56 protein-coding genes, 3 tRNA genes and 18 pseudogenes (1 of these 77 running past the window's edge) are annotated in these 54,153 nt (G+C 65.7%); 35 read left to right on the top strand and 42 right to left on the bottom strand.

Annotated features, from left to right (window positions below; translation table 11 throughout):
- The 4 genes from yidC to rpmH form a co-directional block, all read right to left on the bottom strand.
- On the bottom strand, positions 1–560 hold the 5' portion of the coding sequence (gene yidC, locus ACHMWU_RS26690) for a membrane protein insertase YidC (RefSeq protein WP_396048552.1). Its footprint begins 400 nt before the window's first position; only the first 560 of its 960 coding nucleotides appear in the window; its start codon is at positions 558–560; its stop codon lies beyond the left edge, outside the window.
- 117 nt (positions 561–677) lie between these two features.
- Positions 678–920, bottom strand: a complete 243-nt coding sequence (gene yidD, locus ACHMWU_RS26685) for a membrane protein insertion efficiency factor YidD (RefSeq protein WP_396048551.1) — start codon at positions 918–920, stop codon at positions 678–680.
- A 164-nt stretch (positions 921–1,084) separates the two neighbouring features.
- A complete protein-coding gene (rnpA, locus tag ACHMWU_RS26680) occupies positions 1,085–1,279 on the bottom strand; it encodes a ribonuclease P protein component (RefSeq protein ID WP_396048550.1) in 195 nt (64 codons plus the stop codon).
- 25 nt (positions 1,280–1,304) lie between these two features.
- A complete protein-coding gene (rpmH, locus tag ACHMWU_RS26675; RefSeq protein ID WP_056289702.1) occupies positions 1,305–1,442 on the bottom strand; it encodes a 50S ribosomal protein L34 in 138 nt (45 codons plus the stop codon).
- 409 nt (positions 1,443–1,851) lie between these two features.
- Here rpmH and dnaA point away from each other — a divergent pair, with 409 nt between their 5' ends.
- The 5 genes and pseudogenes from dnaA (at position 1,852) to ACHMWU_RS26650 (ending at position 7,341) form a co-directional block, all read left to right on the top strand.
- Positions 1,852–3,267, top strand: a complete 1,416-nt coding sequence (gene dnaA / locus ACHMWU_RS26670) for a chromosomal replication initiator protein DnaA (protein ID WP_396048549.1) — start codon at positions 1,852–1,854, stop codon at positions 3,265–3,267.
- Between the two features lie 381 nt (positions 3,268–3,648).
- Positions 3,649–4,789: pseudogene (dnaN, locus tag ACHMWU_RS26665) on the top strand (DNA polymerase III subunit beta).
- A 23-nt stretch (positions 4,790–4,812) separates the two neighbouring features.
- Positions 4,813–5,719: pseudogene (gene gnd, locus ACHMWU_RS26660) on the top strand (phosphogluconate dehydrogenase (NAD(+)-dependent, decarboxylating)).
- 20 nt (positions 5,720–5,739) lie between these two features.
- Positions 5,740–6,864, top strand: a pseudogene (gene recF, locus ACHMWU_RS26655) (DNA replication/repair protein RecF).
- A gap of 135 nt (positions 6,865–6,999) precedes the next feature.
- The gene (locus ACHMWU_RS26650) at positions 7,000–7,341 is read left to right on the top strand and encodes a DUF721 domain-containing protein (RefSeq protein WP_396049241.1); all 342 of its coding nucleotides are present in this window, start codon (positions 7,000–7,002) and stop codon (positions 7,339–7,341) included.
- 7 nt (positions 7,342–7,348) lie between these two features.
- Here the strand turns inward: ACHMWU_RS26650 and ACHMWU_RS26645 are convergent, their stop codons facing one another.
- Positions 7,349–7,666, bottom strand: coding sequence for a hypothetical protein (locus ACHMWU_RS26645; protein WP_396048548.1), 318 nt, complete (start codon positions 7,664–7,666; stop codon positions 7,349–7,351).
- Positions 7,667–7,851: 185 nt separating this feature from the next.
- Positions 7,852–8,142, bottom strand: a complete 291-nt coding sequence (locus ACHMWU_RS26640) for a hypothetical protein (RefSeq protein WP_396048547.1) — start codon at positions 8,140–8,142, stop codon at positions 7,852–7,854.
- A 279-nt stretch (positions 8,143–8,421) separates the two neighbouring features.
- On the opposite strand from ACHMWU_RS26640, the pseudogene ACHMWU_RS26635 reads away from it, so the two are divergent.
- The 8 genes and pseudogenes from ACHMWU_RS26635 to ACHMWU_RS26600 all read left to right on the top strand — a co-directional run.
- Positions 8,422–10,137: pseudogene (locus ACHMWU_RS26635) on the top strand (toprim domain-containing protein); the annotation flags it as partial.
- A 73-nt stretch (positions 10,138–10,210) separates the two neighbouring features.
- Complete coding sequence (locus tag ACHMWU_RS26630; RefSeq protein WP_396049240.1) at positions 10,211–10,363, top strand: hypothetical protein; 153 nt, start codon at positions 10,211–10,213, stop codon at positions 10,361–10,363.
- Between the two features lie 15 nt (positions 10,364–10,378).
- Positions 10,379–12,949: pseudogene (gene gyrA, locus ACHMWU_RS26625) on the top strand (DNA gyrase subunit A).
- Positions 12,946–13,836 (top strand): DUF3566 domain-containing protein, encoded by an 891-nt coding sequence (locus ACHMWU_RS26620; RefSeq protein ID WP_396048546.1) that lies wholly within the window; start codon positions 12,946–12,948, stop codon positions 13,834–13,836. Before gyrA ends, ACHMWU_RS26620 begins: the two are co-directional and overlap by 4 nt.
- A tRNA-Ile gene (locus tag ACHMWU_RS26615) sits at positions 13,813–13,887 on the top strand. The genes ACHMWU_RS26620 and ACHMWU_RS26615 overlap by 24 nt, the downstream gene beginning before the upstream one ends.
- Positions 13,888–14,027: 140 nt before the next feature.
- Positions 14,028–14,100 (top strand) — tRNA-Ala (locus tag ACHMWU_RS26610).
- Between the two features lie 300 nt (positions 14,101–14,400).
- Complete coding sequence (locus ACHMWU_RS26605; RefSeq protein WP_396048545.1) at positions 14,401–15,501, top strand: S-(hydroxymethyl)mycothiol dehydrogenase; 1,101 nt, start codon at positions 14,401–14,403, stop codon at positions 15,499–15,501.
- A pseudogene (locus ACHMWU_RS26600) lies at positions 15,498–16,125 on the top strand (MBL fold metallo-hydrolase). Before ACHMWU_RS26605 ends, ACHMWU_RS26600 begins: the two are co-directional and overlap by 4 nt.
- A 134-nt stretch (positions 16,126–16,259) precedes the next feature.
- Here the strand turns inward: ACHMWU_RS26600 and ACHMWU_RS26595 are convergent.
- The 4 genes and pseudogenes from ACHMWU_RS26595 to ACHMWU_RS26580 all read right to left on the bottom strand — a co-directional run.
- Positions 16,260–16,328, bottom strand: a pseudogene (locus ACHMWU_RS26595) (DUF3618 domain-containing protein); the annotation flags it as partial.
- Positions 16,312–16,647: a phage holin family protein gene (locus ACHMWU_RS26590; protein WP_396049239.1), complete on the bottom strand. Its 336-nt coding sequence runs from the start codon at positions 16,645–16,647 to the stop codon at positions 16,312–16,314. The pseudogene ACHMWU_RS26595 and the gene ACHMWU_RS26590, both read right to left, overlap by 17 nt.
- A 33-nt stretch (positions 16,648–16,680) precedes the next feature.
- Positions 16,681–17,109, bottom strand: a complete 429-nt coding sequence (locus ACHMWU_RS26585) for a YtxH domain-containing protein (RefSeq protein ID WP_396048544.1) — start codon at positions 17,107–17,109, stop codon at positions 16,681–16,683.
- 94 nt (positions 17,110–17,203) lie between these two features.
- Entirely contained in the window at positions 17,204–17,860 is a 657-nt protein-coding gene (locus tag ACHMWU_RS26580; protein ID WP_396048543.1) for an FMN-dependent NADH-azoreductase, read from the bottom strand.
- 130 nt (positions 17,861–17,990) lie between these two features.
- Here ACHMWU_RS26580 and ACHMWU_RS26575 point away from each other — a divergent pair, with 130 nt between their 5' ends.
- Entirely contained in the window at positions 17,991–18,476 is a 486-nt protein-coding gene (locus tag ACHMWU_RS26575; RefSeq protein WP_396048542.1) for a MarR family winged helix-turn-helix transcriptional regulator, read from the top strand.
- On the opposite strand, the gene ACHMWU_RS26570 is transcribed toward ACHMWU_RS26575, so the two are convergent.
- The 14 genes and pseudogenes from ACHMWU_RS26570 to ACHMWU_RS26505 form a co-directional block, all read right to left on the bottom strand.
- On the bottom strand, positions 18,463–19,302 hold the full coding sequence (locus ACHMWU_RS26570; RefSeq protein ID WP_396048540.1) for an oxygenase MpaB family protein: 840 nt from the start codon (positions 19,300–19,302) through the stop codon (positions 18,463–18,465). The genes ACHMWU_RS26575 and ACHMWU_RS26570 overlap by 14 nt on opposite strands.
- A 14-nt stretch (positions 19,303–19,316) precedes the next feature.
- A complete protein-coding gene (locus ACHMWU_RS26565) occupies positions 19,317–19,637 on the bottom strand; it encodes a hypothetical protein (protein ID WP_396048539.1) in 321 nt (106 codons plus the stop codon).
- The gene (locus ACHMWU_RS26560) at positions 19,634–19,873 is read right to left on the bottom strand and encodes an ATP-binding cassette domain-containing protein (RefSeq protein WP_396048538.1); all 240 of its coding nucleotides are present in this window, start codon (positions 19,871–19,873) and stop codon (positions 19,634–19,636) included. The genes ACHMWU_RS26565 and ACHMWU_RS26560 overlap by 4 nt, the downstream gene beginning before the upstream one ends.
- On the bottom strand, positions 19,786–20,373 hold the full coding sequence (locus ACHMWU_RS26555; protein ID WP_396048537.1) for an ATP-binding cassette domain-containing protein: 588 nt from the start codon (positions 20,371–20,373) through the stop codon (positions 19,786–19,788). The genes ACHMWU_RS26560 and ACHMWU_RS26555 overlap by 88 nt, the downstream gene beginning before the upstream one ends.
- Positions 20,357–20,881 carry an ABC transporter ATP-binding protein gene (locus ACHMWU_RS26550; RefSeq protein WP_396048536.1) on the bottom strand — a complete coding sequence of 175 codons (525 nt, stop codon included), beginning with the start codon at positions 20,879–20,881 and terminating at the stop codon, positions 20,357–20,359. Before ACHMWU_RS26550 ends, ACHMWU_RS26555 begins: the two co-directional genes overlap by 17 nt.
- Positions 20,812–22,002: an ABC transporter permease gene (locus tag ACHMWU_RS26545; RefSeq protein ID WP_396048535.1), complete on the bottom strand. Its 1,191-nt coding sequence runs from the start codon at positions 22,000–22,002 to the stop codon at positions 20,812–20,814. The genes ACHMWU_RS26550 and ACHMWU_RS26545 overlap by 70 nt, the downstream gene beginning before the upstream one ends.
- Position 22,003: 1 nt before the next feature.
- Positions 22,004–22,159: a hypothetical protein gene (locus tag ACHMWU_RS26540; RefSeq protein WP_396049319.1), complete on the bottom strand. Its 156-nt coding sequence runs from the start codon at positions 22,157–22,159 to the stop codon at positions 22,004–22,006.
- A complete protein-coding gene (locus tag ACHMWU_RS26535) occupies positions 22,123–22,800 on the bottom strand; it encodes an ABC transporter permease (RefSeq protein WP_396048534.1) in 678 nt (225 codons plus the stop codon). The genes ACHMWU_RS26540 and ACHMWU_RS26535 overlap by 37 nt, the downstream gene beginning before the upstream one ends.
- A gap of 40 nt (positions 22,801–22,840) precedes the next feature.
- A pseudogene (locus ACHMWU_RS26530) lies at positions 22,841–22,948 on the bottom strand (ABC transporter permease); the annotation flags it as partial.
- 223 nt (positions 22,949–23,171) lie between these two features.
- Positions 23,172–23,384 carry a hypothetical protein gene (locus ACHMWU_RS26525; RefSeq protein WP_396048533.1) on the bottom strand — a complete coding sequence of 71 codons (213 nt, stop codon included), beginning with the start codon at positions 23,382–23,384 and terminating at the stop codon, positions 23,172–23,174.
- Positions 23,381–23,527, bottom strand: coding sequence for a hypothetical protein (locus ACHMWU_RS26520; RefSeq protein WP_396049318.1), 147 nt, complete (start codon positions 23,525–23,527; stop codon positions 23,381–23,383). Before ACHMWU_RS26520 ends, ACHMWU_RS26525 begins: the two co-directional genes overlap by 4 nt.
- Positions 23,528–23,788: 261 nt before the next feature.
- Positions 23,789–23,878, bottom strand: a pseudogene (locus tag ACHMWU_RS26515) (hypothetical protein); the annotation flags it as partial.
- A gap of 134 nt (positions 23,879–24,012) precedes the next feature.
- Positions 24,013–24,501, bottom strand: a pseudogene (locus tag ACHMWU_RS26510) (ABC transporter substrate-binding protein); the annotation flags it as partial.
- A gap of 56 nt (positions 24,502–24,557) precedes the next feature.
- Positions 24,558–24,803 carry a hypothetical protein gene (locus ACHMWU_RS26505; RefSeq protein WP_396049317.1) on the bottom strand — a complete coding sequence of 82 codons (246 nt, stop codon included), beginning with the start codon at positions 24,801–24,803 and terminating at the stop codon, positions 24,558–24,560.
- Positions 24,804–25,288: 485 nt separating this feature from the next.
- Between ACHMWU_RS26505 and ACHMWU_RS26500 the strand changes: the two genes are divergently transcribed.
- The 6 genes and pseudogenes from ACHMWU_RS26500 to ACHMWU_RS26475 all read left to right on the top strand — a co-directional run bounded on the left by ACHMWU_RS26500 (position 25,289) and on the right by ACHMWU_RS26475 (position 29,962).
- The gene (locus tag ACHMWU_RS26500; protein WP_396048532.1) at positions 25,289–26,578 is read left to right on the top strand and encodes a GAF domain-containing protein; all 1,290 of its coding nucleotides are present in this window, start codon (positions 25,289–25,291) and stop codon (positions 26,576–26,578) included.
- The gene (locus tag ACHMWU_RS26495; protein WP_396048531.1) at positions 26,527–26,883 is read left to right on the top strand and encodes a sensor histidine kinase; all 357 of its coding nucleotides are present in this window, start codon (positions 26,527–26,529) and stop codon (positions 26,881–26,883) included. Before ACHMWU_RS26500 ends, ACHMWU_RS26495 begins: the two co-directional genes overlap by 52 nt.
- Positions 26,880–27,539: a response regulator gene (locus tag ACHMWU_RS26490; protein WP_396048530.1), complete on the top strand. Its 660-nt coding sequence runs from the start codon at positions 26,880–26,882 to the stop codon at positions 27,537–27,539. Before ACHMWU_RS26495 ends, ACHMWU_RS26490 begins: the two co-directional genes overlap by 4 nt.
- Before the next feature lie 55 nt (positions 27,540–27,594).
- A pseudogene (glyA, locus tag ACHMWU_RS26485) lies at positions 27,595–28,873 on the top strand (serine hydroxymethyltransferase).
- Positions 28,870–29,616, top strand: a complete 747-nt coding sequence (locus ACHMWU_RS26480) for an SURF1 family protein (protein ID WP_396048529.1) — start codon at positions 28,870–28,872, stop codon at positions 29,614–29,616. The pseudogene glyA and the gene ACHMWU_RS26480 overlap by 4 nt, the downstream one beginning before the upstream one ends.
- 4 nt (positions 29,617–29,620) lie before the next feature.
- On the top strand, positions 29,621–29,962 hold the full coding sequence (locus ACHMWU_RS26475) for a DUF3817 domain-containing protein (RefSeq protein ID WP_396048528.1): 342 nt from the start codon (positions 29,621–29,623) through the stop codon (positions 29,960–29,962).
- 85 nt (positions 29,963–30,047) lie between these two features.
- Here the strand turns inward: ACHMWU_RS26475 and ACHMWU_RS26470 are convergent, their stop codons facing one another.
- Both ACHMWU_RS26470 and ACHMWU_RS26465 read right to left on the bottom strand, forming a co-directional pair.
- On the bottom strand, positions 30,048–30,845 hold the full coding sequence (locus ACHMWU_RS26470) for an enoyl-CoA hydratase/isomerase family protein (protein ID WP_396048527.1): 798 nt from the start codon (positions 30,843–30,845) through the stop codon (positions 30,048–30,050).
- Positions 30,842–30,982: a hypothetical protein gene (locus tag ACHMWU_RS26465; RefSeq protein WP_396048526.1), complete on the bottom strand. Its 141-nt coding sequence runs from the start codon at positions 30,980–30,982 to the stop codon at positions 30,842–30,844. The genes ACHMWU_RS26470 and ACHMWU_RS26465 overlap by 4 nt, the downstream gene beginning before the upstream one ends.
- Before the next feature lie 109 nt (positions 30,983–31,091).
- On the opposite strand from ACHMWU_RS26465, the gene ACHMWU_RS26460 reads away from it, so the two are divergent.
- Together ACHMWU_RS26460 and ACHMWU_RS26455 are read left to right on the top strand one after the other, a co-directional pair.
- Positions 31,092–31,622: a peptidylprolyl isomerase gene (locus ACHMWU_RS26460; protein ID WP_396048525.1), complete on the top strand. Its 531-nt coding sequence runs from the start codon at positions 31,092–31,094 to the stop codon at positions 31,620–31,622.
- A 328-nt stretch (positions 31,623–31,950) separates the two neighbouring features.
- A complete protein-coding gene (locus tag ACHMWU_RS26455; RefSeq protein WP_396048524.1) occupies positions 31,951–32,391 on the top strand; it encodes a rhomboid family intramembrane serine protease in 441 nt (146 codons plus the stop codon).
- A gap of 132 nt (positions 32,392–32,523) precedes the next feature.
- Here the strand turns inward: ACHMWU_RS26455 and ACHMWU_RS26450 are convergent, their stop codons facing one another.
- Positions 32,524–32,880: a cell division protein CrgA gene (locus ACHMWU_RS26450; RefSeq protein ID WP_396049238.1), complete on the bottom strand. Its 357-nt coding sequence runs from the start codon at positions 32,878–32,880 to the stop codon at positions 32,524–32,526.
- 160 nt (positions 32,881–33,040) lie between these two features.
- On the opposite strand from ACHMWU_RS26450, the gene ACHMWU_RS26445 reads away from it, so the two are divergent.
- Positions 33,041–33,592, top strand: coding sequence for a DUF881 domain-containing protein (locus ACHMWU_RS26445; RefSeq protein WP_396048523.1), 552 nt, complete (start codon positions 33,041–33,043; stop codon positions 33,590–33,592).
- On the opposite strand, the gene ACHMWU_RS26440 is transcribed toward ACHMWU_RS26445, so the two are convergent.
- From ACHMWU_RS26440 to ACHMWU_RS26395, 10 genes and pseudogenes are all read right to left on the bottom strand, one after another.
- Positions 33,589–34,263 carry a PASTA domain-containing protein gene (locus tag ACHMWU_RS26440; RefSeq protein ID WP_396049237.1) on the bottom strand — a complete coding sequence of 225 codons (675 nt, stop codon included), beginning with the start codon at positions 34,261–34,263 and terminating at the stop codon, positions 33,589–33,591. The genes ACHMWU_RS26445 and ACHMWU_RS26440 overlap by 4 nt on opposite strands.
- Positions 34,264–34,546: 283 nt before the next feature.
- Positions 34,547–35,305, bottom strand: a complete 759-nt coding sequence (locus ACHMWU_RS26435; protein WP_396048522.1) for a protein kinase — start codon at positions 35,303–35,305, stop codon at positions 34,547–34,549.
- A 192-nt stretch (positions 35,306–35,497) separates the two neighbouring features.
- On the bottom strand, positions 35,498–36,139 hold the full coding sequence (locus ACHMWU_RS26430; RefSeq protein ID WP_396048521.1) for a penicillin-binding transpeptidase domain-containing protein: 642 nt from the start codon (positions 36,137–36,139) through the stop codon (positions 35,498–35,500).
- Between the two features lie 198 nt (positions 36,140–36,337).
- Positions 36,338–36,460, bottom strand: coding sequence for a hypothetical protein (locus tag ACHMWU_RS26425; protein ID WP_396049236.1), 123 nt, complete (start codon positions 36,458–36,460; stop codon positions 36,338–36,340).
- 170 nt (positions 36,461–36,630) lie between these two features.
- Positions 36,631–38,082 (bottom strand): annotated as a pseudogene (locus ACHMWU_RS26420) (FtsW/RodA/SpoVE family cell cycle protein); the annotation flags it as partial.
- 104 nt (positions 38,083–38,186) lie between these two features.
- Positions 38,187–38,342 carry a hypothetical protein gene (locus ACHMWU_RS26415; protein ID WP_396048520.1) on the bottom strand — a complete coding sequence of 52 codons (156 nt, stop codon included), beginning with the start codon at positions 38,340–38,342 and terminating at the stop codon, positions 38,187–38,189.
- Positions 38,339–39,577 carry a PP2C family protein-serine/threonine phosphatase gene (locus ACHMWU_RS26410; RefSeq protein ID WP_396049235.1) on the bottom strand — a complete coding sequence of 413 codons (1,239 nt, stop codon included), beginning with the start codon at positions 39,575–39,577 and terminating at the stop codon, positions 38,339–38,341. The genes ACHMWU_RS26415 and ACHMWU_RS26410 overlap by 4 nt, the downstream gene beginning before the upstream one ends.
- 49 nt (positions 39,578–39,626) lie before the next feature.
- Positions 39,627–40,097 (bottom strand): FHA domain-containing protein, encoded by a 471-nt coding sequence (locus tag ACHMWU_RS26405; protein ID WP_396048519.1) that lies wholly within the window; start codon positions 40,095–40,097, stop codon positions 39,627–39,629.
- Positions 40,097–40,366, bottom strand: coding sequence for an FHA domain-containing protein (locus tag ACHMWU_RS26400; protein ID WP_396049234.1), 270 nt, complete (start codon positions 40,364–40,366; stop codon positions 40,097–40,099). Before ACHMWU_RS26400 ends, ACHMWU_RS26405 begins: the two co-directional genes overlap by 1 nt.
- Positions 40,367–40,519: 153 nt before the next feature.
- Positions 40,520–40,734, bottom strand: a pseudogene (locus ACHMWU_RS26395) (DUF3662 domain-containing protein); the annotation flags it as partial.
- Between the two features lie 242 nt (positions 40,735–40,976).
- Between ACHMWU_RS26395 and ACHMWU_RS26390 the strand changes: the two are divergent.
- The 9 genes and pseudogenes from ACHMWU_RS26390 to ACHMWU_RS26350 form a co-directional block, all read left to right on the top strand.
- Positions 40,977–41,059: transfer RNA gene (locus ACHMWU_RS26390), tRNA-Leu, on the top strand.
- Between the two features lie 101 nt (positions 41,060–41,160).
- Positions 41,161–41,787 (top strand): hypothetical protein, encoded by a 627-nt coding sequence (locus ACHMWU_RS26385; protein ID WP_396048518.1) that lies wholly within the window; start codon positions 41,161–41,163, stop codon positions 41,785–41,787.
- Positions 41,788–41,943: 156 nt separating this feature from the next.
- Positions 41,944–42,129: a hypothetical protein gene (locus tag ACHMWU_RS26380; protein WP_396048517.1), complete on the top strand. Its 186-nt coding sequence runs from the start codon at positions 41,944–41,946 to the stop codon at positions 42,127–42,129.
- Between the two features lie 85 nt (positions 42,130–42,214).
- Positions 42,215–43,735 carry a polymorphic toxin-type HINT domain-containing protein gene (locus tag ACHMWU_RS26375; protein WP_396048516.1) on the top strand — a complete coding sequence of 507 codons (1,521 nt, stop codon included), beginning with the start codon at positions 42,215–42,217 and terminating at the stop codon, positions 43,733–43,735.
- Between the two features lie 9 nt (positions 43,736–43,744).
- Positions 43,745–43,915: a hypothetical protein gene (locus ACHMWU_RS26370; RefSeq protein ID WP_396048514.1), complete on the top strand. Its 171-nt coding sequence runs from the start codon at positions 43,745–43,747 to the stop codon at positions 43,913–43,915.
- A 35-nt stretch (positions 43,916–43,950) separates the two neighbouring features.
- The gene (locus ACHMWU_RS26365) at positions 43,951–44,280 is read left to right on the top strand and encodes a hypothetical protein (protein ID WP_396048513.1); all 330 of its coding nucleotides are present in this window, start codon (positions 43,951–43,953) and stop codon (positions 44,278–44,280) included.
- 32 nt (positions 44,281–44,312) lie between these two features.
- Positions 44,313–44,732, top strand: coding sequence for an Imm26 family immunity protein (locus ACHMWU_RS26360; RefSeq protein ID WP_396048512.1), 420 nt, complete (start codon positions 44,313–44,315; stop codon positions 44,730–44,732).
- 616 nt (positions 44,733–45,348) lie between these two features.
- On the top strand, positions 45,349–45,762 hold the full coding sequence (locus ACHMWU_RS26355) for an Imm26 family immunity protein (protein ID WP_396048511.1): 414 nt from the start codon (positions 45,349–45,351) through the stop codon (positions 45,760–45,762).
- Between the two features lie 566 nt (positions 45,763–46,328).
- Positions 46,329–46,514: pseudogene (locus ACHMWU_RS26350) on the top strand (T6SS immunity protein Tdi1 domain-containing protein); the annotation flags it as partial.
- Positions 46,515–47,191: 677 nt separating this feature from the next.
- Here ACHMWU_RS26350 and ACHMWU_RS26345 read toward each other — a convergent pair.
- The 4 genes and pseudogenes from ACHMWU_RS26345 to ACHMWU_RS26330 all read right to left on the bottom strand — a co-directional run bounded on the left by ACHMWU_RS26345 (position 47,192) and on the right by ACHMWU_RS26330 (position 49,894).
- Complete coding sequence (locus ACHMWU_RS26345) at positions 47,192–48,823, bottom strand: ATP-binding cassette domain-containing protein (RefSeq protein ID WP_396048510.1); 1,632 nt, start codon at positions 48,821–48,823, stop codon at positions 47,192–47,194.
- Positions 48,824–49,037: 214 nt separating this feature from the next.
- Positions 49,038–49,370: pseudogene (locus ACHMWU_RS26340) on the bottom strand (LysR substrate-binding domain-containing protein); the annotation flags it as partial.
- A gap of 73 nt (positions 49,371–49,443) precedes the next feature.
- A pseudogene (locus ACHMWU_RS26335) lies at positions 49,444–49,524 on the bottom strand (hypothetical protein); the annotation flags it as partial.
- A gap of 16 nt (positions 49,525–49,540) precedes the next feature.
- On the bottom strand, positions 49,541–49,894 hold the full coding sequence (locus tag ACHMWU_RS26330; RefSeq protein ID WP_396049233.1) for a LysR family transcriptional regulator: 354 nt from the start codon (positions 49,892–49,894) through the stop codon (positions 49,541–49,543).
- A gap of 129 nt (positions 49,895–50,023) precedes the next feature.
- Between ACHMWU_RS26330 and ACHMWU_RS26325 the strand changes: the two genes are divergently transcribed.
- The 3 genes and pseudogenes from ACHMWU_RS26325 (at position 50,024) to ACHMWU_RS26315 (ending at position 52,600) form a co-directional block, all read left to right on the top strand.
- A complete protein-coding gene (locus tag ACHMWU_RS26325; RefSeq protein ID WP_396049316.1) occupies positions 50,024–50,350 on the top strand; it encodes a hypothetical protein in 327 nt (108 codons plus the stop codon).
- Positions 50,245–50,832 carry an alpha/beta fold hydrolase gene (locus ACHMWU_RS26320; RefSeq protein ID WP_396049232.1) on the top strand — a complete coding sequence of 196 codons (588 nt, stop codon included), beginning with the start codon at positions 50,245–50,247 and terminating at the stop codon, positions 50,830–50,832. Before ACHMWU_RS26325 ends, ACHMWU_RS26320 begins: the two co-directional genes overlap by 106 nt.
- Before the next feature lie 20 nt (positions 50,833–50,852).
- Positions 50,853–52,600, top strand: a pseudogene (locus ACHMWU_RS26315) (MFS transporter).
- Here the strand turns inward: ACHMWU_RS26315 and ACHMWU_RS26310 are convergent.
- A pseudogene (locus tag ACHMWU_RS26310) lies at positions 52,599–53,264 on the bottom strand (MFS transporter); the annotation flags it as partial. The pseudogenes ACHMWU_RS26315 and ACHMWU_RS26310 sit on opposite strands and share 2 nt — an antisense overlap.
- Between the last annotated feature and the right edge of the window lie 889 nt (positions 53,265–54,153).

The following is a 54,153-nucleotide window of genomic DNA, read 5'->3' as shown; positions in this document are numbered from 1 at the left end:
ACGCCGCCCACCGCGAACACGATCGGCAAGATGTACAGCAGCAGCTTCTGCTGCTGCGCGTACTGACCGGTCATCGCGTCGGCCGGCATGTTCTTGCTCATCAGCTGACGCTGGGTCGTGAACTGCGTGATGCACATGATGATGACGAGCGACATCGTCAGGATGCGCGTCTGCGTCAGATCGGTGTTCATGAAGGTGTCAGCGATACGCGCACCGAGCAGCTCGGCGTTCTGCAGCTGGACAGCATTGGCTTCAGTCATGAAGCCGCGAGCACCGCTAGCGCCGTTGCGCGCCGCCTGGTCGATCACGCGGAACAGGGCGAAGAAGATCGGCATCTGCAGGATCAGCGGCAGACACGAGGCGAACGGGTTGGTGCCGGTCTCCTTCCAGAGCTTCATCTGCTCCTGCGTCAGACGCTCGCGGTCATGCTTGTACTTCTGCTGCAGCGCCTTGATCTGAGGCTGCAGAAGCTGCATGTTCCGGCTCGACTTGATCTGCTTGACGAACAGCGGGATCAGGAGCGTACGAATCGTGACCGTCAGACCGACGATCGACAGCATCCACGTCCACCCCGAGTCACCGGAGAGACCGATCGCCTCGAAGAAGCTTGTGCCAGACCAGCAAGATGCCTGACACGGCGTAGTACAGCGGCGTCATGATGGCGCCGCCGATATCGCCTAGGAAGCCGAACATTCTTCTCCTCTATGTGACTGTGGAACCGGGTCATACCCGCCCGCGCTCCAGGGATGGCATCGCAGAACGCGACGACCAGCAAGCCAGGTGCCCCGCAACGCTCCATGCGTCTCGACGGCCTGCAGTGCGTAGGCCGAACAGGTCGGATGGTAGCGACACACTTGACCGTACAGGGGGCTGATGGCGAATCTGTACGCCTTCAACGCCCAGATCAAGAGTCTTCTCATCGAGAGGCCGCCGTCATGAGTGCGCTGCCGTCACCGAGCGCCAGCGCGACGAAGCGCCTGGTCAAGGTGGGTCGAGAGCGTCTCTGAACCGGCCTCCTTGGAGGGCGGGAGCGCTCGCACGACAACCCGTGAACCAGGCGGCAGGTCGGCCACGCGATCTCTCATCAGGTGGCGCAGCGGCGCTTCACCCGATTACGATCTACAGCCGAACCAACTGCCTTGCTCACGACGAAACCGACGGACGTGTGTCCGCCGGTTCCGGAAACGCTAGATCTGAGAAGGACGTGAGTGACGAGCGTGGGCTGCGCCGCCCTCCGACCACGACGAATCGTGTGGCGGAAGTCCTCCCCGCTGCGCATGCGTTGACTGCGCGCGAGCAAGGGATCAGGCAGACAGCTTGGCGCGACCCTTGCGGCGACGGTCACCGAGGATCGCGCGGCCGGCGCGGGTGCGCATACGGAGGCGGAAGCCGTGCTTCTTGGCACGACGACGGTTGTTCGGCTGGAAAGTGCGCTTGCTCACGATGCTGTCCTTAAATGTGTGCGAATCTCACAACTCGCAGGTCAGAGGGCCGGTCGACGGCCACCGCTCGCCCACGACCAGTGAATTCGTGTCATGGGCACGCGGCGGAAGTCGTTCAGAAACGACTAACCAAAGATACGTGGGCGTCTTGAGCGCGGTCAAACCGACCCTCATACGCCTCAACGATCGCCAGGTCCAGACGACACGCCGCAGAGGCTTCGGACCATGGGGACAATCGCTTGTATGCCGTGGATAACGCTGCTAGCGTCACCGCGGTACCGACTTTTCCACAAGGCTGCCTCAACCCTCGAGTTCGCATTCACATACTGTGGAAAACCATGTGGACGTATCGGGAGACAGTAGATGAGTGAAGGTCAGAACGGCAGCCCGGACGAACAGCTGCGAGGAGATGTGGCAGCGCGCTGTCGACACCCTCTCGCCAGGCGCCAAGGTATGGGTCTACTCGGCCAAGCCACTGACTCTGCACAACAACATCCTGATCGTCGCGGTCCAGGACGACCTGACGCGTGCGCAGCTGGAGTCCCGCGTCCGGCCGGCACTCGAGCACGCCATCAGCACCAGTCTCCAGCAGGAGACCCGCCTGGTCGTGACGATCGAGCCGACGCTCACCGAGTTCACAACAAGTCCACAAGACGACTTGTCGACAAATAGACTTACACCCTTCGTCCAGGAGGACCTCGACGAAGACGACGAGGACGACAGCGACGAGTTCGTCCCCAGCTGGGCAGAGCGGACCACGACGCCCCCGCGCATCGGCAGCGTCGCCGAGGCCAGGCTCAACCCCCGCTACCTGTTCGAGAACTTCGTCATCGGCTCGTCGAACCGGTTCGCCCACGCAGCAGCCGTGGCAGTGGCCGAAGCGCCCGGCAAGGCCTACAACCCTCTTGTCATCCACGGCGAGTCAGGTCTCGGAAAGACACACCTGCTCCACGCGATCGGGCACTACGTGCTCAACCTGTACCCCTCGTCCCGCGTCAGGTACGTCAACAGCGAAGAGTTCACCAACGACGTCATCAACGCGATCCGCGAGAACCGGACTGCCGCGCTCAAGCGCAAGTACCGAGAGATCGACGTCCTGCTCGTCGACGACATCCAGTTCCTCGAGGGCAAGGAATCGACTCAGACCGAGTTCTTCCACACGTTCAACGCCCTGCACAACGAGAACAAGCAGATCGTGATGACGTCGGATCGCCCGCCCAAGAACCTGACGACGCTCGAGGACCGGTTGCGGAACCGGTTCGAGTGGGGACTGACGACCGACGTCCAGCCGCCCGATCTCGAGACCCGCATCGCGATCCTGCGCAAGAAGGCCGCCAACGAGAAGCTCACGGCCCCGGCCGACGTGCTCGAGTTCATCGCCAGCAAGGTGCAGACGAACATCCGCGAGCTCGAGGGTGCCCTCATCCGAGCGACGGCGTTCGCCAACCTCAACGGGACGACGGTCGATCTCCAGCTCGCCCAGATCGTGCTCAAGGACCTGATCGCCGAGGGTGAGGAACCCGATATCACCGTCGGGATGATCATGGCGCAGACCGCCGGCTACTCCGAGTTCTCGATCGACGACCTCTGCAGCACCAACCGCAGCCGTGATCTCGTGCTGGCCCGCCAGATCGCGATGTACCTGTGCCGTGAGCTCACCGAGATGTCGCTGCCGAAGATCGGGCAGGAGTTCGGCAACCGCGATCACACCACCGTGATGCACGCCGATCGAAAGATCCGCAAGCTGATGGCCGAGAAGCACGCGGTCTACAACCAGGTCACTGAGCTCACGGCGCGCATCAAGCAGCAGGCTCGACAACCATGACCTCGACGGGATCGTTCACCATTCACACCTGGGGACGATCCTGTGGGAAACCTCATGAGACCCGTGGACATCAGCCGCCTCAATGTGAACGTGTTGTGAACGCACGGCAAGGATCCACAAGCTTTGTAGTTTCAAGGCGTCGCACCGCACAGGTTGTCCACTGGACGATCTTCGGCCGTTCCAGCACAAAAGCCAGTTATCCACCGAATCCACACAGGCTACGACTACTACTACTCTTCTTAACTTCGAAAACTCCAGCGGAAGTCACTTCGCGGCGTATCTGTGGATGACAAGTTTTGTCATTCACCTGGCTACCTCCCCGCGCACCTTCCGTGGCAGGATTCATCACCACGGACCCCGTCCTCGGAAAGGCACCAACTCGTGAAGTTCCGCATCGAGCGCGACACCCTCGCCGACGCTGTCGCATGGACAGCACGCAGCCTTCCTCACCGACCCAGCGTCCCGGTCCTGGCCGGACTGCTCATCGAGACGGCGGCCGACGGTCTGACCTTGTCCGGATTCGACTACGAGACCTCCACCCGCGCGACCCTGCCGGCCGAGGTCAGCGCTGACGGCCGCGCCCTCGTGTCCGGGCGACTCCTCGCAGAGATCGTCAAGTCGCTCCCCGCCAAGCCGGTCGACATCACTCTCGAGGGCACCAAGGTCCAGGTCGTGTGCGGCAGCGCCAGGTTCAGCCTGCAGACCATGCCGGTCGAGGAGTACCCGATGCTCCCCGAGATGCCCACGGCTTCGGGCACCGTGAAGTCCGAGGACTTCTCCACGGCAGTGGCCCAGGCCAGTGCGGCGGCCGGCCGGGACGAGATGCTCCCGTTGCTCACGGGCGTACGCCTCGAGCTCGAGGGCTCGACCATCTCGCTGATGGCGACCGACCGTTTCCGTGCCAGCCTCCGCGACCTTCAGTGGTACCCCGAGGTCAGCGACCTGTCGGCCAATGCCTTGGTCCCGGCTCGGGTCCTCAACGACACGGCACGATCCTTGACCGGCGGCAGCGATGTCACGATCGCCGTGTCGTCGGGCGAGTCCGGCGACGGACTGATCGGCTTCGAGGGCGTTGTCGGCAACGGCACGCGGCGCACCACGACCCGTCTGCTCGAAGGCGACTTCCCGCGGGTCCGCCAGCTGTTCCAGGCGGCCGCCGAGACGGTTGCCTACGTCGAGACCCAGGCGTTCGTCGACTCGGTCAAGCGCGTGGCGCTCGTCGCCGAGCGCAGACCCCCGTGCGACTGACCTTCGCCGACGGCCGCTGCTGCTCGAAGCAGGCAGCGGCGACGAGGCCCAGGCCTCGGAGTCGATCGAGGCGACCATCAACGGCGCAGACATCTCGATCGGCTTCAACCCCACCTACCTGCTCGAAGGGCTCGCGGTCATGTCGGATCCCGTCGTGCACCTGTCCTTCACGCAACACACCAAGCCAGCAGCCATCTCGGGAGTTCAGGAGATCGGCGCCGATCCGGACGTCGCATTCCGCTATCTGATCATGCCCGTCCGGTTGCAAGGCTGACGACAATGATCGAGGGGAACGGCATGGACATCGGGCTGGTTGGTCTGGGCAAGATGGGCGGCAACATGCGCACGCGCATGCGCAACGGCGGCATCAACGTCGTCGGATACGACCGGAATCCCGAGGTCAGCGACGTAGAGTCGCTTTCTCGACTTGTCGACAAATTGCCTTCTCCCAAGGTCGTGTGGGTCATGGTGCCCGCCGGCGAGATCACGCGATCCACGGTCACCGAGCTGATCGAGCTTGCCGGGCCCGGGAGACGTCATCGTCGACGGCGGCAACTCCCGCTGGACCGATGACGAGAAGCACGCGGCTCTCGCGGCCGACAAGCAGATCGGCTACATCGACTGCGGTGTCAGCGGCGGGGTCTGGGGTCTCGAGAACGGCTATGCCCTGATGGCCGGCGGTTCAGCTGACGACATCGCCAAGGTCCAGCCAGCCTTCGATGCGCTGCGTCCCGAAGGCGAGTCCGGTTTCGTCCACGCCGGACGTGTCGGCGCGGGACACTTCTCCAAGATGGTCCACAACGGCATCGAGTACGCCATGATGCAGGCCTACGCCGAGGGCTACGAGCTTCTCGAGAAGGTCGACATGGTCGACAACGTCACCGCCGTGTTCGACTCGTGGCGCGAGGGCACCGTCGTTCGTTCGTGGTTGCTCGACCTGCTGGTCAAGGCACTCGAAGACGATCCAGGACTCTCCAAGATTCGCGGCTACGCCGAAGACTCGGGCGAAGGACGCTGGACGGTCGAGGCGGCGATCGACAACGCCGTGCCGATGCACACCATCGCAGCATCGCTCTTCGCTCGCTTCACCTCGCGCCAGGACGAGTCGCCGGCGATGCAGGCCGTCGCTGCGATGCGCCAGCAGTTCGGCGGTCACGCCGTCCAGGCTGCGGCCGAGGCGGGGCACGACCCCAAGGACGCCTGACCCTTGAGAGTGTGTCCGGCGTGCACGTAGCACGACTCGTCCTGCACGACTTCCGCTCCTACGCCGAGGTCGAGCTCGGCTTCGAACCCGGCGGCACCGCGTTCATCGGCTCCAACGGCCAGGGCAAGACCAACCTGGTCGAGGCGATCGACTATCTCTCACGGCTCGACTCGCACCGGGTCTCCAGCGATGCGCCGCTGATCCGTGCCGGAGCCGAGCAGGCCATCGTCCGGGCCGAGGTGGTCAAGGGCGATCGAACGGCACTGCTCGAGCTCGAGATCACGCCGGGCCGCGCGAACCGGGCCCGGATCAATCGAGCGGCCCTGCCCCGCACCCGTGATCTGGTCGGAGTGCTTCGCACCGTCATCTTCTCCCCCGAGGACCTCGCCCTGGTCAAGGGTGATCCATCTGACCGGCGCAAGTTCCTCGACTCGCTCCTGGTGCTGCGGACGCCGCGGCTCGCTGGAGTCAAGGCCGACTACGAGCGCGTCCTCAAGCAGCGCAACACCTTGTTGAAGTCGGCACGAGGTCGCCGCAACGTCGAGATCGCAACGCTCGACATCTGGGACGAGAACCTCGCACGAACCGGCGCCGCAGCCGTCGCCGCTCGGCTCGTCCTGCTCGACGACTGGCACCGCATCTCGGGGACGCATATCGCCGAGTCGCCGCGGACTCGGCCGACCACCGACGCGAGGTGACCGCGACCTACAAGGCATCGCTCGACCTCGACCCCCAGCTGCGTGATCAGTCCCAGATCGAGCAGCTGCTGCTGGCCGAGATCGACAGTCGACGCGGCGACGAGATCGACCGCGGCATCAGCCTCGTCGGACCCCACCGCGACGAGGTCGTCCTCACGATCGGCGAGCTTGCCGGCCAAGGGGTACGCGAGCCACGGCGAGTCGTGGTCGTTCGCACTGGCGCTGAAGCTCGCTTCCTTCGAGCTCTTGCGCGACGATGGAGACGACCCGGTGCTGATCCTCGACGACGTCTTCGCCGAGCTCGACCAAGGTCGACGTCAACAGCTCGCCGAGCTGGTGGGCGATGCTGAACAGGTGCTCGTCACAGCAGCTGTCGCCGACGATGTGCCGGCAGCGCTCAAAGGACACCGATTCCATGTGTCAGGAGGGAAGGTCACCCGTGACTGAACCGGACGATGGCCTCGACCTGGCGCGACAGATCGCCAACTCCTACCGTGGCAACGGTCCCCTGCGGCCCGCGAGCTCACGCAGACGAACCCGGCCGGTGCAGCCGGCCCGCGGCAAGAACGAGAACCGTCGACGATCGGCGACCTGCTGGGCCAGGTCGTGCGCAACCAAGGATGGGCCGACAAGCTCGACGACCAACGCATCTTCACCGACTGGGCCAAGATCGTCGGCCCTGAGGTCGCTCAGCATGCGCAGATCGACGGCTTCGAAGACGGAATCGTGCACGTGCGGGCCGACAAGACGGCCTGGGCCAAAGAGCTCACCCTGCTGGCGCCGCGCATCGTGGCCAAGCTGAACCAGGCCCTCGGCGACGGCACTGTGATGCGCATCGAGGTGCGCGGGCCGCAGGCCCCGTCGTGGAAGAGCGGCCCCCGGTCCATCCGCGGTGCGAGAGGTCCGAGGGACACGTACGGATAAACAGCCGTCACTCCCCTGGGGAGATTGCTGCGCAGGCCGTGACGAAGGCCGCCGTGGCCGCCGACACTGCGCCGAGCACCAGCGCCGCGTCGGTGAAACCATCCCAACCCGTCACGGGGCGTACCCCGATCAGCACGAGGAAAGCCAGTGCTGCACCGCACCCGACCAGTGCAGCGAATGCGTTGGACGCCACGGGCAGCGCCGGCCCGGACAAGAAGAAGGCGACCGCTGCGGTCCACACCAGGCTGACGGCGAGAGCCGCCACGACATCGGACGGGCGGTGCCAGCCGGCCACGACCGTCGAGGCGCCCGTCAACGTCGTCACGAGTCCCCCAGCTGCCGCGCGATCAGGGGGCGGGCCAACCGCGGCGCGACGAGCAGCGCCGCTCCTACGGCACTGGCAGCGACGGTGGTGTGACCGCTCGGCAGGCTGTCGAGCGTCCCGAGACCGAGTCGGGACGATCGAGAAATGACTGCTTCAACAGCGGGTCGTCACGTTGGATCCCGCGATCACGATCGCGGCACCGACGGCCAGCGGACCTTGCCCCGCAGCAGCGCGACGGCCGCGCAGCCAGCCACGACAACGATGATCGCCCCGATCGAGATGTAGCCCAGGACGCTCAGCACCGTGAGCTTGGTGTCGCGCCCCGCAACCACGGTGCGCATCGCCGAGTCGTCCCACTGCTGCCCCGACGCCGAGTGGAGGCACACGACCACCAGACCGATCAGGACGGCGAGGCCGCCAAGACCTGCTGCAAGCGCAGCGGGAGCCGTGGTTCGGCGCACAGTCAACGTGGTCATGACATCTACGATGCCGGACCCCTCCACATCCTGGAGGGTCGGTACGGGCGAGGCGACGTCCTGCGGCGCTGGGCGATGTGGGAGCGGGTCGGCCTGACCGGGGATTGACCGATGAGGTCTCATGACGCCAAAGGTGCCGTTCTGTGTCTCTCAGGGGCACCCCTGGGCGGCGACTCGCGGTCGTCCAGGACCTACTTGTCCGTCAGACGCACACAATGGCCCGTATACTGATTAGGTGAGCCAAACTCCAGATCCTGCGGCTTCCGTACGACGCCAGCAATATCCAGGTTCTCGAAGGTTTGGAGGCGGTGCGCAAGCGTCCAGGCATGTACATCGGGTCCACCGGGCGAGCGCGGTCTGCACCACCTCGTCTACGAGGTCGTCGACAACTCGGTCGACGAGGCACTGGCCGGCTACGCCTCCCACATCAAGGTCGTCATGCAGGCCGATGGCGGTATCCGGGTCGAGGACGACGGCCGAGGCATCCCGGTCGACGAGCACCCGACCGAGAAGATGCCGGCGGTGACCTTGGTCCTCACCTCGCTGCACGCGGGAGGCAAGTTCGGCGGCGGCGGCTACAAGGTGTCCGGCGGTCTGCACGGCGTCGGCGTGTCGGTGGTCAACGCTTTGTCGACAAAGCTCTATGTCGAGGTCAAGCGTGATGGCTACCGCTGGACCCAGTCGTTCACGTATGGCGAGCCCGATGCGCCGCTCGAGCGCCACGAGGCGACCGACGAGACCGGCACCACGACGACGTTCTACGCGAGCGCCGACATCTTCGAGACGGTCAACTACAGAGCACGACACGCTCGAGAAGCGCTTCCGCGAGATGGCCTTCCTCAACAAGGGCCTCGAGCCGTCCTGCGTGACGACCGCCCCGACGTCGAGGGCACCGAAGGTCCCAAGGGCGACGATCGCATCCGCGACGCCCGCTTCCGGTTCGACCGTGGCCTGGTCGACTACGTCGACCACATCAACGTCGGCAGCAAGTCACCCATCCACAAGGACGTCATCTCGATCGAGGCCGAGGACGAGTCCAAGGGCCTGTCGCTCGAGATCGCGATGCAGTGGAACGACAGCTTCATCGAGTCGGTCCACTCCTTCGCCAACACGATCAACACCCACGAGGGGGGCACGCACGAAGAAGGTTTCCGTGCAGCGCTGACCACGACGGTCAACAAGTTCGCGACGGCCCAAGGGCTCATCAAGAAGGCGACCGACAACCTGTCGGGCGAAGACATCCGTGAAGGCCTCACGGCCATCATCTCGATCAAGCTCGAAGAACCCCAGTTCGAGGGCAGACCAAGACCAAGCTCGGCAACAGCGAGGCAAAGTCGTTCGTGCAGTCGGTCTTCAACGACGCTCGGTGCCTGGTTCGAGCAGAACCCTGCTGAGGGCAAGACGATCGTCCGCAAGTCGATCGACGCCGCGACCGCCCGCATGGCCGCCCGCAAGGCGCGCGACCTGGCCCGCAACCGCAAGGGTCTGATGGGCGGCGGCGGTCTTCCGGGCAAGCTGGCCGACTGCCAGTCCCGCAATCCCGAAGAGTGCGAGATCTTCATCGTCGAGGGCAACTCGGCCGGTGGATCCGCCAAGGGCGGACGCGATCCGTACGCCCAGGCGATCCTGCCGCTGCGAGGCAAGATCCTCAACGTCGAGAAGGCCCGGATCGACAAGATCCTGCAGAACGCCGAGGTACAGGCGATCATCTCCGCCCTGGGCACCGGCGTCCACGACGACTTCGACATTGCCAAGCTGCGCTATCACAAGATCGTCCTGATGGCCGATGCCGACGTCGACGGCCAGCACATCTCCACGCTGCTGCTGACCCTGTTGTTCCGGTTCATGAAGCCGCTGATCGATGCCGGTCACGTCTACCTCGCGCAGCCGCCGCTCTACAAGATCAAGTGGACCAACGCGCCAGCCGAGCTGGCCTACTCCGACAGCGAGCGCGACGGACTCCTCGCCGCCGGAGCCGAAGCGGGTCGCCGACTGCCCAAGGAAGCACCGGTCCAGCGCTACAAGGGTCTCGGTGAGATGAACGACTCCGAGCTGTCGGGACACCACGATGGATCCGGCCCAGCGCGTCCTGCGTCAGGTCACCCTCGAGGACGGCGCGGTCGCGGACGAGATGTTCACGATCTTGATGGGCGAGGACGTCGAGCAGCGACGCTCCTTCATCCAGCGCAATGCCAAAGACGTTCGCTTCCTCGACATCTAAGGGACACAGACTCACATGACTGAAACGACTCCCCCCGAGTTCGACCGCATCCAGCACGTCGAGCTGCAGGTCGAGATGCAGCGCTCCTACATCGACTACGCCATGAGCGTCATCGTGTCGCGTGCACTGCCCGACGTCCGCGACGGCCTCAAGCCGGTGCACCGCCGCGTCCTCTACGCGATGTACGACGGCGGCTACCGACCCGATCGCGGTTTCTCCAAGTGCTCGCGCATCGTCGGAGACGTGATGGGCCAGTACCACCCGCACGGCGACACCGCGATCTACGACACCTTGGTGCGCCTCGCGCAGCCCTGGGGTCATGCGCGCACCGATGATCTCGGGCCAGGGCAACTTCGGCTCGCCGGGCAACGACGGCGCGGCCGCGATGCGTTACACCGAGTGCAAGCTTGCGCCTATCGCGATGGAGATGGTGCGTGACATCGACAAGAACACCGTCGACTTCCGCCCCAACTACGACGGTCGCTCGCTCGAGCCGACCGTGCTGCCCGCCCGCTTCCCCAACCTGCTGGTCAACGGATCGGCCGGTATCGCGGTCGGCATGGCGACCAACATCCCGCCGCACAACCTGCGTGAGGTCGCCGACGGCGCCCAGTGGTCGTTGGCCAACCCCGAAGCCTCCAAGGAAGAAGCTGCTCGAGGCGCTGATGGAGCGCATCAAGGGCCCTGACTTCCCGACCAACGGCCTGATCGTCGGCACGACCGGCATCGAGAACATGTACCGCACGGGTCGAGGCTCGATCCAGATGCGCGGCATCGTCGACATCGAGGAAGACACCAAGGGCGGCCTCAGCCTGGTCATCAAGGAAGCTCCCCTACCAGGTCAACCCCGACAACCTCGCCGAGAAGATCGCCGACCTTGCGATGTCGGGCCGGGTGCAGGGCATCGCCGACGTCAACGACGAGTCGTCGTCGCGCGTCGGTCGCCGCCTGGTGGTCAAGTCCGTCGTGACGCGGTCGCGCGGGTCGTGCTCAACAACCTCTACAAGCACACCGAGCTGCAGTCGAACTTCAGCGCCAACATGCTCGCGATCGTCGACGACGTTCCGCGCACGTTGACTCTCGACGGCTTCATCAGCAACTGGATCAACCACCAGATCGAGGTCATCCAGCGTCGTACCCAGTACTTGCTCGACGCCGCCGAAGAACGCGCCCACATCCAGCGCGGACTGGTCAAGGCGCTCGATGCGCTTGACGACGTCATCGCCCTGATCCGCCGCAGCCCCACGGCCGACGAGGCGCGCGAAGGACTCAAGTCTCTGCTCGACATCGACGACATCCAGGCCACGGCGATCCTCGACGTGCAGCTGCGCAAGCTGGCTGCCCTCGAACGGCAGCGCATCATCGACCTGCTGGCTCAGCTGGAGCCGAGATCGCCGACTACAAGGACATCCTGGCCAAGCCCGAGCGTCAGCGCACGATCGTCTCCGAAGAGCGCAGAGATTGCCGAGAAGTACGGCGACGACCGACGTTCGCCGATCATCCCGGCCGATGGCGACCTGTCGATGGAAGATCTCATCCCCGATGAGGAAGTCGTCGTCACGATCACCAAGGGCGGCTACGCCAAGCGCACCAAGACCGACCTCTACCGGGTGCAGAACCGCGGCGGCAAGGGCGTTCGTGGTGCGGCGCTGCGCGGAGACGACATGGTCGATCACATGTTCTCGACCACGAGCCATCACTGGATCCTGTTCTTCACGACCGCCGGTCGGGTCTACCGGGCCAAGGCCTATCAGCTGCCCGAGGCCGGCCGCGACGCCAAGGGCGGACACGTCGCCGGGCTGCTGTCGTTCCAGCCCGACGAGCAGATCGCCCAGGTCTTGGCGATCCGCGACTACGAGCAGGCGCCCTACCTGGTGCTGGCCACCAAGAAGGGACTGGTCAAGAAGACCCGCCTGGCCGACTACAACAGCCCGCGTCAGGCCGGCGTCATCGCGATCAACTTCCGTGATGACGACGATGAGCTGATCGGTGCAGAGCCTGGTGACGCCTGAAGACGATCTGCTGCTCATCTCCCGCAAGGCACAGGCGATCCGGTTCCAGGCCGATGACGAGCAGCTGCGTCCCATGGGACGCGCGACGTCGGGTGTCACGGGCATGAAGTTCCGTGACGGTGACTCGATGCTGTCGTTGTCCGTCATCCGCCACTCGGCCGATGCGCTCGAGGACGTCGAGGTGCCGGCCGAGGACCAGCTCTACGTGTTCACGGTCACCGATGGCGGGTACGCCAAGAAGACGCCGGTCGACCAGTACCGTTTGCAGGGCCGTGGTGGACTGGGCATCAAAGCCATGCAGATCACCGAGAACCGGGGTGAGCTGGTGGGCGGGCTCGTCCTTGTCGACAGCGATGACGTCATCTCGGTCACCGCGAGTGGGCAGGTCACCCGCAGCCTCGTCTCCGGGGTCAATCCCACCGGACGTGGCACGATGGGGGTGAGCTTCGTGAAGTTCAAGGGGGACGACCGAGTGGTGACGATTGCGCGCAACACCGAAGTTCTCCAGGACGAGGCCTCCACCGAGGAGACGACGACCGACGAGGCTTCTACCGATGAGGGCGGGGATCAGTGACCGACAAATCCGAAGGCGCAAAGGCTACTCCGGGCTCGGGGGCCGGTGATGCTGCGCCGACGCAGGCGATCCCCCGGATCCCCAAGCCCAAGCCTGAAGACAAGGCTGCTGCCAAACCTGCGGCGCCCAAGACTCCGGTGAAGAAGCCGTCAGCTCCGGCCTCAGAGGCCAAGACCGACAAGGGACGTCCGCGCCAGGTGACGGCACCGTCGAAGGCCGCAGCACCTGCGCCAGAGAAGAAGCGCACCGTCGAGCCGATCGGTGGTCCTCCGGGCCGTCCGATCACGGCGGCCGAGTACGCCCGCACGACCAAGCCGACTGCAGCGACCACTGCTGTGATCCCTGCGGTCAAGGACGTCGGTCCCACGACCCCGCGTCCTGCTGGTCCTGGCTCGAGCAAGCCGGCGAAGGCCGAGCCCTCTGGCAGCGGGCGTCAGGCCAGCCTGCGGCTGACCCATGTGGAGCCGTGGTCGGTGACGCGTCTGACGTTCTCGATCTCGGTCGCGCTGATGATCGTCGCGGTCGTCGCGGCAGCGATCTTCTGGATCGTGCTCAACGTCATCGGTGTGTGGGGCCAGATCAATGACGCGCTGACCTCGGTGCTGAGCGATGACAGCTCGAGCTTCGACGTCAAGGACTACTTCGGCTTCGGCCGGTTCGTCGGACTCACCCTGGTGCTGTCGTCGATCAACGTCGTCCTGATGACGATGTTTGCCACGATTGGAGCCCATATCGTACAACCTCGCGGCCCGCCATGGGCGGCGTGGAGGTCACCTTCTCCGAGGAGAAGTAGCCGGAATCAGCCGGTGACCGACCCGTGCTCAGACCCCGAAACAGGGTGCGGTAAAGTTACCTGCTGTTGCGGGCGTATAGCTCAGCTTGGTTAGAGCGCTTCCCTGATAAGGAAGAGGTCCCAGGTTCAAGTCCTGGTACGCCCACTCAACAAGGAGGTCAGATGAAGAAGATAGTAGCCCTCGGGCTGGCTGTTGCAGGCGTCTTCTGGGTCCTTGGCAAGAAGAAGTCCGAGAAGTCGTCGGACACCTGGGCGGTTGGCACCGACACGGTGTGAACACCCTCCGGGGCCGTGGCGCAATTGGTAGCGCACCTGCTTTGCAAGCAGGGGGTTAGGGGTTCGAGTCCCCTCGGCTCCACACTGAGAAGCTCCCATCCGTGATCGGATGGGAAGCTTTTCGTGTTTCCTGAGCCAACTGCGCCGCAGGGGCTCCGGTGCGGTGACCTAGCGACCTGTCCGGACCCTCGATGGGTCGGCTAGGCACCGCTTCTTCGCGGTCCACTGCCCGTGGGTCTACTTGTGCACATCTGTGTACACACCTGTGGATAAATAACATGCATGTCATTTCTGGAATCACAGGAATTTTCAGGCCGTCTGAGCAGCGTTCGCAGCGGCCAGATACCGTCGTGTTGATCGCCATCACGACTAGGGAGCCGACATGCCGCAGATCGTCCGAGGAGTCATTGCCCGTGCCAAGGGTGAGCCCGTCACGGTGGAGAACATCGTGATCCCTGATCCGGGTCCCGGTGAGGTGGTGGTTGATATCGCAGCGTGCGGTGTGTGCCACACCGACCTGCACTACCGCGAGGGTGGGATCAACGACGAGTTCCCGTTCCTGCTGGGTCATGAGGCCGCTGGTGTGGTCGAGACGGTCGGTGAAGGGGTCACTGATGTGGCGCCCGGTGATTTCGTGGTGCTGAACTGGCGTGCGGTGTGTGGCAACTGCCGCGCGTGTCTGCGGGGACGTCCGTGGTACTGCTTCAACACTCACAACGCGAAGCAGAAGATGACGTTGGAGGACGGTACGGAGCTGTCGCCGGCGTTGGGTATTGGCGCGTTTGCGGACAAGACGTTGGTGGCTGCTGGGCAGTGCACCAAGGTTGATCCGACGGCGTCTCCTGCTGCGGTGGGTCTGCTGGGTTGTGGTGTGATGGCTGGTCTGGGTGCGGCGATCAACACTGGCAACGTGCAGCGCGGTGACTCGGTGGCTGTGATTGGTTGTGGTGGTGTGGGTTCGGCCGCGATCGCCGGGGCACGTCTGGCGAATGCGGCGAAGATCATCGCGATCGACCTGGATGACCGCAAGCTGGAGTGGGCCAAGGGCATGGGTGCTACCCACACGATCAATGCCGGCGCAGCCGTCGCTGATGGGGGCAGTGTCGTGGAGGCGATCCAGGCTCTGACCGACGGACATGGTGCCGATGTCGTGATCGATGCGGTGGGACGTCCTGAGACGTGGAAGCAGGCGTTCTACGGGCGTGACCTGGCTGGCACGGTCGTGCTGGTGGGTGTCCCGACCCCGGAGATGCAGCTCGAGGTGCCGTTGCTGGACGTGTTCGGTCGTGGCGGGTCGTTGAAATCCAGCTGGTACGGCGACTGCTTGCCGTCGCGGGACTTCCCGATGCTGGTCGACCTGTATCAGCAGGGACGTCTTGATCTGGACGCGTTCGTGACCGAGAAGATCGGTATCGACGATGTCGAGGCCGCGTTCACCAAGATGCACCACGGTGAGGTTCTGCGATCGGTGATGAAGCTGTGACCGCCCGGGTACAGAAGGTTGTGACGTCGGGCCAGTTCTGTCTTGATGGCGGGTCGTGGGACGTCGACAACAACGTGTGGCTGGTGGGTGATGATGCCGAGGTGCTGGTGATCGATGCACCTCATGACGCCGCGAAGATCCTGGACGCGATCGACGGGCGCACGGTTGTTGCGGTCGTGCTGACGCACGGGCACAACGATCACATCAACGCCGCTGTCGAGCTCGGCCAGGCGACAGGGGCGCAGGTGTGGTTCCCGCCGGCTGACCGGATGCTGTGGGACGCCGAGCACGACACCGCACCCGACCAGGCAGCTGCACGCCGGTGTCACGTTCGAGGTTGCTGGGACCACGTTGCGCGCGATCCACACGCCGGGTCACTCACCGGGCAGCACGTGCTTGTACGCGCCGGACTTGGGTGTCGTGTTCACCGGTGACACGTTGTTCAACGGTGGCCCCGGTGCCACCGGCCGGTCGTACTCGGACTTTGGCACGATCATCGAATCGATACGTGAACGGCTCCTGCCGTTGCCAGGCGAGACCATCGTCCACACTGGCCACGGCGACGACACCACGATCGGCGCCGAAGCACCCCACCTCGACGAGTGGATCACCCGCGGATCCTGAACCTCGCTGCGCCGACCAATCAGCACTGCAACGATGACGCCAGTCGCAAGGACGCCGATCGCCGCGCCGATTCGTTGCTTGTCGGCCGCAGCGAAGGACGCCTGAGCGCGAGACTTCACGTCGAGCTTGGCGGCTAAGGCGTCGACGGTCTCACCGAGGTGCTCACGTGTCTCGGCGATCTCGGCCTCAAGGTCGTTCGTCATGAGCGTCTCCATCCGTCCAACCCGTTCCGTGGCGTGCGGCGGCAACATCGGCCTTGACGCTGTCGCTGCGTTCGTGGGGTGCGTCGGTGACATGGCTGATGCGGCCCTTGCCGACGACCGCCGCGATTCCGGCAGCGATGAACAGCACCAGGGTCACGATCCCGGCGGCAATCCAGGGAGCCACTCCCTCGGCGATGCCAAGGATCGCCGTGGCGATCAGCGCAGCGAGGCCGTACAGCGCGAGGGTGCCAGCGAGCCCGAACATGCCCACTCCCACGCCGACCTTCTTGCCACTCTCGGCGAGGTCACGCTTCGCCAGCCGGCTGCGTCGCGGATGAGGGTCGAGATGTCCTCAGTCGCCTGCGCCAAGAGCTGGCCGGTCGACGCCTCCTCGGGGCGCGTGGCGCCGCCTGTCACAGCGGCCCACCGCCCGGAGACGTCGGGGGCACCGGCGGAGCGGGTGGAGCGGGCGACGTGCCCGGCGGGGGAACGACGGGGGGCTCGGCGTCAGAGTCTTCATGGTCGTCCGAGCTGAGATCTTCTCGGAGACCTTGGCCTTCACGTCGCTGGCCGTGTGGGCGACCTTCGCTCCCACGGTCGATGCGACGTCGGCGCCGGCGTGCTTGGCCTGCTCCTGCACCCCTTCGACGGTGTCCTGCACCTTGGGGTTGTTCCAGGCCTTGGTTGCCTTGTCCTTGATCTGTTCGTAGCGCTCGCGTCCGGCCCGGGTTCCGAGAACGTATCCGGCGGCTGCGGCGACAAGTACGGTCAGCTTCTTCATGTCGTCCACTCCTTCGTTCGGCGTGCTGCTGAACCGTGGACGTACCCCATCTGCCGGGACTGACACGCCTGTGTCGCCGCTGCCGCCAGGCGAATCAGGCCAGCGCGTGCAGCTTGACCGTGACCGAGCGACCTGTCGTGCGGGCGGTCTCGTGCGACTCGGCGAGCTGAGCGTGTGCGAGATCGCGCAGCTCGGCCATCTGCGGGGTGACGTCTGCGAGAGTCAGCTCGGTCTCGATGACGTCGAGGTCGAGTCCCCAGACGTCTTCGAGGTAGCGGCGCATCCAGCCGGTTGCGTGGTCCCAGCCGGCGCGAGGGGTTCCTTCGCCGTAGCCACCGCCACGTGCGGTGACCAGGAAGGCGGGGCGCCCCTTGATGGTCTCGCTGCCGGGTCCGAAGCGAGGATCGGCTGCGACGGTGTCGACCCAGGTCTTGAAGTGGTGCGAGACGCCGAAGTTGTACATCGGGACGGCGAAGATCAGGACGTCCGCCGACTCGAGCTCGTCGGCGAGCTGGGCTGCGGTACCCAGGGCGGCGATCTGCTCGGGGGTGCGCTGGTCCTCGGGCGTGTAGCCGGCGAAGGCCGCGGTCGCCCACACGCTCGGGTCGACCGGAGCGAACGCGACGTCGCGACGGATGGTCGTGGCAGTGTCGAGCTCGTCGACGATTGCGGACTCGAGCGTGTCAGCGACGCCTCGGGTGACCGAGCCCTCACGGCGGATGCTGGCGTCCAGTCGGAAGATCGTGCTCATGTCATGTGCTCCTGGTGTCGGTGGTGTGCGGTTTGTCTACCGAAGATAGTCTTACACACAGATCATATTGACAACAGACGATCTTGAAATGTGATGATCGTCATGACCCTGGGCGGATAGAGTGGCAACCATGACCGAGACGACCGCAGCGCAGGAGCAGGCCGCAGTCGACTTCGGCCAGGCGCTCAGCACCCTGCTGCGTCGTTATCTGGACGGCGCGCGCGAGGTTGTCGACGACGTGCCGGGTGGTCCTCGTGGCTTCCAGGTCCTGTCGGTGTCGTCCGAAGGGGCTTGCAGCAACCAGGCGACCATCGCCCAGCGCCTGGGCATCGACCGTACGGTGATGACCTACCTGGTCGACGATCTCGAGAAGGCCGGACTGGTCGAGCGGCGTCCTGACCCGGCCGATCGACGGGCCCGCCAAGTCGTGCTGACCCCTCGCGGCGAGAAGATCCTCGCGGAGGCCTCCGACCGGCTCCACGACATCGAGCGCACCGTGCTCGGCGCCCTCAGCGAGGATGAGGCCGCCGTGTTCCGCACGCTGCTCGGTCGTACCGTCGTCGACTCCGCGATCGACCACTCCATCTGCGCGGGCCCAGACGTCACGCCGTGCTGATCGCCCAGCGGATCCCTTTCGTCACGGCGGTGCCGCTGGCCCGCACGGCCGTCGCCTCGGTCACCGGCAGGTAGGGAAGCCGCAGGGGCAGCCGTGCCCACCTGGGCATCAGTCCGACAGCGGCCGCCGACAGCAGCCCGTACGGCGCGCGCATCACGAGTGGCACCGGCGGATGCACCAGGATGAAGCGCGCTGCGCGCCGCGCAGCCGGGGTGCTGGTCAGCTCTGGACGGTACGACGCCAACAGCTCGTCGAGCTCGTCGACGGACTCTGGGACGTCTTGTGCCCCCAGCCCTCGGGCGACGTGCGCGGTCTCGGCCACGTAGGCGTCACGACCGCTGGCGTCCAGGCGGGTGGCGCCATACCGGTCGTGTGCCCGCAAGAAGCTGTCGATCTCGGCGATGTGGACCCACGTCAGCAGATGCGGATCCGACGCGGCGTAGGCACGGCCATCGGGCGCGGTCCCGCTGATGTGCTCGTGCACCGAACGGACGATCGACACGGCCCGATCGGCGTCCTCGATCGTGCCGAACGTCGTCTCGGCCAGGAACGTGCTGGTGCGTTGCAGACGCCCCCACGGATCTCCGCGGAACCCGGAGTGCTGGTCGACGGCGGCCATCGCGAGCGGGTGCAGCGACTGCAGCAGCAGCGCTCGTAGACCGCCGACGAACATCGACGCATCGCCGTGGACCTGGTGGATCGCCGAGCCGGGTGGATACCGGCGTGGTCCCTCGGAGAAGTGGATCCGCTCCCGTCGAGCCGGACCCTCGTCGCCTGCGATGCGGGCGAAGATCGAGTCGCCGACCCGTGCACGTAAGGACTTCACCTATCCAGTCTGCCTCAGGTGATGTTGGTCAGCAGGGCGCCGCGTTCTGCTCTCCTCCTGGCCTGCTCGTCGGGATCAGGCACGGGGACCGCAGCGATGAGCCGCTTGGTGTACTCCTCCTGCGGGTTGCCGAGCACCTGTTCACGCGGTCCGATCTCGACGAGCTTGCCGTGCTGCATGACCGCGACCCGGTTGGCGAGGCTGTCGACCACGGCGAGATCGTGGCTGATGAACAGGCACGCGAACTGCAGCCGCTGCTGCAGCTCGGTGAACAGCTCGAGCACCCGAGCCTGCACCGACACGTCGAGAGCTGAAGTCGGCTCGTCGGCGATCAACAGATCGGGTCCAGTGCCAGGGCACGGGCCAGGCTGACCCGCTGGCGTTGGCCGCCCGAGAGCTCGTGGGGGAAGCGTTCGGCGTACGCGCCGCCCAGCTCGACGCTGTCGAGCAGGCTCTTGACCTTGGCATCGATCTCCGGACCGCTCAGATCGGTCTGGACGTGCAATGGCTCGGCCACGCACTGCCCGATCGACATCCGGGGATTGAGCGACGACGCCGGATCCTGGAACACGAAGCCGAAGCGTGACCGCAGCGGACGCACTGGCGGTCGCTGAGTCCTGAGATGGTGTTGCCCGAGACGTGGATCGTCCCGCTCGTCGGCTGCTGCAGGCCCACCGTCGTGCGACCGATGGTCGACTTGCCCGATCCGGACTCCCCCACCAGACCCAGCACCTCGCCCTTGCGGACCTGCAGCGAGACATGATCGACGGCGCGGAAAGCGGGACGGCCAAAGGCACCGGGGAACTCCACGACGAGATCGTCGACGGACAGCACGACCTCGTTGTCGTCGACGAGCCCCGGACCGTGCTCCTTGCCCAGGTGCGGCACCGCAGTCAGCAGGGCCCGCGTGTACGGATGCGCGGGCGCGCTGAACAGCTGACGAGCCGGAGCCTGCTCGACGATCGTGCCGCGATACATCACCACGACCCGGTCAGCCATGTCGGCGACGACACCCATGTTGTGGGTGATCAGGACGATCGCGGTGCCGAGCCGGTCACGCAACGACAGCAACAGTCTCGAGGATCGCGGCCTGGACGGTCACGTCGAGTGCCGTGGTCGGCTCGTCGGCGATGATCACGTCGGGATCGCACGCGATCGCCATCGCGATGACGACGCGTTGCTTCTGCCCGCCGGAGAGCTGGTGAGGGTAGTAGTTGACCCGCTCGGCCGGATCGGGCATGCCGACCAGGTCGAGCAGCTCGACGGCGCGGGCCCGGGCGGCCTTCTTCGAGATCTTCTGGTGGGCCTGGAGGCCCTCGATGATCTGCCAGCCGACGGTGTAGACGGGGTTGAGCGCAGTCGACGGTTCTTGGAACACCATCGAGACCTGGTCGCCGCGGATGGGACGCAGGTCGTTGGCGCGCATCCCGAGCAGCTCCTGGCTGCCGAGTCGCGCCGAGCCGGTGACCTCGGCCGTCGACGGAAGCAGCCCCAGCACAGCGCGAGAGCTCACCGACTTGCCCGATCCGGACTCGCCGACGACCGCCACGACCTCGCCGGGGGCGACGTCGAGCTGCACGCCGTTGACGGCCTTGACCTGCCCGGCGTCGGTGCGGAAGGTGACTGCCAGGTCGCTGAGCGACAACGCCGCGACCCGCTTCTCCCCCTGAGCCACTTGTTCCCCCGGAGCCCCTTGAGCTCGCGAAAGGGCGTCTCGACAGGATCGACGAGCGGCCCAGCACCAGCCGGCGAATCGGCCTGGTCGACGACTTCGGCGAACTCGTGCTCGATCTCGGCCTGGTCGGCCTCGCTCGTGTCGGCTCCACGCGTCCGCAGCATCGGGTTGAGGATGTCGTTGAGGCTCTCGCCGACCAGCGTCGCGCCCAGCACGATCAGGACGATCGCCAGACCAGGGAAGACCCCCGTCCACCAGATGCCCGAGGAGGCATCGGGCAGAGCCTTGTTCAGGTCGTACCCCCACTCGGCGGCGGCCGAGGGCTCGATGCCGAAGCCGAGGAAGCCCAGGCCCGCCAACGTCAGGATCGCCTCGGACGCGTTCAGGGTGCCGATGACCGGCAGGGACGACGAGACGTTGGAGAAGATGTGCTTGCGCAGGATGCGCGGTGTGCGCACGCCCACGACCTTGGCCGCGTCGACGTACGGCTCGGCCTTGACCGCCAGCGTGGCATTGCGGATGACGCGGTAGTACTGCGGCACGAAGACGACCGTGATCGACAGAGCCGCGGCGAGGATGCCGCCCAGCGCCCCGCTGTCGCCGCCAGAGACCACGATCGACACCACGATCGCGAGCAGGAGGGACGGGAAGGCGTACAGCGCATCCATGATCAGCACCAGGACCCGGTCGAGCCAACCGCCCAGGTAGCCCGAGACCAAGCCGATCGGCACGCCGATGAGCCCCGACAAGACGACGGCCAGGACGATGACCTCCACGGAAGTACGGGCCCCGTAGATGACCCGCGACAGCACGTCCGTGCCACCGACGGTCGTGCCGAACCAGTGATCGGCCGATGGCGGCTGCTGGGTACCGAAGATGACCCCGTTCGCCCGGTCGGCGTTGAAGTCGTACGGCGCGAGCCAGGGCGCGAAGATCGCCACGAAGATGAACAGCCCGACCAGCCCGAAGCCGAGCAGGAGCATGAACCGTTGCAGCCCGTGCGACTGCTTGAAGATCGTTCGCATGTCAGAACCTCACCCTCGGGTCGACGAACGCGATGATGACGTCGATCAGGAAGCTCATGGCTCCCACGATCAGCGCGATGACGGTCACGATGCCCTGGACCGCGAGGAAGTCACGTCGGATCAGGTACTCCGACAGCCGTAGCCCAGACCCTTCCACTCGAAGGTCGTCTCGGTGAGGATCGCGCCGCCGAGCAGCAGAGCGACCTGCATGCCCATGACCGTCACGACCGGGACGAGCGCATTGCGGAAGGCGTGCTTGTTCATGACCCGACGCTCCGAGACCCCCCGGGCCCTCGCGGCGGTCACGTAGTCCATGCGCAGCGTCTGCAGCAGGTTGACCCGGACGAGGCGCAGAAAGACCCCGCCGGTCAACAATCCCAGCGCGATGGCCGGCAGCATCGCATGCTCGAGCACATCGCCGATGAGGGCCGGATCGCCCCACAGCAGAGCATCCACGATCATGATGTTGGTGTGCGGGTTCACGTCCTGCAGCGTCAGCTCGGTCGAGATGCTGGCCCGGCCAGATGACGGCCAGCCGAACGGAGTGAACGCGAGCTTCAACAGGAGTCCGACGAAGAAGACCGGTGCGGCGTAGACCAGGATCGAGAACAGTCGCAGCAGGACGTCCGGCAACCGGTCGCGGTAGCGGGCGGCCAGGCGACCCAGGGGGATGCCGACAGCGAACGCCACGATGAGCGACCAGAAGGCGAGCTCCAACGTGGCGGCGCCGTTGACGAGCAGGATGTCCGAGACCTTGCGGTTGTCGGTCAGGGTCGTGCCGAAGTCGCCCTTGAACAACCCGGGAGATGTACTCCCAGTACTGCGTGAGGATCGGCCGGTCGAGACCGGCTTCGGCCTTGCGCTCGGCGATCTGCTCAGAGGTGAGCCGGCCACCCAGTGCTGCCTGGATCGGGTCGCCGATGACCCGCATCAGGACGAACACCATCGTCACGAGGACCCAGATCATCGGCAGCAGCAAGGCAAGCCGTACGAGCAGGTAGCGGGTGAGCGGGCTCAGCCTGCCCCGGGAGCGGCGTGGCTCTCCTGCGGGCGGTTCGAGTGGGGCGAGGACTTCAGCGGTGGACATGGGTTCCTCTGTTCAGGGCACCTTGAGCTTGTCGAAAGGAGGTGTCCTTTCGACAAGCTCAAGGTGCGGTCAGCGGCCAGACCTACTTGGACAACGACGTGAAGCGGAACTTGAACGACGCGTCCAGCGTCTTGTCGAGTCCGTCGACGCCATCGACACCGATCGCGACCTGCGCGCCGGTCAGCAGCGGCAGGTACGGCACCTCGGCCGCGATCCGGTCCTGGATCTTGCCGAGGGTCGCCTCACGCGAAGCCTTGTCGCCGTCGACGCGCTCGCTGTCGAGCAGCTTGGTCATCTCCGCGTCCTCGTACTCCGTGCCCAGCCGTTGTAGTGCGAGTTGGTGAAGTTGCCGGGCTGCTTGTCGTCGTACGGGCTCATGAACGGCGACAGGTAGTTGTCGGCATCGGGGAAGTCGGGGAACCAGCCGAGCTGGAACACCGGGTACCCGTCGGCGTTGTACTCCTCGGAGTACGTGACCACTCGGTCGACTGCAGGTCGACCTTGAACAGCCCGGACTCCTCGAGCTGACGCTTCACCGCGTTGTACTCCTGGTCGGAGCTGGAACCGTAGTGGTCGGGGTTGTACTGCAGCTTGATCGTGACCGGAGTCTTGACGCCGGCGTCGTCGAGGAACTTCTGGGGCGGCAGCCTTGTCCGGCTTCTCGCCGTAGGCGTCCTTGAAGGCCTCGGTGGCGCCGGCCTGTCCGTCGGGAACCATCGAGTAGGCCGGGGTGTACGTGTCCTTGTAGACCTGCGTCGCGATCTCGGCACGGTCGAGCGAGGACGCCATGGCCTTGCGGATCGCGCTTCTGCTCGAGGTCGTCGCCGGGCATCGTCTTGAGGTTGAACGTGATGTAGCGCAAGCTCGCCGCCGGCACCGGTCACGACGTTGATGCCGTCGGTCTTGTCGAGGTCGGCGATGTCGGTCGGCGTCAACGAGCGGTAAGCGACGTCGATGGCCTTGTTCTTGATGTCGAGCTTGAGGTTCTCCGGCTTGGCGTAGTACTTCATCGTGACCTCGCCGGTCTTGGCCTTGCCGTACGTGCCGTCGTAGTCGGGGTTGGCCTTGAACTCTGCGAGCTGGTTCTTGGAGTACTTGGCGATCGTGTAAGGACCGGAGAAGCCATTGGCCTTGACGGCGGCGTCGTCATCGAGAACCTTGTCCGCCGGATACGTGTCCTCATCGACGATCGGTCCGGCCGACGTCACCAGGATCTGCGGGAACGTCTGGTCGTTCGGGGCGTTGAGCGTGAATGTCACGGTCGAGTCGTCGGTGGCCTCGACGCTCTTCATGGCACCGAGCAGCGACGAAGGACCGTTCGGGTCCTTGATCGTCACGATCCGGTTGAACGAGAAGGCCACGTCAGAGGCAGTCAGCGCATTGCCGTTCGCGAACTTCAGGCCGGGCTTGATCGTGCAGACGTACGTCGTAGGGGTGTCGAAGTCACACTTCTCGGCGGCGTCGGGGGTCAGCTGGTGCTGCCCTCGGGAAAGTTCAACAGGTACTGGTACACCTGGGTCTGGACGTTCAGCGAGCCGTTGTCGTACGAGCCGGCCGGATCGATCGAGACGACCTTGTCGGTCGTGCCGACCACCAGCGCGCCGCCATTCGCGGAGTCGTTGTCCTTGTCCTTGCTCTGACCGCAGGCGCTCAGGGCGAGGACCGCCGTGACGGTCACCGCCACGAACCTGGTCCCCCGACGGAATCTGTTCATCTTGCTCCTCCAACTCGAGCACGCGCACAGGCGCGGCTGTGGCCTTTTTCGGCACGCTACACGCGCAGGAGCGTCCCTGCCGGTCTGGACGATTGCAGTTTGATTACCGCGATTTACGTGCAGGAGGGATGGAAAAACGCTCGAACGAGGCGCGACGAGGCGGGGTCCGCCGCTGCTGGAAGGAGGGAAAGCAAGAGGCCCCGATCACGCAATGCGTGGTCGGGGCCTTGACCTGGTGCGCCGTCAGTTGCGTCCAGTCTGAGCTCGCGGGTTCAAGATCTGGCCGGGAGAGGCTGAATCTAGAACATTCTGTGCGGGGGGAGACCCGCAGTGGAATCGGACAGGGAGTGTCCGTGATCCACGAAGCCGTACCTCATGATCTCCTGTCTGCGCGTCGCTTGGCAGGGACCAAGGTCCCTGACATGATCGCCGAAGGTCGCAAATGCAGGTCATACTGATTGCGAACACCCGCTGAGAGGAGCGGCATGGCAGGCAGCGCCAAGATCGCGGCGGTGCGGCTTCGTAACGTGCTCGACGCGGTGACGACGCTGTCGTCCGACCTGTCGCTCGACGGGCTGCTCGAGCGGATCCTCCGAGAGGCCGGCGGGCTCGTCGACGCCGAGCGCGGCTACTTCGACGTCCTCGATCGGCGGTCCGACCGGCGCATCGGGACGTACGCGGCCTACGGGATAGACGACATCCACGCAGACGGCCCGCCCGGTCGCCAGGTGCTGGTCGACCTGCTCGAGAAGGGCGAGCCGCGCTCGGGACGCGGCAGTGGCGGCGGTCGCAAGGACCGCATGTCCTTCATCGGCGTGCCGATCCGGATCCACGACTTCCTGTTCGGCAACGTCTACCTGTTCGACAAGCGCTCCGGACATGGTTTCAGCCGTGAGGACGAGGAGGACGCCAACGCCCTCGCCTCGGCCGCCGGGGTCGTGATCGAGAACGCCCGGCTCTACGAGGAGGGCGAGCGTCAGCGCATGTGGCTTGAAGCCGCTGCCGAGATCACGACGTCCTTGCTGTCGCCGATCACCCGCGACAGCGCACTGCAGCTCGTCACCGACCGGGCACGGGAGGTGTCGTCGGCCGACTTCGTCGCGCTGTTGATGCCGCAACGTGACCAGATGCTGATCGTCGAAGCAGTGTCGGGCATCCCGGCCGAAGGTGTCCTGGGCGAAGTGATCGACTCGCGGCGGAGCTTGGCCGGCGATGCGGTGCGCACGGGTGAGACCGTCGTCGTGCCCGACACCGACTTCGAGCCCAGGTACGAGCCCAAGAAGACGCCGCAGTGGCCCGATCTGGGCTCGCTCATGGTGCTCCCGCTCAACAGCGGGGACGACGTCGGCGCCTTGATCGTCGGCTGGCTCAAGGGACACCAGACCGATCGCTGGGAGCTGGACCCGGCCGTCCCCCAGCAGTTCGCCGACCAGGCAGCGCTCGTCCTGCAGGTCGTCCGCGCCCAGGCCGATCAGGCGCGGCTCGCGGTCTTCGAAGATCGCGACCGCATCGGTCGTGATCTGCACGACCTGGTGATCCAGCGGCTGTTCGGCATCGGCCTGATGCTCGACAACACGACCAAGCTCATCAGCCGCCGGTGGCAGTCGAACGTCTGTCGGTGGCCATCGACGACATCGACGAGACGATCAAGGACATCCGTCGCACGATCTTCGCGCTCAGCGCCGCGTCGGAGGCGACCGATCTGCGCGCCGAGCTGGAGCAGGTGCTGCAGAACACCGCGAAGCTGCTCGGCTTCAAGCCCGAGCTGCGGCTGACCGGACCGGTCCACACGCTGGTCTCCGACGACGTCCGAGAACATCTCCTGGCGGTGCTGGCCGAGGCGCTGTCGAACATCGTCCGGCACGCCGGCGCCAGCCATGTTGCCGTAGCGGTCGACGTCAGCGACGACATTGCCCTGACCGTGCGAGACGATGGACGTGGCATTGCCGCGGGACGTCCCGGAAATGGCTTGCGCAACATCCGCGAGCGCGCCGTCCTCATGGGCGGCACGAGCGAGGTTGTCAGCGAAGCACCCGGCGGCACCCTGATCAGGTGGCGCGTACCGAGGAGAGAAATATGACGAAGACACCCATCCGGCTCTTCCTGCTCGACGATCACGAGCTCGTGCGGCGTGGACTCAAGGACCTGCTCGAGCAGGAAGAGGACATCGAGGTCGTCGGAGAGTCCAGCCTGGCCAAGGACGCTGCCGCTCGCATCCCGACGATCCGTCCTGACGTCGCAGTGCTCGACGGTCGTCTTCCCGACGGTTCGGGCATCGAGGTGTGCCGCGACGTCCGATCGACCAACCCCGAGATCGCCGTCATCATCCTGACGTCCTACGACGACGATGATGCGCTGTTCGCCGCGATCATGGCCGGCGCTGCCGGCTACGTGCTCAAGCAGGTGCGCGGCACCGACCTGGTCGACGCCGTCCGGCGGGTGGCCAGCGGACAGTCGTTGCTCGATCCGGCCGTGACCCAGCGCGTTCTCAACCGCATTCGCGAAGGTGGCGCCGGCGACGACCCGCTGAGCGCCCTGACCAAGCAAGAACGACGCATCCTGACTCTGATCGGCGAAGGACTGACGAATCGGCAGATCGCCGCCGAGATGTTCCTGGCCGAGAAGACGGTCAAGAACTACGTGACCCAGCTGCTCTCGAAGCTCGGCCTCGAACGTCGGACGCAGGCCGCCGTCCTGGTGACGCGCCAAGCCGCAGGCAAGGCACGCGACCTCTGACTCTGCAGGCCATATCGGTCGGCGGTCGCTGAAAGCCGACCGTTACTCTTGGGGCATGAGCCACAACCAGCCTCTCGCTGCTTTCGACCCCGACATCGCTGCGCTTCTCGACGCTGCAGCTGCACCGTCAGCAGTCGACGCTCGAGATGATCGCGTCGGAGAACTTCGCCCCCGTGGCGGCGTTGGAGGCGCAGGGCAGCGTGCTGACCAACAAGTACGCCGAGGGTTACCCGGGCAAGCGGTACTACGGCGGTTGTGAGTTCGTCGATCAGGTCGAGACGATCGCGATCGATCGGCTCAAGCAGCTGTTCGACGCGGGCTACGCCAACGTCCAGCCACACTCGGGTGCCACGGCCAACGCGGCCGCGCTGCACGCGATCGCGACGGTCGGCGACACGATCTTGGGTCTTGACCTCGCCAACGGTGGTCACCTGACGCACGGCATGAAGCTCAACTTCTCGGGCAAGCTGCACAACCCGATCGCCTACCACGTCGTGCCCGAGACCGGCCTGGTCGACATGGACGAAGTCCGCTCCCTGGCGCACGAGCACAAGCCCACGGTGATCATCGCCGGCTGGTCGGCATACCCCCGTCAGCTCGACTTCGCGGCGTTCCGCGAGATCGCCGACGAGGTCGGCGCCAAGCTGTGGGTCGACATGGCGCACTTCGCCGGACTCGTGGCGGCCGGCCTGCACCCCAGCCCGCTCCCCCACGCTCACATCGTGACGACCACGACGCACAAGACCCTGGGTGGTCCGCGCGGCGGCGCGATCTTGACCAATGACGACGAGGTCGCCAAGAAGATGCGTTCGGCGGTGTTCCCCGGTCAGCAGGGCGGACCGCTCGAGCACGTCATCGCCGCAAAGGCCGTGGCGTTCAAGATGGCGCTGGAGCCCGGCTTCAAGGAGCGCCAGGAGCGCACCATCGAGGGAGCCAAGATCCTCGCCGACCGGCTCCTCGCCGATGACATGACATCCGCCGGGGTCAAGGTGCTCAGCGGCGGAACCGACGTGCACCTGGTCCTGGTCGATCTGCGCGACTCCGAGCTCGACGGCCAGCAGGCCGAGGACCGCCTCCACGAGGCCGGTATCACCGTCAACCGCAATGCGGTGCCCAATGACCCGCGTCCGCCGATGGTGACGTCGGGTCTGCGCATCGGCACGCCGGCGCTCGCGACCCGAGGATTCGGTGCCGACGAGTTCACCGAGGTCGCCGACATCATTGCGGCCGCACTGCAGCCCGGCGAGGTCGATCTCGACGGTCTGCGCAAGCGAGTCACGGTTCTGGCCGAACGTTTCCCGCTCTACCCGGACGTCGCGCCCTTCACCGCGTGACGGGCAAGCCCGCGCTGCGATCCTGGTTCTCCCCCGGGCTGATCGGGCTGCACGTCTTCGCGATCGTCGCGGTCGTGTTCTGCGTCGTGATGGGGTTGTGGCAGGCCGGGGCGTACGACGACCGTCAGCACCACGAGCAGGCCGACAAGCGAGTGGTTCCCACTGTGGCGTTCGAGAGCCTGTGGGTGGCCGGCGACCCGTTCCTGACGAAGTTCAACCACCGGCCGGTCACGGTCGACGGCGAGTTCGCGCCGGCCGACCAGCAGGTCTGGGTCAGTGGCAAGGAGCTCGACGGTCGCACGGGGGCCTGGTTGCTGGCGCCGTTCATGGTCGACGGGACCGACGACGCCGTCATGGTGCTGCGGGGATGGGCGCCCGAGACCGGCGACCTGCCCGACGTCCCGTCTGGCGCGCTGACGGTCGACGGCGTGCTGGAGCCCGGCGAGTCCGCCGACTCCGGCTTCGACGACACGACGCGCACGATCGGCTCGGTGCGGATCCCGGCACTGATCAACGTGATGTCCTTCGACCTGTACTCGGGATTCGTGATCAGCACTGACGAGAACCTCGCTGCCGGTCTCGAGCTCGTGCCGCCACCTCAGCCCGACGATGTCTCGTGGACCGTGGGTCTGCGCAATCTGGCCTACGCGCTCCAGTGGTGGGTCTTCGGCCTGTTCGCGGCGTTCATGTGGTGGCGGATGACGGTCGAGACGGCTCGGGCTTCGGAGCGAAAGGTAGCCTGAGGCGGTGAGCAAAGTAGGAATCGCGTACCGAGTCATCGCCTACATCGTGGGCATCAACCTGATCTTCGTGATCGGCGCCTGGATCGCCCAGATGTCCACCGACGAGCTGTCGTGGTGGAACCGCAACTCAGGCCTGATCGGCACGATCGACATGATCCACGGCTACTTGTTCATGGCGCTGCTCGTGCTGATCGCGGTGCTGGCGCGCCGACTGCGTTGGAAGCCGCCGTTCGTCATCACCACGATGCTGCTGGCGACCGTCCCGTTCGTGAGCTTCTGGGCCGAGCACCGGGCCGCCAACGCCATCAAGCGCGACGAGGCCACCGCCCTCTCCCCCCAACCCTGACGAGGTTGTTGTCGCCCCTCGAGGAGGTACTTGTCGCCCTTCGACGAGGGACTTGGTGCCTCGGCGAGGGGCAGTAACCACCTCGTCAAGGGGCGGTAAGTACCTCGTCAGCGGCCGGTGAAGGTGGCCTTGCCGGGGCCGTCGGCCAGGAACGACTCCATGCCATCTTGCAGGTCGGCGGTGTCGAACAGCCGGCGGCGATCTCTGTGGTGTGGGCGTTGGCCTGGGGCACTCCCCCGGTCTCGAAGTGGCGAAGGATCTGCTTGGCAGCACCGAACGCCTGCGTGGGGCCGATCGCGATCTGGCGGACGAACGTCAGCACCGCCTCGTCGAAGTCTTCTGCGGGCAGCACCCGGTTGACGACGTTCCAGCGCTCGAGGGTCGCGGCGTCGTACAGGTCGCCGGTGAACACGAACTCCTTGGCCCGCCCGACACCTGCGCGTGCTGCGAGGCGCTGAGTCCCGCCCATCGTCGGTGTCAGACCGATGACGCGCTCCACCAGGCCGAACCGGGCCTTCTCCGAGGCCAAGATCAGGTCGCAGGCAACTGCGACCTCGAAGGCCCAGGTCAACGTCAGCCCATGGGCGGCGAAGAACGTGGGGATGTCGAGGGCTTCGATGCGGTTGGGGAGCTCGAGCATGCGGTCGTACAGCGCCTTGGTCGCGGACTTGGCCTTCTGCGCGTGGAACTGCGACACGTCGACACCCCCGGAGACGATCTTGCCCTCGGCCCGGACCAGCAGGGCGCGCGGCAGATCGGCTACGACCTGGTCGAGGGCCCGATCGAAGTCGGCATGCATCTGCAGGGAGTACAGGTTGACCGGCGGATCGCTGAACGTCAGGACCGCGATGCCGTCGTCGGTCCGGTCGACGCGGACGGTCATGCGCCGCCGCCGGGCTTGGCCGGATCGTAGGAACCGCCCTTGTTGGCGGAGGCGTTGCGGAAGGCGAGCACGGCAGCGATCACCGCAGCGATCAGGACGAGCTTGCGGACCGGGTGGGCGGAGCTGGTCTTCGACATGGCTCCACGATAGCGAGCGGTGGTCGCCGCGGCGCTGAAATGACCGCCGTGAGCCGGGTCTTGGTCGCTCGTGGGATGATGCGTACAGCACATTCGAAAGGAATACCCTGTGGCCTCGCAGCCCATCGCGACCTTCACGACCAATCACGGCGACATCGTCGTCGAGCCTTTCCCCGACCACGCACCCGAGACGGTGAACAACTTCGTCGGCCTCGCCGAGGGCACCAAGGAATTCCTTGACCCCGAGACGCGCAAGCCGATCTCCAAGCCGTTCTACGACGGACTGGTGTTCCACCGCATCATCAAGGACTTCATGCTCCAGGGTGGTGACCCGCTCGGTACCGGCACGGGCGGACCGGGATACACGTTCAAGGACGAGTTCCACCCCGACCTGCAGTTCGACCGTCCCTACCTGCTCGCGATGGCGAATGCCGGACCGGGCACGAACGGCTCGCAGTTCTTCATCACGCTGGTGCCGACGGCGTGGCTGACCCGCAAGCACACGATCTTCGGCGAGGTCGTCGACGAGGCCAGCAAGGCCGTTGTCGACAAGATCGGCGTGGTCAGCACTGACCGCTTCGACAAGCCGACCGAGCCCGTCGTCATCGAGAAGCTGACGATCTCCCGCACTGAGGGATGAACCACCCTGCTTCGGACTATCGCTGCTACCGCCACCCTGACCGCGAGGCGTACATCGCGTGCCAGCGTTGTGAGCGGCTGATCTGTCCGGAGTGCATGCAGGAGGCTTCGGTGGGCTTCCAGTGCTCGTCCTGCGTGGCCGAGGGCGCCAAGACGGTCCGTGCACCACGCACGGCCGCCGGTGGCGTCATCTCGGCGCACGCAGGACGTGTCACGACGATCATTATCGCGATCAATGCGATCGCCTTCGTGCTGAGCCAGTTCTCTGACGAGTTCTTCGAGCGCGGCGCGCTGGCCGGATTCAAGGTCGCTGACGGCGGCTGTGGCGGATGGTCACCTCGGCGTTCCTGCACGCCGACCTGTGGCACCTGCTGTCCAACCTCATCGTGCTGTTCTTGTTCGGGCCCTTCGTCGAGCGGGCCTTGGGCACGACGCGCTACATCGCGGCCTATCTGACGTCCGCTGTCGTCGCGTCCGCCTTCGTGTACGTGCTCACGGGACCTTTTGTGGCGACGATCGGCGCGTCCGGAGCAGTGTTCGGCCTGTTCGGCATGGCGTTGCTGCTCCTGCTGCGTGCCAAGGAGGACGTCCGCACGCTGCTGGCGTTGCTGGCCATCAACGCCGTCGTCAGCGTGACGAATGCCTCCATCAGCTGGCAGGGCCACCTGGGCGGCTTCGTCGCGGGTGTCGTGCTGGGCGCGGCTTTCGCCTACGCACCACGCGACCGCAAGAGCTGGCCCAGGTCGCCGCGTTCGCCGGCCTGTGGATAGCTGTCGTCGTCGCCGTCGCGCTGAGGACGAACTACCTGGTCTGACGGGTCATTGCCTGCAACGGCAGGAAATGACATCCATGTGATTATCCACCACTGTGCACACAGCTGTGGATAACTACACCGGTGTGATTCACTCCCACTTCATGGCGAAGCCGAAGGCCGCCACGATGAAGCCCATGCCGATCACGAGGTTCCAGTTGCCCAGGTCGGAGTACCACTGCAGGAACGACGGGTAGTCGACGTCCTGACCGTTCAGCACGTAGAACACCACGATCCAGACCAGGCCGATGATCGCCGAGATCAGCATGGCCGGGCCAGCCCAACGGTTGCCGATCTTCTGGGGCTTGGGGCCCGGGGGGTCTTGTCTCTCGCCACAACGTCTCCGGATGGTCGGTGCGACTTTCTGGCCGCATCGGTAGGTGGTCTCCGATAGCCTAGTCGTCGTCCGATCAGGGAGGTATACGGCATGGCGAAGCGAGGCACTCATGCCCGTCAGCACTCGCCCCTGATCGTGCTGCTGCTGTTCGTCCTGACGGGCTTCGTCTTCGTCACGGCGTCGATCAGTGCCGACGGCGACGATCTGCGGCCGGCCGGTGGCGACGTCTCGTCGCTGCTGCAAGAACGCGCCCAGCGGATCGAAGATCTGCGTGACGAGGCCGAAGGAGCTGCGGTCCGAGATCGACGCCTTGTCACTCGGTGTCTCCGGCGCCGATCTGGAGAAGTCGCGCAAGAAGGTCGCCGCGCTCGAGCCGGCCACGGGTCTGACGCCCGTCGAGGGTCCCGGGCTCCGGGTCACCCTGACCGATGCGCCCGATGCCGGCAAGGATCCCGACATCGACCCCAACATCCAGATCGTCCACCAGCAGGACATCCAGGCCTACGTCAACGCCTTGTGGGCTGGCGGCGCCGAGGCGATGTCGCTGCAGGGTCAGCGCCTGATGACGACCACTGGCATCGTGTGTGTCGGCAACGTCGTGATCCTCGACGGCGTCCCGTACTCGCCGCCCTACGTCATCGAGGCGATCGGCAACGTCGCCGGCATGGAGCAGGCCATGGCCAAGTCACCCGACACCATCAGCTACGCCCGCTACTCGCAGGACTATCAGCTGGGTCTCGAGATCGAACAGCTCGCGCAGGTCAAGGTCAAGGCGTACGGCAACCCGGTGTCCTTGGCCCACGCGACCATCCCGTCCTCTTAGGGGTTGAGGTCGCCGCCCAGGTCGTCGACCCCGCCACCGCCTGGATCAGTCGGATCGGTCGGGATCTCTCCGCCGTCGCCGTCACCGTCGTCGGTGCCCGGGTTGGTCGAGTAGGTCAGCGCGATCGTGGTGCCGGGGGAGACCTGCGTCCCAGCGGCGACGGACTGGGCCGTGACCTGGTTCTCGGGGCTCGTCGAGTTGGGATCCTCGGTCTCGGTGTACTTCAGTCCGAGATCGTCGAGGGCGCCCTTGGCTGCTTCGATGTCCATGCCGACGAGATTGGGCACCTGCACCTGGCCCTTCGACACGAACACGGTCACCTCGGCGCCGACCTGGACGTCGGCGCCGGGAGTCGGGGTCGTGTTGATGACCTCGCCCTTGGCCGCGGTGTTGTCGACGTTCTTGCGGACGACCTTGAAGTTGTAGGGCGCGCCTTCGAGCGTGGACTTCGCGTTGTTGTACGGCAAGCCGCGGACGTCGGGCATGCTCTGTGTCTCGGGTCCGCTGCTGACGACGATGTTGACGGCAGAGCCTTCGTCGGCCTTGGTGCCACCCGGCGGGTCGGTCTCGATGACGTCGTCCTTCTCGACATCGGCGCTGGCCTGCTCGGTGACCTCGCCGATCGTGAATCCATCGCGTGTCAGGGTGCGTTGCGCATCGTCGAGGCTCATGCCGGACACATCCTCGATCGTGACCTGCGTCGGAGCCGGGTCTTCCTTGCTGTCGAAGGCGCCGGTCATCCACAGGACGCCGACGATGGCTGCGATCAGCACCGCCACGAGTGCGCCGATGGCCCACCACATGCCCGACTTGTCGTCTGACTCGTCCTCTGGGGGAGTCGTGGCGCCCGCTGCTGCAGCAGCCGCCGGGGCGACGGCGGTGCCACCGGGGACGACGGCGGTCGTCGAGGTCGGAGCATCGACGTGGTGGCCGGCCAGCACGCGCTCGATGTCTTTACGCATCTCGGCGGCGCTCTGGTAGCGGTCCTCGACCCGCTTGGCCAACGACTTGGCGACGATGTGGTCGATCGCCAGGCTGACGTCGGGGTTGAGCGGCGACGGAGGACGTGCCTCTTCGCGGACGTGCTGGTAGGCCACCGAGACGGGGCTGTCGCCGACGAACGGGGGACGCCCGGTCAGCAGCGTACAGCAGGCAGCCGGTCGAGTAGATGTCGCTGCGTGCGTCGACGGTCTCGCCGCGTGCCTGCTCGGGGGAGAGGTACTGCGCGGTGCCGATGACCGCAGCGGTCTGCGTCATCGCGGACGAGGTGTCGGCGATCGCGCGGGCGATGCCGAAGTCCATGACCTTGACCTGGCCGGACGGCGTCAGCATGACGTTGGCCGGCTTGATGTCGCGGTGGATGATGCCGGAGCGGTGGCTGTAGTCGAGCGCACTGAGCACGTCGGCGGTGATCGACAGGGCGCGCTCGGGCAGGATCTTGCGGCCGTTCTCGGCTCCGCGCAGGATGTCGCGCAGGGTCTGGCCCTCGACGTACTCCATCACGATGTACGGGACGTGGCTGCCGTGCTTGTCGATCGACTCGCCGGTGTCGTACACCGCGACGATCGACGGGTGGTTGAGCGCCGCGGAGGACTGCGCCTCGCGCCGGAACCGGGCCTGGAACGTGTCGTCTGCCGACAGGTCGCCGCGCAGCTGCTTGACGGCAACCGTGCGGCCGAGGCGCAGGTCTCGGCCGACGCGCACATCGGCCATGCCGCCGCGGCCCAGCAGACCGCCGAGCCGTAGCGGTCGCCCAGGCGGATCACGTCGTCGTGTGCGCCAGTGTCGCCGGATTCGGTCATGGTGTCAGTCTCCCAGAACGTGAGGTGAATCGAAGGGGCGATGGCATGGCGTCGGAGCGCTCACCGTCGCCGGTGCAGGTGGTGGAGTGTGTGAGGTCGTGGATCATTTGCCCAGCACCGCTTCCATGACGGACTTCGCGATGGGACCGGCCAGGCGTCCGCCGGCGATCTCGTCGCGCGCGGTGTCGCTGGACTCGACGAGCACCGCGACGGCTACCTCGCGGTCGCCGTCCTTGGCGTACGAGACGAACCAGGCGTAGGGCGGTCGGTCTTGCGTGGACTGGGCGGTGCCGGTCTTGGCGCCGACCTCGACGCCGGGGATCTGGGCCGAGGTCGCGGTGCCGACGTCGACGGTGCTGATCATCATCTCGCGCAGCTTGCGGGCCGTGCTGGAGCTGACGGCCTCGCTGAGGCGGGACGGCTCGGCCTTCTCGAGCACCCGCAGGTTGGGTGCCCGGACGGTGTCGACGACGTAGGGCTTCATGACGTCGCCGCCGTTGGCGATGCCGGCGGCCACCATGGCCATCTGCAGGGGAGTGGCTGCGACCTCGAACTGGCCGATGCCGGACTGCGCCAGCTGCGGCTGGTTGAGCTCTTCACCGCTGGCGGTGAAGCGGCTCGCGTTCATCGGCAGCTCGTCGAGGGGGTCGGTGGTGAAGCCGAACTTCGCGGCCTGGTCGGCGAGATCTTCCTGCCCGATCTTCAGTGCGAGAGCACCGAAGGCCACGTTGCAGGAGACGTTCATGGCGCGTTCGAGGGTGATCCGGTCGCCGCCGCAGTTGCCGCCGCCCTCGTTGGGCAGCGTGTACGAGCCGGCCGCGCCGCCGAAGCCGGCTTGGAGCCGGCCTTGACCTTGTCGTCGATGTTGTCGACGACGCCGGTCTCGAGGGCCGCAGCGGCCGTGACGGCTTGAACGTCGAGCCGGGCGGCAGGATCTGCTGGGTCACCCGGTTGAGCATCGGCTGGTCGTCGTCGGTGGTGAGCTTGTTCCACGACTTCTGCACGGCGGCGAAGTCGTGGCTCGCGGCTTGTTGGGGTCGTACGACGGCTGGTTGACCATCGCCAGGATCGCGCCGGTCTTGGGGTCGATCGCCGCGACGGCGCCCTTGGTGTTCTTGCCGAGCGCCTCGAGGCCGTCGGCGGCGGTCTTCTGGGCGAGCGGGTCGATCGTGGCTCGACGCTGCCGCCCTTGCGCTGACGGTTGGACAGCAGGTCGACGACCTGGTTGACGAACAGCCGGTCGTCGCTGCCCGACAGCACTGGGTTCTGGGAGTTCTCGAGCCCGCCACGTCCGAACACGTACGAGAAGTAGCCGGTGAGCGGAGCATAGAGCCCGCCTTCGGGGTACTCGCGCTGGAACTTGTACTCGTCATCGGACTTGACGCTCTCGGCGATCGCCTTGCCGTCGACCAGGATCGCTCCGCGGTCGCGGGAGAACTGCTCGTTGATGACGCGCTTGTTGCCGTTCTTGGCGTTCAGGCTGTCGGCGTTGACGAACTGCACGTAGTTGATGTTGACGAGCAGCGCCACGAACATGACGAGGCACACGATGGCGATGTTGCGGATCGGACGGTTCATGACAAGCTTCACCACCTGGGTGTCCTCATCGCTCTGGAAGGTCGAGATCTCGGGGGCCGGACGTCTGGTCTGGTCGCTGATGCGCAGCAGCAGCGCGATGATCGCCCAGTTCATGACCACTGATGAGCCGCCTTGGGCCAGGAACGGGGTCGTGAGGCCGGTCAGCGGGATCAGCCGCGTCACTCCGCCGACCACGACGAAGACCTGCAGGGCGAAGGAGAAGGCCAGGCCGGCGGCGAGGAGCTTGCCGAAGGCGTCACGGCAGGTCAGCGAGATGCGCAGACCGCGCTCGACGATGAGTCCGTAGATCAGCAGGATCGCCATGAGGCCGGTGAGGCCGAGCTCTTCGCCCATCGACGCAGCGATGTAGTCGGAGAACGAGTAGGGCGTCAGCTGGGGGCTGCCCTGTCCGAGGCCTTGGCCGAGGACGCCGCCGTGCGCGAGCCCGAACAGTCCGCTGATGACCTGGAAGTTGTCGTCGGGGTTGGAGAACGGGTCGAGCCAGGCGTCGAAGCGCGTGCGGACGTGGCCGAAGGCGGTGTAGCCGAAGTAGGCCCCGACGGCGAAGAGTCCGGCGCCGACGACGATCCAGCCGGGACGCTCGGTCGCGACGTACAGCATCACGACGAACAGTCCGAAGAACAGCAGCGACGAACCGAGGTCGCGCTGGAGCACCAGGATGCCGACGCTGACCAGCCAGCACGCCAGGATGGGACCGAGGTCGCGGCCGCGCGGCAGGTCGATGCCCATGACGCGGCGTCCGGCCAGAGCGAGGGCATCACGCTTGACCACGAGGTAGCCCGCGAAGAAGATCGCGAGACACACCTTCGCAGCCTCGCCGGGCTGGAAGCTGAAACCGGCGAAGGTCACCCAGATGCGGGCGCCGTTGATGGTCTGGCCGAGGCCCGGGATCAGCGGCAGCACGAGCAGCGCGATCGCGACGAAGCCGAACGTGTAGGTCAGCGACTGCAGCCGGCGATGGTCGTGGACGACGATCAGGATGCCTGCGAACACCGCGACGCCGATCGTGGTCCAGATCAGCTGCGAGTTGGCGAAGGCGGCCCGGTCGGGGTTGATCTGCTGGCGACCGAGGTCGAGCCGGTAGATCATCGCCAGGCCGAGGCCGTTGAGGGCGATGACGAGGGGGAGGAGGACAGGATCGGCGTATGGCGCGACCTTGCGGACGATGAGGTGCGTCGCGATCGCCAGGACGATCAGCGCACCGCCGACTTGTACGTGTCGGCGGGGATCGTGCCTTCGACCCCGAGCCCGACCGATGCGTACGCGAAGATGCCGATGAACACGGCCAGCACCGTCAGGAAGAACTCGGCTCCCCGGCGCTTGCGGGGAACCCAGACCGGCGTCGTCATGGTCGCCACACCACGTTGGCCGCGGTGGGGGTCCGGCTGGCCTTCGTGGAAGGTGTCGTCTTGGTGGGCGTCGGCGTCGCGGTGGGCGCCGGTGGGGTGATGTCGAGCTCGGCGACGGTCTTGTAGGCGTCGGCCCTGCTGGAGGCCTCGACGCCTGACTCGATCTGTCGGCGCTGGAAGTCGCTCAGCGACGTCAGCGAGATGTCGGTTAGCTCTTCGACGTGCTGCAGGGTCAGGCCTGGGATGTCGACCTGGACGCCGCGGAAGATCGCGACCTTGCCGTCCTGCGCGGCCACGAAGTACTGGTCTTGAGTCCACTTGTAGGCGTACGTGCCCGCTGCGGCCAGGATCGCGGCCACGACGACGAGCGCGGCCGTCCAGCGCAGCCACCGACGTCGACTGGGTTCGCGCGGCGCGTACCGCAGCTCTTCGGGATCGAAGTTCACCGGCTCGTCGTGGCCGCTCGCGGCATTGCCGGTGCGGGGACGGGCCTGCTGGCTGGCTGCACCGACCAGCTGCGGCTGACCGTCGGCGCACGACAGGTGCTCGTCAGGATCGGTGCCGGCCTCGACGAACTCGGCGATCACGACGGTGACGTTGTCGACGCCGCCGGCTTCGAGGGCGAGGCGCACGAGCTCGGTCGCCGCCATGTCGATCGTCTCCGACGCCATGGCCCTGGCGATGACGTCGTCGGTGACCATGTCGGTCAGGCCGTCGCTGCACAGCAGGTAGCGGTCGCCGAGGTGGGGCTGGAGCCAGCTGAGGTCGGCCTCGTTGTCGTCGCGGCCGAGCAAGGCGCGCAGCAGCAGTGACCGATGCGGGTGGACGCGGGCCTCGTCGCGCGAGATCCGTCCCTCGTCGACGAGGCTCTGCACGAACGTGTGGTCGTCGCTGATCTGTGTCAGCACGCCCTCGCGCAGTCGGTAGGCGCGTGAGTCGCCGAGGTGGGCCACGGCGAACTTCTCGCCGTCCCACAGCATGACCTCGAGCGTCGTGCCCATGCCTTCGACGGCGGGGTCGCGGCGGATCAGCTCGCCGAGGCGGGCGTTGGCGAGCTTGACCGCCTGAGCCAGGGCATCGAGGGCGTCGACGTCGAGGTCACGGTCGAGCTCGCGGATGATGTTCATGGCCTCGGACGAGGCGAGATCGCCTGCCGCCGCACCGCCCATGCCGTCGGCGATGGCCAGCAGGCGACTGCTCGCATAGCCGGAATCCTGGTTGCTGGAACGGCGCAGACCGGTGTCGGTCAGCGCGACATAGCGAAAAGCTCAGGGCAGTCATGGATTACTTCTGCAGCTCGACGATGGTCTTGCCGAGGCGGACCTGGATGCCGAGGCCGATCGGGACAGGGGCCGTGATGCGCTGGCTGCCGAGATAGGTGCCGTTGGTGGAGCCGAGGTCTTCGACGAACCACTGCTCGCCGTTCGTGGCGAAGCGTGCGTGCCGGGTCGAGACGTAGTCGTCGTCGAGCCGGATCGCCGCATCGGTGCCGCGGCCCAGCAGGATCGGGGCGTCACCCAGCGGCACGCTCTGGCCGCTGTTGGGCCCCGACACGACCTGCAGCTTGGTGGGATTGCCGCGCGGCGGCTTGCGCGTCTTGGTCGACGGCGCCTTCTGCTTGGCCGGCTTGGGGGCCTTGGTCGACGGCGCCTTGGTGCCGAAGATGTCGGAGCGGATCACCGACACGGCGGACAGGACGAAGAGCCACAGCACGGCCAGGAAGCCGAGCTTGATCAACGTCAGGGTGAGCAACATCAGACGGCCTCACTCATGCGGATGACAATGATGGTGTTGCCCAGCCGGATCTCGGACCCGTCGCCGACGACGCCCGTTGCGACCTTGTGACCGTTGAGCACGACGCCGTTGGTCGAGTCGAGGTCGATGATCGTCACAGTCGTCTCGGTTCCGCTCTGGTGGATCTTGATCTGCGCGTGACGCCTGGAGATGCCCGGATCGTCGATCTTGAGGTCGGCGTCGTTGCCGCGACCGATCACGACACCGGGAGGGCTCAACGGGTGCTTCATCCCGTTGACCTCGATCACGACGTTGGAGGAGCGGACGGCGGTCTCGGTCATCCGCTGGCCGGCGACCGGGGTGACCGATGCGGTCGTGCGGCTGCGCACCCGGAAACGTCCGGTGCTCAGGTCGGCGGTCATCTTGAAGGAGATCTCGAGCGGACCGGTCATCGTGTAGCGCTGCTCGGCTACATGCTCCTTGACGAGCGTCGAGAGCCGTCTGCCAGCGTCGTGCTGAACGGGTTGAGGCGTTCGAAGTCGGACGGTGACAGCTCGACCGTGAAGTCATTGGGCACGAGCATGCGTTCGCGCGACAAGATGTGAGCGGAGTTGTCGACCTCTCGCTGCAGTGCTGCGGCGATCTCGACTGGCTGCACGGCGCTGCGGAATGCGCGCGCGGAATGCGCCGGTGACGGCTCCTTCGAGTCGTTGCTCGAAACGTTGCAGCACCCCCGCCATCTGCCCTCACCTCTTCTCTCGTCAATGGTGTTCCAAATGATCGTATCGGCAGAGGGAGAACCGGCGAGTCCTCCGGCATGAGGTAGCCGGGCGGAAGACTCATTGTCGGAGCCTGTTAGACTCACTTCTCGGTCCTTGAGTTGTTGTTTTCGAGGGTCATGCGCGGGTGGCGGAATGGTAGACGCGCTGGCTTCAGGTGCCAGTGTCCGCAAGGGCGTGGGGGTTCAAATCCCCCCTCGCGCACACATGAAGGATGGGCTCCGACAGTTTCTGTCGGAGCCCATCCTTTTTTGTAGGTGGCTGAGGGTGTCGCCCATGGAATGCGTTCCAGTGCGGTCGGATCTTTGCGTGGTAACGCTGCTTGGAGGCCAGCCGCCAGCTGGCGACACCGCTACCACCACCTTCAGCGACGCTCGAGGCAGATCACGTCGACTGACGCCCGTGGCGCCACGCTGTGGACCCAGTACGACGCGCTGGGGCGTGAGATCAAGACACGTGACGACAACGCTGATGGAACGCTGCGGACCAGCCGTGTCTACGACACGGTCGTCCCCGGCATGGCGACATCATCGACCAGGCACACCGCCGCTGGCGACTACACGTCCTCAGTGATTGGCTACGACTCCGCCGGTCGTCCTACCGGCAGCAAGTTGATGTTGCCGTCATCCGAGTCCGCGCTGTACAAGGCGGCTGGCTACGTCACCAACCTGACGTACAACGTCGATGGTTCGGTCAAGACGGTTCAACTGCCCTCAACCACGGGACTTCCGTCAGAAACTCTGCAGTACGGCTACGACGCGCTTGGCAAGCAGACCCAACTCGCCGGGTACTCGTCAATCGTCCCCGAGACGATCTTGTCACCGTTCGGCGAAGTGCTGCAGCGAACGTTCAAGTCGGCGCTACAAAAAGGTGTCTACGAGACCCGTGACTACCAAGTGGGCACGCGGCGTCTCGAACGCAGGATGGGGTGACTCGAAGGTTCCGGAACGACCGCCATACTCGATCAGCGCTACAGCTACGACCCAGCCGGCAACGTCAAGACTCTGAACGACATTGCTCCGGGCGACACGACGGGCGCAGGAGCTGACAGCTTCCGGCAGTGCTTCACGTACGACCACCTTCGACGCATGACACAAGCCTGGACGAGCGCGACCACGAACTGTGCTGCGCCCACCAAGGAGACACTTGGCGAGAAGGACTCGTACTGGGACTCGTATGAGTTCGACTCGGCAGGCAACCGGACCCAGTGGGACAAGGTTCGAAGAAGCGGTCCGAACCAGACTTCGACCACATTCCAGTGCCGAGTCGGCTGAGTACGTCTACGACGCCAATGGAAACCGCCTGATTGCGCGGGACAGCGCATCAAATTCCACGACGCTGTTCGCCGGCATGGTGGAGGTGAAGGCGACCGGATCCGCGGTCACATCGACTCGTCACTACACGCTGGGCGGCGAGAAGGTCGCAACGCGTATTTCGGGATCGATCAACTTCTTGATTGCGGACCACCAGGGCACCCCACAGGTGTCGGTTTTCGGGGCTAGCCAGCAAGTCACGAAGCGTCGCTTCTCACCCTATGGTGATCCGCTGGCCGAGCCAGCTTCGTGGCCTAGTGACAAGGGATTTCTGGGGAAGACGACGGATCGAGCCTTGGGCACGACCCATCTGGAGGCGCGTGAGTACGACACGGCCTTGGGTCGGTTCCTCACGGTTGACCCGGTTATCGATCCGATGGATCCACAGCAGCTGAATGGCTACGCCTACGCCAACAACAGCCCAGTGACGATGATGGATCCCGACGGTCTGTGGCCGTGGTCGAGGCCGTCCTGGGGTGGGATCAAGCGCGCGGCGAGCGGCACTTTCCGGGCCGTGGTGTTCGACTACAGGGCCTGCTCAGGCATGTCCTGGGGATGCGCTCTGGAGGTCGGCTCTGCGACCCCGTGGGGCAAGGCAGCGAAGGTCGGCAAATTCGTGATGAAGGCGAACCCGCGCACTGCGGTGTTCACGAAGACGTTCTCGCCCAAACCGACTCCAAAGGTGCCGGTTGCGAACAAGACCGTCCGGAAGGTGCAGACGACGCCGAAGTCTCGGAAGGCTCCGGACCCTGCACCGAAGGCCAAGCCGGACACCGAGGCACCAAAGACCGCCAAGGCGAGCGCCTGCTCGTTTGCCGGGGCGACGACAGTGCTGATGGCCGACGGATCACGCAAACCGATCCGGAAAGTCAGGATCGGGGACAAGGTTCTGGCCACAGACCCGGCCAACGGCCGCAAGGTCGTTCGGAAGGTGCTGACGGTCTTCAAGCACCGCGATGCAGTCGTGGACCTCGAGCTGTCCAGCGGGTCTGTACTGACTACGACGCCGGACCACCCGTTCTGGAATGAGTCCGAGGGCGAGTTCCAGCGCGCGGACGCGCTTGCCCAGTCCGACGAACTGCTCACACCAGAGGGTGCTGCGGTGAATGCTGTTGGACTGCAGCGCAGCACCGTCAGGTGGGCAGAGGCCTACAACCTCGAGATCGACGACGTCCACACGTACTTCGTGGGCGAAGACGAAATCTTGGTACACAACCAGAACACCTGCGACGTTGGCAGTGGCGGCGCGAAGCGCGGCCCGAAACCATTCGGCGAGGGCCCTCACAACGTGAAGATCAAAGAGGTGGCGGACTCGGTTACTGACGGCGACGTCGTCGGAGGTGGTCAACGGTTCGGCCAGAAGGAGAGCGTCGTAGATACGACGGGCGGATTGAAGTCCTCCCGTCGTCCGGACGTCACAGTTCGTCGGCCCGATGGCAGCCGTTACGGAATAAACATCGGCAAGCAGAGCCGGAGGTCAGGTGCGCCGATCAAGCGGGAAGCCGAGGCCCTCAACGATCTAGAAGAGTACGGCGGATGGGAGATGTACTTTGTCCCTTACAACTAGGATCATCCCGTGACAGAACCCCAATTCCGCCGGCTTGGTGCGCAATTCCACGCCACGCCATCCGAGCTCTGCGATCTGATTGTTGCATTCGCGGAGGTTCACGAACTCGACTTGATTGCTGAACGCTTCTTCCCAAAAAGGGTTGTGGACCTGTCTGAAAGGGGCCAGCTTTTCAGTTGACCTCCGAGTCGGATGATCCGGTACGTCGGGTCCTGATGTATCCGGCTGGCGGGGAGGTGCCGGGCGAAGAGAAACCGGGTGGGTGCTTCGTGACCTTTGGGTTGATCGAGGACTGGGGTCTGGAGCAGACGATGATCAGCGCGTCGTGGGATGTTGCGGATCTCGATCGGACGCGGCTGTGGAAAAAGTTCAAGCGCACGATCTACAACCAAGCGAGGGCCGGGGCGATTTTTGTCGGTCCGCGCGCATCTGCTTACGACAAGTCTTATCGAATTCTGCCCGAAGCAGAGGAATACGCACGTGGTGGTGGAAGACTCGTAGCGTTTAAGGACGGGCCGGAGTACCGGCTTCCAGCGACAGGCTGACGGTCATCTAAGGGTCGTCTTGGAGGTTGGCCATGACCAGGCGCAGGCGCAAAGTTGGCGATGTCTACCAGTTTCAACTGTCTGAAGGTAGATATGCTTACGGTCGTGTGCTGGAAGACGCATGCGTGGCTTTTTACCGCGAAATCACAGCTTCGCCGGCTGAACCACCCATAGGTTCTCGTGACTATCAGTTCGTTGTGGGGGTCTACCGGCATGTCTTTAGGGCCGACGGAGTTACTTTTGTCGGTCACGACAAGAGCCGAGATGAGACGGATGACTGGCCTCCGCCCATGAAGATTACTGACCCGCTCACGGGATCGTTGAGTATCTACGAGCGTGGTCAGATTCGTCCCGCAGGCACCGAAAATTGTGACGAGTTGGAGCCTGCGGGCGTATGGGACCTGCCGCAACTCTTGTCGAGGCTTGAAGGGCAGGGCTCCGCCCAGCAGTGAGCTCCGTGCCTGTGCCTGCCCGCAGATCTCCGTCATCCAGCGCATCGATCTGGAGGCGGAGCCCGCCCTGGCATTCATCGGTTCGGCGCTACACACGCTTGTTCGGCGAACTAAGCGGATTCAGGGCGATGCTGAGGTCGTTTCGCCTCCGTCAGTATTTCGGGGGGAAGGGTAAGTTCTCGGGAATCTTCGACGTAAACGGCAGCCCTCCGCAAGCTTGCGTTGCCCGGACCTCATCTTCTCGAATGACTACGTCCCAACCCAAAACCCGCTCAAAAAACTTCACGTGCTGACACGGATATATCCTCATAACAACGACATTGTTCGGGTCGGGAACGTTTAGAGGTTCCCGGACTGGGTGGGCCTTGTGTGGATTGTTCTTATTGGGTCTGACCTAGTCTCCGCCAAGCTGACCGAACAGGCGGCCAGAGGTTGGTCCCGCTGTGTTGGACAGGTCGTCATCGGGTAAGAAATCGATTCGGGGCGTCAGCAACAGTTTATCGAGGCTCAGCGGAACCAAGGAATCTCCGCCAATGCCATTAACGGCATCAGTCCCACCAACAAGAAGAAGGGCGAGGCACATTGAGGCCGCTATTGGAGAATTCGGTGTGATGCCATGACCGGGCGCAGGCGCAAGGTTGGCGACGTCTACCAGTTTCAACTGTCTGATGGTAGATATGCCTACGGTCGAGTGCTGAAAGACTCTTGTGTGGCCTTTTACCGAGAGATCACGGTTTCGCCGGACCAACCTCCGATAGGTTCTCGCGACTATCAGTTCGTTGTGGGGGTCTACCGGCATATCTTTGGCGCCGATGGAGTTACTTTTGTCGGTCACGACAAGAGCCGAGATGAGGCGGATGACTGGCCCCCACCAATGAAGGTTGTTGACGCCCTCACAGGCGAGGCGAGTCTCTACGAACATGGTGAGATTCGTCCCGCAGGCACCGTCGATTGTGACGAGTTGGAGCCTGTCGCCGCGTGGGATCTACCGCACCTCCTGCCGAGGCTTGAAGAGCTGGGATCGGTCTAGCCCGGGCACGGACCATCTTCCTGACGCCAGGAGGTTCGGCTCTCAGAACAGGTGGTCCTCGCGGGAGTCGAGCCGGGCACCTGGTCACTGTCGTGTCGAAATGTTGAGGGGAATTGGATGTATCAGCGTTTCAAGGCCGAGTGCGCGTCCCGCAGGGACTCGCGCGTTCTGCCGCGTTCGCCGTGGATCGATGATCGTTTGAGTCGTGCCGCTGGGTATGGGGAGTTTGCTGCAGAGTTCGCGGGGGCATCCTTCGAGTCGGGCCTGTACCGGGTACATGACGATTCAGACTGGGCCGTTGGCCATGGCTCTTATCACCGCTGCGTTCCCCGAGTTTTCGACCCGTGTATGCCCATTCGGCTACGACTGGCTCGGTAGACAGTTCGCTCTGGACAGCAGTCGAGAACGAAATGAGCCGCAGGTTCTGTTGTTGGAGCCAGGCACTGGTGAAGCGTTGGAAATCCCTGTCTCACTGGCCCAGTTTCACAACGAGGAGCTGACGGAGCACGCTGATGCAGCCCTAGCAAGCAAGCTTTTACCAATCGTGGTCACGGGCTAACAGAGAGTCGCTGCCGTTAGGTCGGGAACAATGTGTGGGCTATGGAGTGCCGCTCTTTCTCGGCGGAAGCGACGACTTCGAAAACCTTGAGGTCATAGACTTGGACGTGTACTGGACTTTGTTGGGCCAGCTGCGTCGGGGCATAGTCCAACTTCTGCCAGGCGCTTCGATCAGCGGAGTCTCCGGTCGCTAGCTGGCCTCGAACTTGAAGAGGTCAGGACGTGACAGAACCCCAGTTCCGCCGGCTTGGTGCGCAATTCCATGCCACGCCATCCGAGCTCTGCGATCTGATTGTTGCATTCGCGGAGGTTCACGAACTTGGCTGATTGCTGAGCGCTTCTTCCCCACGAGGGTTGTGAACGTGTCTGAAAGGGGTCAGCTCTTTCAGCTGACGTCCGAGGCGGACAACCCGGTGCGGCGAGTCTTGATGTATCCGGCTGGTGGGGAGGTGCCGGGCGAAGAGAAGCCGGGTGGGTGCTTCGTGACCTTTGGGTTGATCGAGGACTGGGGTCTGGAGCAGACGATGATCAGCGCGTCGTGGGATGTTGCTGATCTCGATCGGGCTCGGCTGTGGAAGAGGTTCAAGCGCACGATCCACAACCAGGCGAGGGCCGGGGCGACCTTCGTCAGCCCGCGCGCATCCGCATACGACAAGTCCTACCGAATTCTGCCCGAAGCAGAGGAATACGCACGGAGGGGCGGAAAGCCGTCACCTTCAAGGACGGGCCGGAGTACCGGCTTCCTGCGACAGCCTGACGGCCCAGCTGGGTCAGGCACATCACTTCCTGGCCGCATGATGAACACCTCGGGTACCTCGGTCTACAGCACGACCATCCACGTCGGGCCTGGTCAGCGGACCGGGACGCCTGCTCAGCACGTCAGGTCGAGTGCGAGCTGCTCCCAGTGGCTGACGTCACGGCGCAGCTGTCTGTCGTGCGTCGCGATGACGACGGCCGCCAGCGTGACCTCGAGCGCTTCTGTCAGCTCGTCCACCAAGGCGATCGACAGATGATTGGTGGGCTCGTCGAGCAGCAGGATGTGAGGTCTCGCCGCAATGACCTTCGCCAGGTCGAGGCGGCGTTGCTGGCCCATCGACAGGTCGCGCATCCGCCTGTTCAGGTCGGCGGAGGACACCAGTCCCATGCTGGTGAGCGATGGCACCTCGTCGTTGCTCGGGCCATCGCGGCGAGCCAGCTCCTGCACATGGGCCGTGAAGTCAGCGCGGACTGTCCGGTCTCGGTGCCCCGTGGACTCCTGTCGCAGCAGCCCGACTCGGACGTTGCGCGATGTGCGCACCGACCCGCGGTCTGGACTGATCTGTCCGGCCAGCACCGCGAGGAGGGTCGACTTTCCGGAGCCGTTCTCTCCGGTGATGACGAGCCGAGATCGCGAGTCCAGTGTGACCGTGACGCTGCGCTGCATCCTGTCGTCGACCCGAACCTCGTCAGCGACGAGGAGGGTGCCGGACCTCACGGGAAGATCGGGCATCGTGAGACGCAGGGGCGGGACAGGGGCAGTGACCGCATGCTTCTCGAGGTCGTCACGTCGTCGATGGACGGACCTGACCAACGCTGGTGCGCGGGTGGCGCGCTGGTGCTTGCCCGTGCCTTTGTCGGGCCGCCACCCGGTGGTCAGACGATTCTGGGCCTCGGAGAGGTTCTGCGTCAGACGGGCGTGCTCGGACCTCTGATGGTCGAACTCGGTCTCCCAGCGGCTCAGCTCGGCCTCCCGTCCCTCCCGGTACCCCTGGAATCCGTTGCCGTAGGTACGCGGCAGCCCGTCCCGGCTGGGGTCGAGGTCGAGGATCAGGGTGGCGGCGTCGGTCAGCAACGCCCGGTCGTGACTCACGACGACAGCGCCTCCCGGGTGATCTTGGAGGCGCCGGGTCAGGAAGTCGAGTCCAGCAGCGTCGAGGTGGTTGGTCGGCTCGTCGAACAGCAGGAAGTCGTACTCGGCTCCGAGCAGGCAGCCGAGCCTGACGCGGTAGCGCTGACCGACTGAGAGCTCGTCGAGCCGCCGGGAACGGTCGGTGATGGCGCCGAGGTTCTCCAGCGCGATGTCGACACGACGGTCGGCGTCCCACGCGCCAAGACTCTCCGCAGCGTCGAGGGCTGCCGCGTAGGCGTCATCGCTGCCGGGGGCACCGACCGCGAGGGCTTGGGTGGCGTCGTCGAGTGCCCGCAGGGCTGAGCGTGCGTCCGCCAGCTCGACGTCGATCGCGTCGCCGACGGTGGCGTCTGCGCGCACAGCCATCTCCTGCTCGGCCAGCCCGAGGGTGCCGGTGCGGTGGACGGTCCCGTCGTCGGGCTCGAGCACCCCGGCGAGGATGTGGAGCAAGGTGGACTTGCCGCGTCCGTTCTCGCCGACGACACCGACCCGGATACGGGGACCCACGGCGAGGTCGACGCTGGTCAGGACGGGTCTTCCGCCTCGCAGGATGCTGATCTGCTCGGCGGTGAGCTGGGCGCGGGCGCGCGCGGGTAGGGCGATATGCGTGGTCATGGGTGTTCTCTTCTCCGGACAGGAGGCGCACGTCCAGCGCACGACGACGTGAACGGCGCACTTCTCGATGACTCGACCGTCGAGGGTCGAAGGCAACATCAGCGGGCCCGCAGGCTCACGTGTCGTGAGAGGCGGGTCCGTCCGGGAGCGGGACTACGAGAAGAGCAGAGGTCGCATGGGTCCAGGTTAGCGAGGCGGAGGCGTCAGGGTGACGTCAAGGTCGCAGGCCGGAGATCACGAAGTCGTGGAATCGTGCGCTCGGGGGTGACAGGGGGCGGTCGGCGCGCCAGATGAGTCCGATCGATCGCCGGGCGGATGCTGAGGTGATGGCAACGCCGTGGGTGCCGGACAGCCCCACGAAGGCCTGCGGCACGATCGCGACGCCGAGGCCGGCAGACACGAGGCCTTCGATCGTGGCGAGGTCCTGGCTCTCGAACGAGATGGTCGGTGAGACACCGGCATCTCGCAGCAGGCTGTCGACCAATGTGCGGTACCCGAAGGCGGCGGGGGTCGTGATGAGCTCTTCGTCCTTCAGCTTCCGACAGCTTGATGGTCTCGCGTCCGGCCCACCGGTGGCTGTGTGGCACCACCAGCACGAGGCGCTCCTCCTGGAGGGTGTGCCAGCCGTACCGCTCGTCCTCCGGTCGGGACGACGTGATGGCCAGGTCGACCGCTGATCTGTCGAGATCGGTGAGGATGTCGTGCGCGGCTTCCTGGCTAGGCTGGACGCGTACCCGCGGGGCGAGCTGGTGGAACTCTCTTCAGCAGCTGAGGCACCAGCGAGGTTGCCATGGAGTCCAGGAAGGCGAGGCGCACGAGACCTGCGTCCGGATCGGCGACGGCGGCAAGTGACGAGCGGAGCTCGTCGTAGCGGCTCGTGATGTCGCGCGCTGCCGCGACGACCATCTCGCCGCCGGGCGTCAGCTGCACTCCTCCACTCGTCCGATCGAGCACGCGCATCCCGAGCTCGTCCTCGAGCCGCGCGATGGTGCGCGACAACGTCGGCTGGCTCGTGCCCAGCACGGCCGCCGCATCGGTGAGCGGCCGATCTCGGCCGACGTCACGAGCCAGGACAGATCGCGGATGCGCATACCTGAATCATACGGAAGACGTATTAGATAGTGCCATTTTGGACATTGGACGTATGGGAGAGTTCTCGCGATAGTCGGAAGGGAAGGTGTTACAGCAAGAGGGGGCACCATGAAGGCGCTGGCGCTGAAGACGATCGAAGCCGTCGTGGACCAGGTGGACGTCGCGGTCTCGGCGATGACCCGGCCGGGGGACAGGGCACCGGTCGTGTTCCTGCACGGATTCGGTTCGACCAAGGAGGACTACGCCGACACCGCCCGGCAGGAACCTTTGCCCGACGCGGACTCCTGGCCTACGACGCACCGGGCTGTGGAGCCTCGACGTGCGCCGACCTGGGCGCCCTGTCGATCGACTTTCTGGTCGCGACTGCCGAGAGCGTCCTGGACAGCGAAGGAGTCGATCGGTTTCATCTCGTCGGACGCTCGATGGGCGGGCTGACGGCGCTGCTGCTGGCGGAGCGGATGCCCGACCGCGTGCTGAGCCTGACAGACATCGAAGGCAATCTCGCGCCCGAGGACTGCTTCCTCAGCCGCCAGGTGCTGACCCATCCCGAGGAGACCGACGAAGCATTCCTCGAGGCCTTCGCCAGACGCGTCGCTCGCTCTGCTGAAAGGTCGAGCGCCCTGTACGCGACGAGCGTCCAGCACAAGGTGCGTCCGGGAGCCGTCCCCGGCATCTTCTCGTCGATGGTCGAGCTCTCCGACCACGGGAGGCTGCTGGAGCGGTTCCTGGCGCTGCCCATGGCGACGTCCTTCGTGCACGGTGAGCAGAGCTCTGCGCTGACGTACCTGCCTCGACTCGCACGCGCCGGAGTCTCGCTGATGGAGATCTCGCACAGCGGCCACTGGCCGATGTACGCCAACCCCGTCGAGCTGTGGCAACGGGTCGCTGCGTTCGTCGAAGAAGCTGATCCGCGGTGACCGCCACGACCCGCGAGGGCATGCAGGCGAGATCTGATGGACATCTGCCAGGCACGGCCCCCTACAGGCGTGTCTCGGCGGCGCTGTTCCTGGCCGGCATCGCCACCTTCGCGCTGCTCTACAGCACGCAGGCGATCCTGCCCGAGCTGGCGACACGCTTCGACGTCTCCACCGGCTCGACCACGTGGACGGTCTCGTTGACGACCCTGGGCCTCGGGATCGCGCTGCTCGTTGCTGGTCCGGCCTCGGACCGGTTCGGGCGCACGCAGTTCATCCATGGTTCGTTGGCCGCCTCGACCCTGCTCGCTGCAGCCTGCGCGATTGCGCCCAGCTGGCCGCTGCTGCTGGGCCTCAGGTTCGCCGAAGGGGTTGCCCTCGCGGGCCTGCCGGCTGTTGCCACGGCCTATCTGCGCGAAGGCTGCACGCCTCGTCGCACGGACGGGCTGCCGGCGTCTACATCGGCGGCACGGCTCTCGGCGGCATGATGGGGCGGCTCGTGACAGGCGGTGTCGGAGAGGCCGCCGGATGGCGGTGGGCGCTACTGGCCACAGCCCTCCTCGGATTGCTGTGCGCCATCGGCGTGCGGCTGCTGCTTCCGCCGTCACGACAGTTCGTCCCCGGGCCTGCCGGTGTGCGGCCGCTGCTCGACATGAGTCGCCGCGCGGTGTCGGACCCTGCCTTGCTGGCCCTGTACGGGATCGGCGCATGCTCGGTCGGTGCTCTTGTCGCGGTGTTCAACACGATCAGCTTCAGGCTCGAGAGCCCGCCCTTCAGCCTCGGCCTCGCCGCGGCGAGTCTCGTCTTCCTCGTCTACCCGGGAGGCACCGTCTCGTCGGTGATCTTCGGGCGGCTGGCCGATCGGCACGGTCGTCGCGCAGTCGTGCCACTGGGATGTGTGCTGGCGATCGCGGGAGGACTCGTGTCGCTGACCGGATCGCTGACACTCGTCGTCGTGGGAGTCGGTCTCCTGACGTGTGGATTCTTCGCGGTTCACGGTGTGGCAAGCGGATGGGTTCCGGCGCGCGCCCATGCAGGAGGTGTCGCGACGGGCCAGGCCGCCTCGCTCTACCTCTTCTCCTACTACCTGGGGTCGTCCGTCTTCGGCAGGCTACGGAGGTCACCTGTGGTCGACCTCGGGCTGGCCAGGAGTCATCGGACTGACCACGGCTCTCCTCGGGGTGTCCCTGATGCTCGCGCTGTTCCTGCGCCGCACGCCGACGCTGCTCGAACCAGCGCAGCCACGAGCGTCGTCGCGCTAACCCACCCGACCGAAGTCGCGCCGGAACATCGTGGCCCGCCACCCGTAGGCCAGGCCGGCGAGCAGCACGGCCGACATGGCCGCGACGCCGACAGTGACGTCGGTGACCTCGGTCAGCAGCCCTCCCGCGACGGCACCGAGGGGCGTGCCGCCCCAGGCCACCATGCGACCTGTGGTGTTGACGCGAGCCTGCAAGTGGTCGGGAGTCAGGGTCTGTCGCAGGGTGATGCCGTTCAGGATGACGACGGTGTTGCCGATGCTCCACAGCAGCAGCGCGGCGCCCGCCGTGAACATCGACGTCGAGATCGACAGCACCAGGACAGCGGGGACGCACAGACTCAGGCCGCCGACGCTGATCCATCCCGTCGGAAGCAGACGAGTGAGCCGTGGGAGAGCCGTCGCTGCCACGAAGCCACCGACAGCGACCGTGGTCGAGCAGCCCGCCGAGACCGCCGCCGTCCGAGGACACACCGATCTGTTCGACGGCGAGCACGAGCAGGAGTCCGGTGACGCCGCCGGCGGCGATCGAGTTCGCGACCCCCAGCAGGGTCAACGGTCGGATGACGTCGTGCTGCCAGAGGAATCGCACGCCTTCGCCGATGTCGGCTGCAATGGAGGGCTGAAGCTCGGTGGTGGCCGCCCGCGCCGGACCCATCGGCCGGGCGATGCCCAGCAGGCAGCCAGCCGCCACCAGGTAGCAGGCCGCGTCGACCGCCAGCACCTCGTGGGCGCCGACGAGCGCGACCAGCAGGCCGCCCGCGGCCGGACCTGCGACGCCGACCACCGTGGACGCGGTCCACAGTGCGCTGTTGGCGCGAGCGATGCCGTCGCGGCCGACGATGGCTGGCAGCGCACCGAACGCGGCTGCGTCGAACCACACGAAGGCCGACGACACCACGGCCGTGACGACCAGGACGTGCCCGACGTGGAGCGCATCGAGATGTTCGGCGACCGGGATGCTGAGCAATCCTGTCGAGCAGACGACCTGGGCGCCGAGCATGACCCGACGGCGAGGCAGCCGGTCGGCCATCGCACCGGCCAGGAGCCCGAAGACCAGGTAGGGCGCCACTTGCAGCGCGGTGACGGTCGAGGTGAGGGCGGCCGACCGGGTCAGGTCGTAGACCACCACGGGGAGGGCGACCGCCGTGAACGCAGAGCCCACGACGGCCACCATGCGGGCGGCCCAGAACCAGCGGAAGTCGGGCCCCAGGCCGCCGGAGCTCACCCCGTGCAGGCCCTCGGCCACGATCCGAGCGCCCTCGATGGCCGACAGGGTGCCGGGCTGGACGTACGTGTTGTCGACCGCGACGAGCCGGTCGTCCTTGACCGCCGGGGTGTCGGCCAGGTGCTTGGTCAGGTAGGCGCGCGTCTCCGCCTCGTGTGCCTTGCTGTTCACGGCGAACACGAGGGCGTCCGGGGCCTTGCCGAGTACGACCTCGGGGTTGACCTCGGCGGCGAAGAAGTCGGCGAACCGACCGTCGTCGGCGAACAGGTTCTCGCCGCCACCGAGACGCAGCACGTCGATCTCGACGGCTCCGCCGATGGCGTAAGCTTGCCGCCCTCGACGTACACCTGGGCGGCGCGGACGGGCGCGGCGTCGCCGACGATCGCAGCGATGTCGGCCAGGTCTGCGCGGGCCTCCTTCTCGACAGCGGCGGCTCGGTCCTGGACCCCGAATGCCTCGCCGAGGAACTCCAGGTCGGTGAAGGTGTCCTCCACCGTTCCGGCGGAGCGACGGTCCTTGCAGCCAGCCGTGGCGACATACGGACTGAGCACCGGCGGCTTCGAGGTCGTCGTAGCCGGCGAAGCCCATGTCGGTGGTGAACTCGTACTCGGTGCCGCTGAGCACCAGGTCGGGAGTCTTCGCGAGCAGGACCTCGCGGTTCGGCGGCGTGTCGGCGCTGATGGACGGGATGGCCTCGACCTGTTGGGCCAGCTCGGGCGAGGGCTGTCCGAGCGCGTCCTGTGCCTGGGCGACGACCTTGTCGCCGAGACCCAGCTGGATCAGGAGCCGGTGATGCTGGGATGCATGCTGACGACCCGTTCGGGCGCACTGGCGACCG

Source organism: Aeromicrobium sp. UC242_57, assembly GCF_044452305.1.
Classification (GTDB): Bacteria; Actinomycetota; Actinomycetes; order Propionibacteriales; family Nocardioidaceae; genus Aeromicrobium.
The sequence above is the reverse complement of the archived record's forward strand: the minus strand, read 5'-3'. Positions and strand labels throughout refer to the sequence as shown.

Excerpts from the sequence above, each read along its gene's own strand:
- yidD (WP_396048551.1), bottom strand. The coding sequence starts at position 920 with ATGAGAAGACTCTTGATCTGGGCGTTGAAGGCGTACAGATTCGCCATC.
- rnpA (WP_396048550.1), bottom strand. The coding sequence starts at position 1,279 with ATGCGCAGCGGGGAGGACTTCCGCCACACGATTCGTCGTGGTCGGAGG.
- dnaA (WP_396048549.1), top strand. The coding sequence starts at position 1,852 with ATGTGGCAGCGCGCTGTCGACACCCTCTCGCCAGGCGCCAAGGTATGG.
- ACHMWU_RS26640 (WP_396048547.1), bottom strand. The coding sequence starts at position 8,142 with ATGACCACGTTGACTGTGCGCCGAACCACGGCTCCCGCTGCGCTTGCA.
- ACHMWU_RS26630 (WP_396049240.1), top strand. The coding sequence starts at position 10,211 with ATGGATCCGGCCCAGCGCGTCCTGCGTCAGGTCACCCTCGAGGACGGC.
- ACHMWU_RS26605 (WP_396048545.1), top strand. The coding sequence starts at position 14,401 with ATGCCGCAGATCGTCCGAGGAGTCATTGCCCGTGCCAAGGGTGAGCCC.
- ACHMWU_RS26585 (WP_396048544.1), bottom strand. The coding sequence starts at position 17,109 with ATGAAGAAGCTGACCGTACTTGTCGCCGCAGCCGCCGGATACGTTCTC.
- ACHMWU_RS26580 (WP_396048543.1), bottom strand. The coding sequence starts at position 17,860 with ATGAGCACGATCTTCCGACTGGACGCCAGCATCCGCCGTGAGGGCTCG.
- ACHMWU_RS26575 (WP_396048542.1), top strand. The coding sequence starts at position 17,991 with ATGACCGAGACGACCGCAGCGCAGGAGCAGGCCGCAGTCGACTTCGGC.
- ACHMWU_RS26545 (WP_396048535.1), bottom strand. The coding sequence starts at position 22,002 with ATGCGAACGATCTTCAAGCAGTCGCACGGGCTGCAACGGTTCATGCTC.
- ACHMWU_RS26525 (WP_396048533.1), bottom strand. The coding sequence starts at position 23,384 with ATGACCAAGCTGCTCGACAGCGAGCGCGTCGACGGCGACAAGGCTTCG.
- ACHMWU_RS26505 (WP_396049317.1), bottom strand. The coding sequence starts at position 24,803 with ATGAACAGATTCCGTCGGGGGACCAGGTTCGTGGCGGTGACCGTCACG.
- ACHMWU_RS26500 (WP_396048532.1), top strand. The coding sequence starts at position 25,289 with ATGGCAGGCAGCGCCAAGATCGCGGCGGTGCGGCTTCGTAACGTGCTC.
- ACHMWU_RS26490 (WP_396048530.1), top strand. The coding sequence starts at position 26,880 with ATGACGAAGACACCCATCCGGCTCTTCCTGCTCGACGATCACGAGCTC.
- ACHMWU_RS26470 (WP_396048527.1), bottom strand. The coding sequence starts at position 30,845 with ATGACCGTCCGCGTCGACCGGACCGACGACGGCATCGCGGTCCTGACG.
- ACHMWU_RS26465 (WP_396048526.1), bottom strand. The coding sequence starts at position 30,982 with ATGTCGAAGACCAGCTCCGCCCACCCGGTCCGCAAGCTCGTCCTGATC.
- ACHMWU_RS26455 (WP_396048524.1), top strand. The coding sequence starts at position 31,951 with ATGGTCACCTCGGCGTTCCTGCACGCCGACCTGTGGCACCTGCTGTCC.
- ACHMWU_RS26450 (WP_396049238.1), bottom strand. The coding sequence starts at position 32,880 with ATGAGTGCCTCGCTTCGCCATGCCGTATACCTCCCTGATCGGACGACG.
- ACHMWU_RS26440 (WP_396049237.1), bottom strand. The coding sequence starts at position 34,263 with ATGAGCCTCGACGATGCGCAACGCACCCTGACACGCGATGGATTCACG.
- ACHMWU_RS26435 (WP_396048522.1), bottom strand. The coding sequence starts at position 35,305 with ATGGCCGATGTGCGCGTCGGCCGAGACCTGCGCCTCGGCCGCACGGTT.
- ACHMWU_RS26430 (WP_396048521.1), bottom strand. The coding sequence starts at position 36,139 with ATGAACGTCTCCTGCAACGTGGCCTTCGGTGCTCTCGCACTGAAGATC.
- ACHMWU_RS26415 (WP_396048520.1), bottom strand. The coding sequence starts at position 38,342 with ATGACGACGCCGGTCTGGGTTCCCCGCAAGCGCCGGGGAGCCGAGTTC.
- ACHMWU_RS26405 (WP_396048519.1), bottom strand. The coding sequence starts at position 40,097 with ATGTTGCTCACCCTGACGTTGATCAAGCTCGGCTTCCTGGCCGTGCTG.
- ACHMWU_RS26400 (WP_396049234.1), bottom strand. The coding sequence starts at position 40,366 with ATGAAGCACCCGTTGAGCCCTCCCGGTGTCGTGATCGGTCGCGGCAAC.
- ACHMWU_RS26380 (WP_396048517.1), top strand. The coding sequence starts at position 41,944 with ATGACACAAGCCTGGACGAGCGCGACCACGAACTGTGCTGCGCCCACC.
- ACHMWU_RS26365 (WP_396048513.1), top strand. The coding sequence starts at position 43,951 with ATGTATCCGGCTGGCGGGGAGGTGCCGGGCGAAGAGAAACCGGGTGGG.
- ACHMWU_RS26360 (WP_396048512.1), top strand. The coding sequence starts at position 44,313 with ATGACCAGGCGCAGGCGCAAAGTTGGCGATGTCTACCAGTTTCAACTG.
- ACHMWU_RS26355 (WP_396048511.1), top strand. The coding sequence starts at position 45,349 with ATGACCGGGCGCAGGCGCAAGGTTGGCGACGTCTACCAGTTTCAACTG.
- ACHMWU_RS26345 (WP_396048510.1), bottom strand. The coding sequence starts at position 48,823 with ATGACCACGCATATCGCCCTACCCGCGCGCGCCCGCGCCCAGCTCACC.
- ACHMWU_RS26325 (WP_396049316.1), top strand. The coding sequence starts at position 50,024 with ATGAAGGCGCTGGCGCTGAAGACGATCGAAGCCGTCGTGGACCAGGTG.